This is a genomic window from Chromohalobacter canadensis (genome assembly GCF_034479555.1).
GTDB classification, from domain to species: domain Bacteria; phylum Pseudomonadota; class Gammaproteobacteria; order Pseudomonadales; family Halomonadaceae; genus Chromohalobacter; species Chromohalobacter canadensis.
Genome location: NZ_CP140151.1, coordinates 851699 through 909369, shown reverse-complemented (window position 1 = coordinate 909369; position 57671 = coordinate 851699). Strand labels below are relative to the sequence as shown.

The 57671-nt window shown below is 62.7% G+C and carries 51 protein-coding genes (2 of these 51 running past the window's edge); 13 read left to right on the top strand and 38 right to left on the bottom strand.

What is annotated here, in order from left to right:
- The 8 genes from SR908_RS04315 to SR908_RS04280 all read right to left on the bottom strand — a co-directional run.
- On the bottom strand, positions 1-1654 hold the 5' portion of the coding sequence (locus tag SR908_RS04315; protein WP_246920000.1) for an FAD-dependent oxidoreductase. The gene continues 488 nt to the left of window position 1, outside the view; only the first 1654 of its 2142 coding nucleotides appear in the window; the start codon lies at positions 1652-1654; its stop codon lies off the left edge, out of view.
- 121 nt (positions 1655-1775) lie between these two features.
- Positions 1776-2408, bottom strand: a complete 633-nt coding sequence (locus tag SR908_RS04310) for a TIGR04282 family arsenosugar biosynthesis glycosyltransferase (RefSeq protein ID WP_246920022.1) — start codon at positions 2406-2408, stop codon at positions 1776-1778.
- Complete coding sequence (locus SR908_RS04305; protein ID WP_246920026.1) at positions 2398-3102, bottom strand: TIGR04283 family arsenosugar biosynthesis glycosyltransferase; 705 nt, start codon at positions 3100-3102, stop codon at positions 2398-2400. Before SR908_RS04305 ends, SR908_RS04310 begins: the two co-directional genes overlap by 11 nt.
- Positions 3103-3110: 8 nt before the next feature.
- Positions 3111-3458 carry a glutaredoxin family protein gene (locus SR908_RS04300; protein ID WP_246920028.1) on the bottom strand — a complete coding sequence of 116 codons (348 nt, stop codon included), beginning with the start codon at positions 3456-3458 and terminating at the stop codon, positions 3111-3113.
- An 18-nt stretch (positions 3459-3476) separates the two neighbouring features.
- Positions 3477-4145, bottom strand: coding sequence for a DUF3047 domain-containing protein (locus SR908_RS04295; protein ID WP_246920029.1), 669 nt, complete (start codon positions 4143-4145; stop codon positions 3477-3479).
- Positions 4142-4816, bottom strand: a complete 675-nt coding sequence (locus SR908_RS04290) for an ATP-binding cassette domain-containing protein (protein WP_246920033.1) — start codon at positions 4814-4816, stop codon at positions 4142-4144. The genes SR908_RS04295 and SR908_RS04290 overlap by 4 nt, the downstream gene beginning before the upstream one ends.
- A 16-nt stretch (positions 4817-4832) precedes the next feature.
- A complete protein-coding gene (locus SR908_RS04285) occupies positions 4833-6545 on the bottom strand; it encodes an ABC transporter permease (protein WP_246920037.1) in 1713 nt (570 codons plus the stop codon).
- Positions 6542-7747, bottom strand: a complete 1206-nt coding sequence (locus SR908_RS04280; protein WP_246920040.1) for an ABC transporter substrate-binding protein — start codon at positions 7745-7747, stop codon at positions 6542-6544. Before SR908_RS04280 ends, SR908_RS04285 begins: the two co-directional genes overlap by 4 nt.
- 198 nt (positions 7748-7945) lie before the next feature.
- On the opposite strand from SR908_RS04280, the gene SR908_RS04275 reads away from it, so the two are divergent.
- From SR908_RS04275 to SR908_RS04250, 6 genes are all read left to right on the top strand, one after another.
- Entirely contained in the window at positions 7946-10282 is a 2337-nt protein-coding gene (locus SR908_RS04275) for a hypothetical protein (RefSeq protein ID WP_246920042.1), read from the top strand.
- 59 nt (positions 10283-10341) lie between these two features.
- Positions 10342-10770 (top strand): DoxX family protein, encoded by a 429-nt coding sequence (locus SR908_RS04270; protein ID WP_246920045.1) that lies wholly within the window; start codon positions 10342-10344, stop codon positions 10768-10770.
- A gap of 43 nt (positions 10771-10813) precedes the next feature.
- A complete protein-coding gene (locus SR908_RS04265) occupies positions 10814-11149 on the top strand; it encodes a hypothetical protein (protein ID WP_246920048.1) in 336 nt (111 codons plus the stop codon).
- A 70-nt stretch (positions 11150-11219) separates the two neighbouring features.
- Entirely contained in the window at positions 11220-11483 is a 264-nt protein-coding gene (locus SR908_RS04260) for a hypothetical protein (protein ID WP_246920051.1), read from the top strand.
- A 71-nt stretch (positions 11484-11554) separates the two neighbouring features.
- Positions 11555-12109 carry a DinB family protein gene (locus SR908_RS04255; RefSeq protein ID WP_246920054.1) on the top strand — a complete coding sequence of 185 codons (555 nt, stop codon included), beginning with the start codon at positions 11555-11557 and terminating at the stop codon, positions 12107-12109.
- Positions 12106-12639 (top strand): DUF302 domain-containing protein, encoded by a 534-nt coding sequence (locus SR908_RS04250; RefSeq protein ID WP_075368117.1) that lies wholly within the window; start codon positions 12106-12108, stop codon positions 12637-12639. Before SR908_RS04255 ends, SR908_RS04250 begins: the two co-directional genes overlap by 4 nt.
- A gap of 23 nt (positions 12640-12662) precedes the next feature.
- Here the strand turns inward: SR908_RS04250 and SR908_RS04245 are convergent, their stop codons facing one another.
- The gene (locus SR908_RS04245) at positions 12663-13760 is read right to left on the bottom strand and encodes an aminoglycoside phosphotransferase family protein (RefSeq protein ID WP_246920057.1); all 1098 of its coding nucleotides are present in this window, start codon (positions 13758-13760) and stop codon (positions 12663-12665) included.
- 275 nt (positions 13761-14035) lie between these two features.
- Between SR908_RS04245 and SR908_RS04240 the strand changes: the two genes are divergently transcribed.
- Positions 14036-15850, top strand: coding sequence for a DUF748 domain-containing protein (locus SR908_RS04240; protein ID WP_246920059.1), 1815 nt, complete (start codon positions 14036-14038; stop codon positions 15848-15850).
- A 4-nt stretch (positions 15851-15854) separates the two neighbouring features.
- Here the strand turns inward: SR908_RS04240 and SR908_RS04235 are convergent, their stop codons facing one another.
- From SR908_RS04235 to SR908_RS04165, 15 genes are all read right to left on the bottom strand, one after another.
- The gene (locus tag SR908_RS04235; protein WP_246920061.1) at positions 15855-16628 is read right to left on the bottom strand and encodes a M90 family metallopeptidase; all 774 of its coding nucleotides are present in this window, start codon (positions 16626-16628) and stop codon (positions 15855-15857) included.
- A gap of 37 nt (positions 16629-16665) precedes the next feature.
- Positions 16666-18237 carry a carbon-nitrogen hydrolase family protein gene (locus SR908_RS04230; protein ID WP_246920062.1) on the bottom strand — a complete coding sequence of 524 codons (1572 nt, stop codon included), beginning with the start codon at positions 18235-18237 and terminating at the stop codon, positions 16666-16668.
- Positions 18238-18402: 165 nt separating this feature from the next.
- Positions 18403-19845, bottom strand: coding sequence for a Na+/H+ antiporter NhaC (gene nhaC / locus SR908_RS04225; RefSeq protein WP_246920065.1), 1443 nt, complete (start codon positions 19843-19845; stop codon positions 18403-18405).
- Positions 19846-19888: 43 nt separating this feature from the next.
- Positions 19889-21211: an NAD(P)/FAD-dependent oxidoreductase gene (locus SR908_RS04220; RefSeq protein WP_246920067.1), complete on the bottom strand. Its 1323-nt coding sequence runs from the start codon at positions 21209-21211 to the stop codon at positions 19889-19891.
- Between the two features lie 296 nt (positions 21212-21507).
- Positions 21508-22179 carry a GntR family transcriptional regulator gene (locus SR908_RS04215; RefSeq protein WP_246920070.1) on the bottom strand — a complete coding sequence of 224 codons (672 nt, stop codon included), beginning with the start codon at positions 22177-22179 and terminating at the stop codon, positions 21508-21510.
- A gap of 221 nt (positions 22180-22400) precedes the next feature.
- Entirely contained in the window at positions 22401-23348 is a 948-nt protein-coding gene (locus tag SR908_RS04210) for a dihydrodipicolinate synthase family protein (RefSeq protein WP_246920073.1), read from the bottom strand.
- Between the two features lie 94 nt (positions 23349-23442).
- A complete protein-coding gene (locus SR908_RS04205) occupies positions 23443-24378 on the bottom strand; it encodes a 4-hydroxyproline epimerase (protein WP_246920076.1) in 936 nt (311 codons plus the stop codon).
- Positions 24379-24707: 329 nt separating this feature from the next.
- On the bottom strand, positions 24708-24974 hold the full coding sequence (locus SR908_RS04200) for a DksA/TraR family C4-type zinc finger protein (RefSeq protein WP_246920078.1): 267 nt from the start codon (positions 24972-24974) through the stop codon (positions 24708-24710).
- A 165-nt stretch (positions 24975-25139) separates the two neighbouring features.
- The gene (locus tag SR908_RS04195; protein WP_097022236.1) at positions 25140-25760 is read right to left on the bottom strand and encodes a flavin reductase family protein; all 621 of its coding nucleotides are present in this window, start codon (positions 25758-25760) and stop codon (positions 25140-25142) included.
- 110 nt (positions 25761-25870) lie between these two features.
- Complete coding sequence (locus SR908_RS04190; RefSeq protein ID WP_246920523.1) at positions 25871-26683, bottom strand: ABC transporter ATP-binding protein; 813 nt, start codon at positions 26681-26683, stop codon at positions 25871-25873.
- Positions 26684-26739: 56 nt separating this feature from the next.
- Entirely contained in the window at positions 26740-27822 is a 1083-nt protein-coding gene (locus tag SR908_RS04185) for a FecCD family ABC transporter permease (RefSeq protein WP_246920081.1), read from the bottom strand.
- A 49-nt stretch (positions 27823-27871) separates the two neighbouring features.
- Positions 27872-28912 (bottom strand): FecCD family ABC transporter permease, encoded by a 1041-nt coding sequence (locus SR908_RS04180; RefSeq protein WP_246920087.1) that lies wholly within the window; start codon positions 28910-28912, stop codon positions 27872-27874.
- A gap of 44 nt (positions 28913-28956) precedes the next feature.
- Positions 28957-29874 (bottom strand): ABC transporter substrate-binding protein, encoded by a 918-nt coding sequence (locus SR908_RS04175; RefSeq protein ID WP_246920089.1) that lies wholly within the window; start codon positions 29872-29874, stop codon positions 28957-28959.
- Between the two features lie 383 nt (positions 29875-30257).
- The gene (locus SR908_RS04170) at positions 30258-30941 is read right to left on the bottom strand and encodes a glutathione S-transferase family protein (RefSeq protein WP_246920092.1); all 684 of its coding nucleotides are present in this window, start codon (positions 30939-30941) and stop codon (positions 30258-30260) included.
- Positions 30942-31033: 92 nt separating this feature from the next.
- Entirely contained in the window at positions 31034-31744 is a 711-nt protein-coding gene (locus SR908_RS04165) for a dienelactone hydrolase family protein (protein WP_246920094.1), read from the bottom strand.
- A 226-nt stretch (positions 31745-31970) separates the two neighbouring features.
- Between SR908_RS04165 and SR908_RS04160 the strand changes: the two genes are divergently transcribed.
- The gene (locus SR908_RS04160; RefSeq protein ID WP_246920098.1) at positions 31971-33761 is read left to right on the top strand and encodes an assimilatory sulfite reductase (NADPH) flavoprotein subunit; all 1791 of its coding nucleotides are present in this window, start codon (positions 31971-31973) and stop codon (positions 33759-33761) included.
- Between the two features lie 10 nt (positions 33762-33771).
- Positions 33772-35502, top strand: a complete 1731-nt coding sequence (locus SR908_RS04155; RefSeq protein WP_246920100.1) for an NADPH-dependent assimilatory sulfite reductase hemoprotein subunit — start codon at positions 33772-33774, stop codon at positions 35500-35502.
- Positions 35503-35583: 81 nt separating this feature from the next.
- Here the strand turns inward: SR908_RS04155 and SR908_RS04150 are convergent, their stop codons facing one another.
- The 9 genes from SR908_RS04150 to SR908_RS04110 all read right to left on the bottom strand — a co-directional run bounded on the left by SR908_RS04150 (position 35584) and on the right by SR908_RS04110 (position 48325).
- Positions 35584-36519, bottom strand: coding sequence for a diiron oxygenase (locus tag SR908_RS04150; RefSeq protein ID WP_246920101.1), 936 nt, complete (start codon positions 36517-36519; stop codon positions 35584-35586).
- Positions 36520-36544: 25 nt separating this feature from the next.
- Complete coding sequence (locus SR908_RS04145; RefSeq protein ID WP_246920104.1) at positions 36545-37165, bottom strand: anthranilate synthase component II; 621 nt, start codon at positions 37163-37165, stop codon at positions 36545-36547.
- Positions 37149-39038: an aminodeoxychorismate synthase component I gene (pabB, locus tag SR908_RS04140; RefSeq protein WP_246920106.1), complete on the bottom strand. Its 1890-nt coding sequence runs from the start codon at positions 39036-39038 to the stop codon at positions 37149-37151. Before pabB ends, SR908_RS04145 begins: the two co-directional genes overlap by 17 nt.
- A gap of 299 nt (positions 39039-39337) precedes the next feature.
- Positions 39338-41689: an FdhF/YdeP family oxidoreductase gene (locus SR908_RS04135; RefSeq protein WP_246920109.1), complete on the bottom strand. Its 2352-nt coding sequence runs from the start codon at positions 41687-41689 to the stop codon at positions 39338-39340.
- A 193-nt stretch (positions 41690-41882) separates the two neighbouring features.
- Entirely contained in the window at positions 41883-42284 is a 402-nt protein-coding gene (locus SR908_RS04130; protein WP_075368099.1) for a heme-binding protein, read from the bottom strand.
- 32 nt (positions 42285-42316) lie between these two features.
- Positions 42317-43576, bottom strand: coding sequence for a glycolate oxidase subunit GlcF (glcF, locus tag SR908_RS04125; protein ID WP_246920111.1), 1260 nt, complete (start codon positions 43574-43576; stop codon positions 42317-42319).
- Between the two features lie 2 nt (positions 43577-43578).
- Entirely contained in the window at positions 43579-44703 is a 1125-nt protein-coding gene (gene glcE / locus SR908_RS04120) for a glycolate oxidase subunit GlcE (protein ID WP_246920114.1), read from the bottom strand.
- A gap of 186 nt (positions 44704-44889) precedes the next feature.
- The gene (glcD, locus tag SR908_RS04115; protein ID WP_246920116.1) at positions 44890-46389 is read right to left on the bottom strand and encodes a glycolate oxidase subunit GlcD; all 1500 of its coding nucleotides are present in this window, start codon (positions 46387-46389) and stop codon (positions 44890-44892) included.
- A 241-nt stretch (positions 46390-46630) separates the two neighbouring features.
- A complete protein-coding gene (locus tag SR908_RS04110) occupies positions 46631-48325 on the bottom strand; it encodes an L-lactate permease (protein ID WP_040242652.1) in 1695 nt (564 codons plus the stop codon).
- 388 nt (positions 48326-48713) lie between these two features.
- On the opposite strand from SR908_RS04110, the gene SR908_RS04105 reads away from it, so the two are divergent.
- Positions 48714-49424, top strand: a complete 711-nt coding sequence (locus SR908_RS04105; protein WP_040242651.1) for a glutathione S-transferase N-terminal domain-containing protein — start codon at positions 48714-48716, stop codon at positions 49422-49424.
- Between the two features lie 54 nt (positions 49425-49478).
- Positions 49479-50237: an SDR family NAD(P)-dependent oxidoreductase gene (locus SR908_RS04100; RefSeq protein ID WP_040242648.1), complete on the top strand. Its 759-nt coding sequence runs from the start codon at positions 49479-49481 to the stop codon at positions 50235-50237.
- A gap of 1 nt (position 50238) precedes the next feature.
- Here SR908_RS04100 and SR908_RS04095 read toward each other — a convergent pair whose 3' ends face one another.
- The 5 genes from SR908_RS04095 to SR908_RS04075 all read right to left on the bottom strand — a co-directional run bounded on the left by SR908_RS04095 (position 50239) and on the right by SR908_RS04075 (position 54937).
- The gene (locus SR908_RS04095) at positions 50239-50658 is read right to left on the bottom strand and encodes a GNAT family acetyltransferase (protein ID WP_040242646.1); all 420 of its coding nucleotides are present in this window, start codon (positions 50656-50658) and stop codon (positions 50239-50241) included.
- 29 nt (positions 50659-50687) lie between these two features.
- Positions 50688-52727 (bottom strand): FUSC family protein, encoded by a 2040-nt coding sequence (locus SR908_RS04090; protein WP_246920119.1) that lies wholly within the window; start codon positions 52725-52727, stop codon positions 50688-50690.
- Positions 52728-52734: 7 nt separating this feature from the next.
- A complete protein-coding gene (locus tag SR908_RS04085) occupies positions 52735-53604 on the bottom strand; it encodes an efflux RND transporter periplasmic adaptor subunit (protein WP_246920120.1) in 870 nt (289 codons plus the stop codon).
- On the bottom strand, positions 53605-53823 hold the full coding sequence (locus tag SR908_RS04080) for a DUF1656 domain-containing protein (RefSeq protein WP_246920122.1): 219 nt from the start codon (positions 53821-53823) through the stop codon (positions 53605-53607).
- Between the two features lie 175 nt (positions 53824-53998).
- A complete protein-coding gene (locus SR908_RS04075; RefSeq protein ID WP_246920126.1) occupies positions 53999-54937 on the bottom strand; it encodes a LysR family transcriptional regulator in 939 nt (312 codons plus the stop codon).
- Positions 54938-55188: 251 nt separating this feature from the next.
- On the opposite strand from SR908_RS04075, the gene SR908_RS04070 reads away from it, so the two are divergent.
- Positions 55189-57168 carry a ligand-gated channel protein gene (locus SR908_RS04070; RefSeq protein ID WP_246920130.1) on the top strand — a complete coding sequence of 660 codons (1980 nt, stop codon included), beginning with the start codon at positions 55189-55191 and terminating at the stop codon, positions 57166-57168.
- Positions 57169-57330: 162 nt separating this feature from the next.
- Positions 57331-57671 carry the 5' portion of a molybdate ABC transporter substrate-binding protein gene (modA, locus tag SR908_RS04065; protein ID WP_246920133.1) on the top strand. It continues 460 nt past the right edge of the window, so 341 of the gene's 801 nt are visible here — the first part of the coding sequence; it begins with the start codon at positions 57331-57333; its stop codon lies beyond the right edge, outside the window.

The following is a 57671-nucleotide window of genomic DNA, read 5'->3' as shown; positions in this document are numbered from 1 at the left end:
CGGCGTGGGTCAACTGGTAAGGACCGGCGACATCGCCGCAGGCCCAGATGTTGGGCAGCTTGGTCTGTAGCTGCTCGTTGACCTCCAGGGTCCCGTTGTCGCGAGTGGCGATCCCCAGCGCTTCCAACCCGAGCCCTTCGACGTTGGCCTGACGACCGACGCTGACCAACAGGCGATCGAAGGGAATACGCGTCTGGCGACCGTCGGCCGCCTCGACGAGGAGCTGATTCTCGCCGTTCTCGACCGTCACCGACAGCGCCCGGGTACGAGTCATGATCTCGAGGCCTTCCTCGGCGAGCAGGCCGGCGACGAGTTCGCCGACTTCGTCATCCTCGCGCCCCAGCAGCTGCTCGGCGCCCTCGACCAGCGTGACCTGGCTACCCAGGCGCGCGAAGCTCTGGCCGAGCTCGCAGCCGATCGCGCCACCGCCCAGCACCACCAGGCGGCGCGGCTGTTCGGTCAGCGTCCACAGGTTCTCGGAAGTCAGCACGTCGACCTGCTCGATGCCCGGAATCGGCGGCACCTTGGGCGTGGCGCCGGTGGCGATGACGATGTGCCGCGCCGTCAGCGGCTGGCCGTCGATATCCACCGTCCACGGTGACAGCAGCCGCGCCGTGCCGCGTTTCACCTCGACGCCCAGCCCGGTATAGCGTTCCTCACTGTCATGGGGTGCCACCTCCTCGATGACACGTCGCACGTGGCCCATGACCTCGCCGAAGTCGATACGCGGCGCTCCTGCGTGCACACCCAGTCGCTCGGCATCGCGCACGTTCTGGGCGGCCCGCGCGGCGCGAATCAGCGCCTTGGAAGGCACGCACCCGGTATTGAGACAGTCGCCCCCCATGGCGCCGCGTTCGACGAGCGCGACCGTCGCCCGCACCGCACTGGCGATGTAGCTGGTCACCAGCCCCGCCGAGCCGCCGCCGATCACCAGGATGTCGACATCGAAGCGCCGAGGCTTGGTATGCCCCCGATAGCGCTTGCGGCGTTGCAGCCCGTCGACGACCCAACGTGCGATCAGCGGGAAGACGCCCAGCAGGGCGAAGGAAAGCAGCAGCGACGGCGACACGACGCCACCCAGCGATTGCAGTTCGCCGAGTTGCTGGCCGGCGTTCACGTAGACCAGCGTGCCCGGAATCATGCCGATCTGGCTGGCGACATAGAACACCGAGGTGCGCAGCCGGGTCAGGCCCATGGCCAGATTGACCACGAAGAACGGGAAGATCGGCACCAGCCGCAGGCTGAACAGATACAACGCCCCGTCGCGCTCGATGCCCCGGTTGATCGTCTCGATCTGCCGCGCGAAGCGACGTTCGATCAGTTCCCGAAACAGGGTTCGGGAGACTAGAAACGCCAGAGTGGCACCAATCGTGCTGGCAAAGGAGATGATCAAGAAACCCCAGCCCAGGCCGAATAGGGCGCCCCCCAGCAGCGTCAGAAAGGCGGCGCCGGGCAGCGAGAGCGCGGCGACCAGCACATAGACGAGGAAGAAGCCGCCGGCGACGAGCCAGGGCGCATCGGCGAACCATCGATCGAAACGCCCTTGCAGCGACTTGATGGACTCGAGGGTCAGGTAATCGTCGAAGCCACCCGCGAAGAAAGCAATGATCGCCACCAGGACCACGCCGAGAATCACCACGCGATAATGTTTCACTTCCTTTCCCCTTCTGCGGGCTGTCATTCGGCCATCATGGCTTGGTGGCATCCTGCTCCAAACCGATCCGCATCCATCATGGCAACAAAACGCGTCGTCCACCACACACCCGGGCGAGCATTCATGTCGCGCTGTCCAACATGCGCCAGCGCTCGAGATCGCGCGGGGTGTCGAGGTCCCACACCGTACCGGGGCAGGCCACGCGAAGGCCCAGTTCTCGTGCCCTTGCGTGCGTCTGCGCCGCCACCTCGCTGCCGCCCCAGGCCATGTCCGTGAACAGCCGGGCGGGGAGCCGATGGCCCCCGATCAATGCATAACCGCCGTCCTCGGCGGGCAGCATCACCAGATCGTGAGCGTTCAGCGCCCGCACGCAGCGCGCCAATAGCGCCGACGTCAGCACCGGGCAGTCACTGCCGATCAGAAGCGCCGGGCCGCGCTGGGCGGACAAGGCGGCGTGCATCCGCTGACCGAGATCCCCCGATGGCTGGGCATGCAGCGCGATGCCATGTCGCGCCGCCAGCGCTTCGAGCAGCGGATGGCGCGGTGCCAGCCCCGCCCATAGCTGTACCCGTGCGGCGGGAAAGGTCTGGCAGGCCACCTCGAGCGTGCGTTCGAGCAGTGCGACATGCACGTCGCGCGCCTGCTCGGCATCGAGTGCCGGCATCAGCCGGGTCTTGACCTTGCCGGGGATCGGCGCCTTGGCGAACACCAGCAGCGTCACCTCGGCGCCGGAGATCATCGCGTCAGCGGACATCGGTGTACTCCCCCGCCAGGGTCCAGGGCGATACACCGCACCAGTAGCGCAGGCGCAGCCACCACATCGTGGCGATGGTGCGTAACGGGCCGTGCTGCTGCCAGCGCCGCGCGGACGTGGTCACTCGTTGGGCGAGGCAAGCCGGCGCGGACAGACGACGCAGGCGCCGGCTGATTTCGATGTCTTCCATCAGCGGCTGGTCGGGGAAACCGCCGACGCGTTCGAACGCGTCGCGGGTCATGAAGATCGCCTGGTCACCCGTGGCGATGCCGGTGAGGCGCGAGCGCCGGTTCATGCTCCAGCCGACCAGCCCCGCCAGCGCGAACCCGCGCTCGATCTCGACGTCGAAGCGCCCCCAACACGTCGGCCCCTTCAGCGCTACGTCGATCAACCGGTCGGCGCGATCTGGCAGGCGCGTGTCGGCATGTACGAAGACCAGGCAGTCGCCGCGACTCTCCCGGCCGCCGTGATTCATCTGCCGGGCACGACCGCGCGCGCTGACCAGCACCCGATTCGCCAGGGGATGCGCTAGCGCGGCGGTCTCGTCGTCGCTGCCGCCGTCGACGACCACGATCTCGACGCCGCGGTCCCTCAACGGCGACAAGGCAGTCAGGCAGGCCTGGATCGTCGCGGCTTCGTTCACCACCGGCACGATGACGCTCAACCATGGCGTTGCCGGGCTTTCTCGTGACATGGCCTCGCTCATGCGGACGGTGACACGGCAAATCGATGCTTCAAATGCTCGACGATATCGCTGGACTCATAAAGCCAGGTGGTCGTCCCGCCTTCGTCGATCCGCAGGCACGGCACGGTCTGTTTGCCACCGCCGGCCACCAATTGCGCTCTGGCAGCGGGATCCTTGCGGATGTCATGCATCGTGATATCGACACGCAACTTGGTCAGAGCACGCCTGACCTTCCAGCAGAAAGGGCATCCCTCGAAATGGTAGAGGGCCAGCTTGCGTGCTTCACGATCGGCCTCTTCCTGAGCTTGTGGAGACCGCTCAGGCATGTCTTTATCCCCCAACAACCGCCGTATCATTGTCAGCATGCTGCTGTCTCCTCTGGTTCACCTTGGACAATTCGGGGGCGTCGGCGAGTCGGAGAAGCCGACGCCGTAATACCAGGCGGTGGCGTCGCCGCCCGCGTTGTCGCCATCGCTCATCAACGCCACGCCGTCGATCTCGCTGACGTTCTCGCCGAATAGCGCCTGGTAATCGGCGCTCACGTCGCGCACTTCCGCCCGCCATTCGCCGACCGGTGACTGCTCCCCCTGAAGGGCCAGCAGCATCGCCCGGTCGGTGAAGGCATTTGGCCAGCGCGCCCCGACGGCTTGATTGGAGGACCATACGTAGTTCACCGATTGCACCTGCCACGGCAGCAGGCCCGTCTTGCGTGCCACGTAGAGCCGGGCGGGATAGTCGTCGCCGGCCTGGGTGCGCTCGTCGAGCCCCGTGTAGCGGGCATCCACCTTCCAGCACCAATGCAGATAAGGGGTCTCATCCAGATCGATCTCGCGCTCCAGGTACTTGGCGGAAGCCTGGCCCTGAGCGCTGGCCTCGAGCACCTCGGCGCCGTTGTCGCTGACCACTGCGTAACGCGTCTGTCCCTCGAAGGAACGCGTCTCCCACGCCGCCATGTCCCGGGCGGAAAACGCGATGTCGGCGGCCGAGGCGCCTGTCGAGAGCGCCAAGCCGCCCAGGACCAGCGCCCATCCCACCCAGCGATGCGTCGTCATGCACGTTCCTCCTGATCGGTGGGCCCCATGACGGTGCCTCGTTCGGTCAACCACAGGATACGCCCGCCGGCCGCCCGGGCGTCGGCTTCGTCGTGGGTCACCATCAACGTCGGGAGGCGGTGATCCCGCACACGCGCGAAGACCCAGTGGCGGATTTCGTCGCGCCGGGCGGCATCCAGCTTGGAGAACGGCTCGTCGAGCAGGATCGCGCGCGGCTGCGACAACAGCACCCGCAACAGGGCCACTCGCGCCTTCTGTCCGCCGGAGAGCGTCGACGGATCGCGCCCCGCGAACGCCTCCAGCCCCACCGACGACAGGGCGTCATGGATTCGCGCGCGGCGTTGCCGACGCGTCCCTTCACGCACCATGCCGAAGGCCAGGTTGCCGGCCACATCGAGATGCGGAAACAGCAGCGGATCCTGAAAGAGTAGCCCCACATGGCGCTGCTCGGCGGGTAGCGTATCGATTCGCGTCTCCTCGAGCAGCACGCGCCCTTGCGCCTGGAACGCCGGGCTCAAAAACCCCGCGATGAACGCCAGCAAGGTGGACTTGCCGACGCCGGAGGGCCCCATGACGGTCAGCACCTCGCCGGGGGCGACCGCCGTGTCCAGGCTCAGCAGACGTTGCTGCCCCTGATGAATGACGATGTCGTCGAGAATCAATGACGCCATGGCATGAGTCCTTTCGTCAGTCGGCACCTGGCAGCAGACCGCGCCGCCGTCGAAACACGTAACGCGGCACCAGCATCGCCAGCATGAAGCCCAGCGCCGGCAGCAACAGTTGCAGCAGGGCGTAAATGGCCGTCAGCCGGCGGTCTCCACCGCTCGCCAGGCTGACCGCCTCGGTGGTCACCGTGACCACGCGCCCGGCACCTAGCAGCAGCGTTGGCAGATACTGGCCGATGCTCACCGCGAAGCCCACCGCCGCTGCGGTCAGTACCGGTGTCAATAATAGTGGCAGACGCACGCGCCAGAAGATCCGCCAGGGGCCGGCACCGAGGCTGCTCGCCTGCTGGCCCCAGCGCGGGTCCAGGCGTCGATAGCTTTCCGCCAGCGACAGGAAGACATAAGGCAGCACGAACACTGCGTGCCCGATGATGACCGCACCCAGGCCGGGCCGGACGCCCATTTGCGCCTGCATCATGACCAGCCCGAACAGAAACGCCACCGATGGCACCAGTAGCGGCAGGTACAGGATCAGTTGCGCCCAGGGGCGCATCGGCCGGCGGCGCTGGGTCTCCGCCTCCAGCGCGCCTAGCACCAGCACCACGGAGACCAGGGTCGCGGCGAGCGCGACGCCGAGCGACTGCCACACCGGGGCAGCCAGATCATCGGCCGCGTTCAGCCAGTTGTGCGCGGTCGGCGGCCAGGGAAGGAACGCCGGGAACGGCCAGTACCCGGCCACCGACCACAGCGCCAGTCCCGCCAGCGCGGCCATCATCAGGCCCAGCACGGTGCGCATGGCCAGCCAGGCCATACCGGCCAGCCAGCGATCACCGCACTGGCGCCGCCCGTCCCGGCACCAGCCCCGGCTGGCGCGCGCCACCAATCGCTCCAGTGCCCACCATATCAACAAGGCAGCCAGCGTCAGCAGCAGTTGCAGCATCGCCCCCGCCGAGGCCATGAAGCGCATCGACAGCGCGGGATCGTTGAGCCAGCCGACCACCGACACCGCCAGCGTGGAAGGCGTCGTGGGGCCCAGGATCATGGCTACGTCCACCGTCGAGGTGGCAAAGGCGATCACCGCGTAGAGGGGCAACCGCAGCAAGGGGTAGAGCCCGGGCATGACACCCTTGAGAAAGGCCGTCAGCGGACGATAGCCCAGACTGCGTGCCACGCGCAGGCGCTCGCCGGCCTGGCATTGCACCAGGGCCGCCAGGCTCATCAGCAGCAGGAAGGGCACCTCCTTGACGACCAGCCCCAGGATCAACGAAAGCCCCCAGGCATCGCCGGGAAACGCATAATCCGGCGGGTAGGCCCAGCCGCTCAGCCAGGGCGAGATTCCCCGCGCCGCCCATCCCGACGGCGCCAGCAGGAACGCCAGGCCGATCGCCGCCGCCGCGTGGGGCACCGCCAGCAGCGGTGACAGCCAGCGCTGGATGCGCCGATACAGCGCCGTATGCAGGAAACTGCCCAGGAACAGTACCACCAGACCCAGTGACAACGCCGCGCTGACCAGCCCGGTCACCAGGCTGAGCCGTGCCATGTCGACGATTCCCGGCACCGCGAAGAGCTGCCGCCAGGGCGCCAGGGTCAGGCGCTCACCGCCGAGTGCCGGCAACCAGCCGAACGCCGGTGCCAGCGCCCCCAGCACACCGGCGACCACTGGCACGCTGAGCAAGGCGATGGTCAGCCAGGGCAGGACACCGACGACGAGCCGATAGGCAACGGCCGATGTCATTGCGCGCCGTAACGCTGCCGCCAGGCCTTCTCGAGCGGCTCGATCCAGGAGGGATGGGGTTCGCGCAGCGTCTCGCCCAAGGAGGGCGGCGGCAGGCTCTCGGCGGCCCGGCCATCGCGCGCGAACGCCTCACGCTGCTCGGAGTTCAGGCGCGACATGTCCAACACCGTGGCATCGCCCCACAGCGAAAGGTCCTGCTTGCGGGCCTGGGCCTCGGGCGAGAGCAAGAAGTTGGCGACCGTCAAGGCGCCGGCCTTGTGCTGGGCATTGAAGGGAATGGCGACGAAATGCACGTTGCCCAGCGTGCCATCGTCGAGGATGTAACTGCGCGTGGTCGGTGGCAGTTGATAATCGAGGACCGCGGCGGCCGGGGCGGAGGGGGTAAAGGTGAACGCCAGGCTCAACGCCCCGTCGCCCATCAGCTGACGCATCTGTGGCCCGCCCGCGGGGAAGCGCTCGCCCTCGCGCCACAGAGAGGGATGCAAGCGGTCCAGGTAGTCCCACAGCGGTGCGGTGACGGACTCGAAATCGGCCTCGTCGACCGGTGCATAAAGCGCCTCACGGTGCTCGGTCAAGGCCAGCAGTGCCTGCTTGAGGAAGGTCGTGCCCAGAAAGGCCGGCGGCTGGGGATAGGTGAATCGCCCCGGATGCGCCTGGGCCCAGTCGAGCAGCGCGGATATGCTGCGCGGCGGCTCATCGACACGCGCGCTGTCGTAATAGAAGGTGATCTGCGCACGCCCCCAGGGCGCTTCGTAGCCCTCGACCGGCAGGGTGAAGTCCTCGCGCACCTCGGGGTTCTGCTCGGGCGCGGTCAGCGGAAAATGGGGCAGCTGCTCGGCCCAGGGGCCATAAAGTAGGTCGTTGTCCTTCATGGCGGCGAAATTCTCGCCGTTGAGCCAGATCAGATCGACCGCGCCCTGATCGTCGTTACCCGCTGCTTTCTCGGCCACTACGCGGGTCACTGCCTCGCCGGTATCACCCACCTTGACATGCTCGAGGTCGATCCCGTAGCGCTCGTCGACCTGCTCGGCCGCCCAGTCGATATAAGCGTTGGTTCGCGGATCGCCGCCCCAGGCATTCCAGTACACGGTCTGTCCCCGGGCCGCCTCGGTCACCGATTCCCAGTCGGACAGCTCGTATGCTTGCCCCATGGTCGGCAACAGCGACAACGCCGTTACCAGCAAGCCTCGCGAAAACGTCATGTCTCTCTCCCTCGATTGATCACCGCCTTGGTCGTGGCACGGCGATATTCCTTACAAAGCACGCCGCCGATTCTTCAGCCTACATGCCGTCTCCGTCCACCGGCTCCCTTTACCGCCAATACGCGGCGGGAATTCTGTAAGGATACTCACCAATTCGCGACTCAAGGGATATCACAACATCAATACGGGGACAGAGACATGACCAACCCATCGTCTCAAGCGCGTCGCTATTGGCTGGGAGGCAAACGCGCCGACGAGCAGGACCGTTTCTTCCGCGAGGCACTCGAAGCCCGCGGCTGGCGAGCGGGCAGTGCCGAGGACTGGCAAGCGGGCTGGTTCACAGGCACCCCCGAGATGGCGCAGTTTCGCAAGCTGACGCCGAGGCACAGGCTCAATCATCTGCCCGGCAACAATGCGCTGACGCTGAAAAGCAGGCTGTATCAATCGCTGGCGACACTACGTGAGCGAATGGGCGAGCGCTTCGGCCCGCATGCGTCACAGGTTGCGCGACTCGACTTCTTCCCGCGCGCCTATCTGATGCCTGACGATTATCATGCCTTGCAGGAAGCCGCCCTGGCCAATCCGGCACGGCGCTGGATCCTCAAGCCTTCCAATGCCTCCAAGGGCAAGGGCATCCGCCTGCTCGACGATGCCGCCGACGCGCCCCGGCACGCCAACTGGCTGGTCCAGGAGTATCTCGACGAGCCGCACACCATCCGCGGGCACAAATACGTCCTGCGCCTTTACGTGCTGCTTGCATCGCTCGATCCTCTGCGTCTCTACGTGTATCGGCAGGGCTTCGCCAAGCTGGCGTCAGCCCCCTACGATCACGACGATACCGGCAACCTCTATAGCCATCTCACCAACCCCGACATCAACGCCCACAACACCGATGCAGAGGTACCCGTCGAGTTCATCGACTTGGATCGCTACCGCGCGTGGCTTCGCGAACAAGGGCATGATGACGACGCCTTGTTCGAACGCCTCCACGACCAGTTGACGCTCACCGTCATTGCAGCCGTGGACAGTTTTCGCCAGCGCTGTGCCGAGGACGATATCGATAGTCGCGGCGGCTATGAATTGCTGGGTATCGATTGCCTGGTCGACGCCTACCTCAAGCCCTGGGTTCTGGAATGCAACCTGAGCCCCTCGTTGGGCGTTTGCGCCGGCCCCGACAGCGGCGGACCGCTGGAGGAAGCCATCAAGCGGCGCCTGGTCGAGGACATGGTCGAACTGGTGGATATCGACGCTCAGGAGACACCGACCAACGACGACTCCCCCCAGACCTTGCGCGACGATGCCCAACGCGAACTGTCACGCGCAGGGGATTTTCTGCGTCTTTACCCAAGCGCGACGCCCGCTGACTACCTGACGTTCTTCACCCTGCCCAGCCGCCTGGACTGGCGACTGGCCGGCGCGCTCGATGACCCAGCACCGGCCGAGCCCCAGCTGCAACGTGGCCAGGTCTGCGAGCTGATCGATAACGACAGCCTGGTGCTGTACGACACGCAGCGCGGAAGTTTGCTCGCGCTCAACGACAGTGCCGCCCTGATCTGGCTGCTGGCAAGCGAGGGCGAACCCCCAAATACCATCGCCGATCATTTGTATCAGGCCAGCCAGGTCGGCCACACTCCGCCCGATCGCGATGCTCTGGAGCGCCACGTCTGGCAATGCCTGGAGGCTTGGTGCCGCCAGGGGCTTTTGCAACAACTAGCGACCCACCCGGACGCAGGCACATCGTCCACAGTCGCGACGCACGTGAAGACGGCGCCCGCGAAGACGACCACCCTGGTACCGACCTACCTTGCCATCGCGGGCTGCCATTGGGACTTGCGCAGCGATAGTCAGGCAGCACGAGAGCGACTGGCGGGGGCGCTCACACCGCTGGAATCCGCCCAGGGCGACCCGTTGCCACGCCTCGAGCTGATCCAGGAGCCCAGTGGCTACGCCATCATGATCGGCACAGAGCGGGTAGCCTCTCATCTCGGCCTCGCCGAGCTCGGCCCCCGCCTGGTCGACACGCTCGGCCGACGCGCACTCGCCGAAGGTCAGATGATGATCGACACCGCGCTCCTGGTTCATCCCGATACGCCCGATGCGGCTGTTCTCGTGGCCATGGCCGATGACGACTGGCAACCACTGCGCGCCCTGGTCGAGCCGCTCGGCTACCGCCTGATGCGTGGCCTGGCCTGGCACCGTCAGGCAGGCGACCGAGTCCACATGCTGGCACTTCCCTTGGCCGCCCCCGGAGGACGACTCATCGCTCCCTCGCCCAGCCCATCGACCGAGCTGCACATCGTCGGGGCCGCGCTCTGTAATGGCGACGCGCCCGCGCCGACCCCGCTGACGCTTCTTGCAACGCTGCTACCGGCATCTCGGTATGCCGACAGGCGTCCCCCCGACGGGCACGACGTCAACGCCTTGCTCGACTGGCTTGCGGCGCTGCCGAGGTTCTCGTTGCCCAGCGACGCGCCGGAACTGGCGAGAGAACGCCTGGAAGACGCCACACCGCATGCCCTATCGACCGGATCGTGAAGCCCACGCCGGCGCTCCGCGCCCGGCGTTACCACATCGTCCACCAGGAGAACCGACACATGATGACGTCAGCACTGAAAGCTTCCGCCTCTCTCCCCCGCGCTTCATGGGCGCATTGGCTGCTGCGTGCGGCCATGGCAAGCGTCTTCTTGTACACCGGCGTCGACAAGTTCGCGGGCGCCGGCATCGAGGGCTTTGCCCAGATCATGGCGCTGCCCTGGGTCATCGCCCTGGCCGTCGCCCTGGGCGAGATTTCTACCGGTGCGCTGATTCTGCTCGGTGGGCTGATAGCCGGGCCCGTGGGCGATGCCATCACCCGTGTCGGCGCCCTGTTTGCAGTGCCGATTCTGCTGGGCGCGATCTTCATGGAGCACTGGGGCCAGTGGCACTTCATGGCCACCGCCAGCCACCCGCTCGGCGGCATGATGTTTCAGGTCACGCTGATACTGATCGCCCTGTTCATGATGGCCAGGGGCAATCATAGCTGAACCGATCATCATCATCCTGGCGAGTCACAACGGAGCATACCTCATGACCCTGCACTCACGTCGCACCCTGCTCGATACCCTGTCACGCGGTATCGCCTACAGCGTCCCGGCACTCGCCGTGTTGGTCGGCGGATCAGCCGTGCATGCGATCTACTCTGACCTGGCCACTCCCTCGGGGTACTACATGTTCGCCTCGGCCGAGGCCAGCCCCGAGGCGGAAGCCGGTCCCGAAGCAGAGGCCAGCCCTGAAGCCGAAGCAGAGGCCGAAGCCAACCCCGAAGCCGAAGCCAACCCTGAAGCCGAAGCAGAGGCCGAAGCCAACCCCGAAGCCGAAGCCAACCCCGAAGCCGAAGCCGAAGCGAGTTCCGAGGCCGGTTGACGACGCGTCAAGGCCTCTTAGACGGCGGTGCCTTGCACCGTCAATCACTGCAGGAAAAAGGAGTGAAATCATGACACTACATGAAAGCAAGCGTTATACCCTGATGGGGCGACTGAGCCGGCAGGTGCTCTACACGACACCCATGCTACTGCTGATGTCCGCTCCGCTCGCCGCTCAGGCCGTCGCTGACGATGCCGTGGGTGCCGGCGGCTACACATCGCTGCAAGGCGGTGCCCCGCTCATGGCGAACGCCGAGGGCGAGGCAGAAGGCGAAGGAGAGGGGGAAGGAGAAGCCGAAGGAGAAGCCGAAGGAGAAGCCGAAGGTAGCGCCTGACATCCCTCACCACAGGGCGCGTGGTCGTCTACGGCCTCGCGCCCTGACTTGCCCCAACGGGAGTATGCGTCATGTCCACCCCTGCATTGAATGCCTTGCTGGAGGAAGCCGCCGATACCCTGCGACAGTTGGCGACATTCGTGGCAATGCTGCCGGCGGCTCAGTACACCGCGCCACATGGCGCGGATGCCAGGCACTCCATCGGCAAGCATGTCCGACATATCCTGGATCACTACGAGGCGTTATTGGCCGTGGGATACGAGGCTCAGGCCTTCACCATCAACTACGAGCATCGCCGGCGCGACCCTGATATCGAGCGACACCCGGACGTCGCATTCGCGCATCTACATCACGTGCGCGAGCGCCTGACCCGACTCGGGCAGCGCGATACGGCCACGCACTGTCGCCAACTGGCATATCGAGCCGGCGACCACGTGTTGCCCTTGAACACCAGCGTCGAGCGCGAACTGGTCTTCTTGACCAGTCACGCCATTCATCACATGGCGATCATCGCCTTACTCGCCGACACTCAAGGTATCGAGGTCGCCGAGACGTTCGGCGTACACCCCTCGACACAGCGTCATTGGCAAAATAACCGCCCATCAAACCATGAGGTGACATCATGAAACTCCCGCTTCCCACGTCCCTTTTCCTCGCCCTGGCGCTCACGCTGGCAGCCTGGGTATCGCCCGCCATGGCCGACACCCATTGGCCGCAGAAGGACTGGCACGTGATCCCCACCGAACAGCGTTACAGCGCGCTGCTCGAGCATCTCAAGCAGGCCGTCGACGCCAATGACATGGGTGTGGTCACCGAAGTCGGACCGACTCAGGCAGCCGCCCAACGCGGTGTGGAGATTCCCGGTAACCGGGTGGTGGGCGTGTTTCGCAACGACTTCGCGGTCGATATTCTACGCTTGAGCGTACCGGCGATGATCGAGGCACCGATCCGCTTTTACGTGACCGAAAACCAAGACGGCACCGCGACATTGTCTTGGAAGAAGCCCAGTGCGATCTTCGCGCCTTATGTCGCCGATCTCGACGATGACAAACGCGCCTCTGCACTCGCCGACAAGGCACGAGAACTCGACGCCATCTTCATGGATATCGCTGATATGGCCATAGCGGGGGTGCCCACGCAAACTGCGGCTGAATGATACGAGTCTCAATAGATAACTATCTATTTCGCTTGGGCCAGTTCGTCGGCAAGTCTGTGATTGTCATGGCTGACTCGCTCGATGACCGGCGAGGACAAATAGTGTCGAGCCCGGTCTTCTACATGTGCAATCAGCCGGTCCTCGCTCAAGGCAGCGGACCAGTCCTCGCCTTGTGCCAGCGAATCCCGCTCTTGGTGGTAAAGTGTCAGCCACTTGGCACACCAAGTCGTCGACCATAGCCACATGGCGCGCCTCGTGGCCACCAAGGCCTCGACATCCATCACCTCATTGGTGGTGTGCCGGGTTGCCCACCAGTGGCGATAAAAGTCCACTACGGTGGCGGTATCCAAGACGGCGTAGCTCGCCGGATCCCAGGTCGTGGAGGTATACAGCGACGCATGGGCAAGATCCAGCCCGGGGTGGCCGTAACGGCACTTCTCCAGATCGACCAGTACCGCCTTTCCCTCCGGGGTGATCAGGAAGTTACCCGGATGCGCATCGAAACTGATCAGGCAGCGTTGGGCATCGATACGCTCGGCCAATTCACGATCATCGTTGAAGAGTGTCAGCTCGCTGTCGAGCCGCCGCCTTGTTCCCTCATCAATCGGCGCGTCATCGAGATAGGTAGCCTGGGCCAGAACCTCATCGCGCATGGCGGTCCAGGGCGAATGCGGACTTTCCAGCGGTGGGCGCGCAGCGACCGGGGGCACAGCGATCTCATGCAGATGCGCCAGTGCCTCGCCGATTGCCGGTAAGTCGTCAGGTAGTCGCGCCTGCCTACCCTCGATGGCACTAACGAGAAGGCCGCCTCGGGGAAAATCGGCACTGATTGGCAGGATGGCGTGGAGGTCCGGTGTATGGCCGCTCTGTGCAGCGCGTCGAAAACAGTTCGCCTGATACTCTAGATTTGTCTCCGGATCGAGCTGCATCTGACTCTGTTTGGGCAGTCTTGCTATCCAATCGGGGCCAGTATCACGAGAGATCCAAACATGATCATGGGCTAGGCCGGTATCCGGCAACGCGGCGAGATGAACGACTGTGTTGTCGATGGCGATCAACGCTTTGTGCAATTGAGATAGACGTTCGACAGAGAATAGCGATGAGGGCGTAAAATCGACCACGAAAGAAACACTCCTAGGAGGGGGTTAGCTACTGGCATTATTCGAAATAGGGCCAATATTCGACATGGGGCCAACATGGCTGACATACCCTGTTAGTCGCAGAAAGGGCCAATTCCTTTCTGGTTCCGCGATGCTCCTGCCGCGACGCGCTCTAAATTAACTGTAACGACAAGCCGGCGTTGCGGCTAGCCTGGCCGGCGACTGGCGGGCCCACGCTGACGATGTCACGCTGATGAGTATTCATCCATCATGATCTGACAAAACGGAAAATTAACATGCCGCACTCCCATCGCAGCATGGCGCCACCGATGCGCAAGCGTCGCCTCGGCATAGGATTGAGTGTGCTGGCGGCGCTAGTGCTGCTATTTCTGGTCGCCTGGCTGTGGGCGTTACCGGCGTATATCGACCAGCGCCTCAGCCAGACGCTGAGCGATCGCAGCGGCCGCCAAGTATCCATCGACGACGTCACCCTCACCCCATGGCGCCACCAGGTAATCCTCGACGGGCTACGTATTGCTGGCCAGAACGACACACCGGTTTTCTCGAGCCAACGGGTAGTGGCGACCTTCGATTGGCACTCGCTCTTCGAATCGGGCTGGCGCTTCGAGCGAATCGAGTTAAAGTCGCCGCGGCTGCAACTGATCTGGCGCTCCGGAGGCGAGTGGAACCTGGCCCGACTATTTGGCGGTGACGGTGGGGGCGGTGAGTCGGCACCACTGCGTATCGCCCAACTCAACGTCAGCGATGGCCGGCTGGACTGGATCAATCGACGACCCGATGAGCCGCTGACGCTGAGCCTGAAAAGCCTCGATCTCGAAGCGCGCCATTATGACAATAGCGATGATCGGCCCTTCTCTCTGCAGGGGCAGGCAGACTGGAATGGCGGCACGCTAAAGGGGGCGGGCGAGATGGGTTTCTCGCCGTGGACGGTGGATGTCGATCTCAAGGCGGACCAAGTGCCGCTGACGACGCTGTCCGGCTATCTGGCATACGTCGTTCGCGCCGAGCCGGCGGCAGGGTCGCTTGGCGCGCAGATTCGACTGCGTGCGGGCCGCGCCAGTGATGCCGGCACACAGGTCAACGGTCAGGGCGTGATCGAAGGGCTCGAGATGCGTGATCCTGAGAAGGATCAGACCATCGCCCGTGCTGAACGCTTCGCCGTGAAAGGACTGACGTTCGCCAGCGCGGAGCCTGAATTGACCGCCGAGCGGGTGTCGCTTGCGGCACCCTGGCTCGATGTGACGATCGATGAACGACTCGACACTAACCTTACCGCCTGGCATCCGCCGTCATCGAACAATGGAACTGGTGGTTCCGAGGGCAGCGGCATGCGCTATGCGCTCGACACCCTAGCCATCGAGCGTGGCGCGGTGGCCTTCAGCGACCGTCACCTGCCGCGCCCGTTCGAGCTTGATTTTTCGGCGCTGAATGGCGAGTGGCGACAGCTCAACTCCGACCAACCGGGTGACGGCCAGTTATCGCTCGAGGGAAAGGTGGCCGATGGCTCGCCGCTGCGCATCGAGGGCACCTTTGACCCGCTCGGTGACGCCCTGAACGGCAACCTGAACTTGCACTTCGAGCGCCTCGACCTCAAGACCTTGGCGCCCTACTTGCGGGAGTTCGGGGGCTATGCCGTCGAGCGAGGCCAGGCGACGCTAGATCTCGATTACCGGCTCGATCAGGGCCGCCTGCAGGCGCAGAATCATCTCGTGCTGCATCGGCTCAAGCTTGGCGAGGAGGTCGATGCCTCGGCCACCGACTTGCCCCTCAAGACGCTGGTCGGTGTCCTGAAGAGTGACGACGGCACCATTAGGCTCGATATACCCATGCGTTTGCCACTCGATGACCCTGGATCGGTTGATTTTGGCAGTGTCGCTGGTCAGGCGATCCGCGAGGCGCTCGAAAATTTGGTCTCATCGCCACTCGAAACGCTCTCCGAGGTGGTCGGTGGCAGCGATGACGGCTCCTCGGGCGATACAAGCGCTAATGGTGAAGGCACCAGTAGCGGTGAGAGTAATGACAGCGGCGGAAGTGACAAGAGCCGCGAGGATGGCTCCGCGCTCTACGAGCGTGCCCGCACTCGCCAGTGAGCACTCAGTGCGACGGGTAACGCCTCAGCGGGTCCTGCCGGAAGTAGCGAGCAAGCAGTGCATATAGCTCAGGATAGGCGGCGTCGAGGACATCTGGGGCGGTGAAGAAGTACTCGCAGCAGACCGCGAAGCATTCGCCGGGGTGTGTGGCGGCGTAGTCGTCGATGGGCGGTGCTTCGCCGCGTTCGAGGTGAGCCTGTAGATCGTCCCACACGTCGGTGAAGACGCGGTGCCAGTCACGCGGATCGATAGCGCGCGGCAGGGGCGGAAAGCCGTCGGCGTCCAGCGAGTTGCCCATGTCCAGCTTGTGGGCGAATTCATGGATGACGACGTTGAAACCGCCCCAGCCGCCACTTTCCTGAATATCCGACAAGGCAAGGACGATAGGGCCTTGGTGCCAGGTCTCGCCGACGCGCTCGTCTTCATATTCATGCACTACGCCAGCCTCGTCCATCTCTTCGACCTTGCGGCGGAATGCCCCTGGCAGTACGAGAATCTCATGGACGTTGGCGAAGGCCTCGCGGGCGTCGTCTTCCGACCAGTAGAGCGTCATCAGGCAAGCCTGGGCGATTAGCGCCAACCGCGCGGGGAGGTCGAACAATTCGTCGTCGAACAGCGAAAGCCGCTTGCGGCGCAGGAATGCCCAGGCGCGCTCTCCGAGGCGTCGGGCATCGTCTTCGGGGAGCGCCATCAATAGTGGCACCCGAGCCTGGCCTTCGGTCCAGGCCTCGGCGGGGAAGGGGTGGCGCCCGCCGCGCCAGGCGTTCCACCATTTCATGGTCGGGCTCCTCGCCGTCTTCCGCTAGCGTATCGACTCAGGTGTCTTCCTGACGCGAGCCGGACTTCCACGACCAGTCGCGCCAACGCAGGTCGAACAGATCCTGGCGGCGGTCCTTCAAGTTGGTGACCGAGCCTTCGTTGCGCACCACTGTGAGACGGGTCAGGTCGAGATCCGAGAACATGATCATCTCGGTGTTGGGGGTAGTTTCGGCTAGCACCGCATCGTGGGGAAAGGCGAAGTCCGAGGGTGAGAACACCGAGGACTGCGCGTACTGGATCTCCATGTTCTCGATCGACGGCACGTTGCCGACGCTGCCGCACAGTACCACGTAGCATTCGTTTTCGATGGCGCGTGCTTGAGAGCAGTGGCGCACGCGCAGATAACCGTTCTTGGTATCGGTCCAGAACGGGACGAAGAGGATATCCATGTCCTGATCCGCGAGCAGGCGCGAGAGCTCCGGGAACTCGACGTCGTAGCAGATCAGGATGCCGATCCGCCCGGCATCGGTGTCGAAGACGCGCAGGTCATCGCCTCCCTCGATGATCCAGTCGCGGCGCTCCTGGGGAGTGATGTGCAGTTTGGCCTGCGCTTCGATGTCGCCGTCGCGGTGGAAGAGATAAGAGATGTTGTAGAGGTGCCCGTCCTCGTGCTCCTCGATCATCGAGCCGGCGATGATGTTGATGTTGTAGGAGACCGCCATGCGTGACAGCTCGGTCTTGAAGTGCTCGGTGAAGCTGGCCAGAAAGCGGATGGCGGCGATTTGATCCTGCTGAGCGGCGCGGTCCTGCAGGCCCATCAGCGGCGCGTTGAAGAGCTCCGGGAAGATCGCGAAGTCGCTCTGGTAGTCCGAGAGCGCATCGACAAAGTACTCGGCCTGCTGCAAGACCGCTTCCACCGAGGAAAACTCACGCATTTGCCACTGCACCGCCCCCACGCGTACCTGGGTCTTGCGTGTGTCGAGCACCGACTCGGCGGGCTCGAAAAGGATGTTGTTCCACTCGAGCAAGGTCGCATAGCCCTGGGATTTTTCATCCTCCGGCAGGTACTTGCGCAACAGCCGCTTGACCTGGAAGTCATTGGCCAGCTGGAAGGACAGGATGGGGTCGTGAATCTCCTTGCGCGAGACCTGATCCAGATACTCGGCCGGCGACATTTCGCTGGCGTGCTGGTGATAGTTGGGAATCCGTCCGCCGGCGAGGATGGCCCGCATGTTCAACGATTTGCACAGATCCTTGCGGGCTTCGTAGAGGCGCCGGCCGAGCCGGTAACCGCGATAGGCCGGGTCGATCAACACGTCCAGGCCATACATGGCGTCGCCTTTGGGGGCGTTGAGGATGATCTCCCGCTGATCCATCAGGTCGTCGTAGCGGTGCGGGTTGGAAAACTCCTCATAGTCGACGCGGGCGGTTAAGGCCACGCCGACCAGTGTCTTGTCGTCCTCGATGACGATCTGACCGTCGGGGAACTCGCTGACCAAGCGCTCGATGGTGCGCTTTGGCCACGCGCCTCCGAGATCGTGATAGACACGATCCATCAGCGTCTTGAGCTGCGGATAGTCCTCGGGCGTCAGGTTGCGAAGATTGAGGTGAAGATCGTCGAGGGACATGGCGGCGTCCTGCATTGCGGATACGAAAGTGAGCGCTAGTGTATCACGCGGGGCACGCGGTCCATGAGGCAACGGTGTGAGGGGAAACGCTACCTCTTGCCGACTACCGACAAGCCCTGCACGTGGCAGGGCTTGTAAGATGACGATAGAAATATCGGCGCCGTACTATGAGGTTTGGAAGTTCTGCCGCGTGTTGGCGTTGTCTTGTGCCTCGGTCTTGGGCTGGGCTTTCCAGATGGCGATATTGGCGTAGCCGTAGAGGATCGTGATCGCGATCACCAGCATGTGGTACCAGAGGAAGGGAAGATAGGCCATGGTCGAGACACCGAGGGTGGTGGCCATGAAGACACCGCCGTCGGTCCAGGGCACCATGGGGGTGGTGATGGTGCCGCCGGCTTCGGCATTGCGAGAGAGCACTCGCCGATCCACGCCCTGATCGTCATAGTTCTTCTCAGTGATGGTGCTGGCGGTAATCAGCGAAACGTAGGCTGCGCCGCCGAAGAAGTTGCCGAAGAACCCACCCAGCATGGTCGACACCGTCAAGCGTCCCGGGTTATTGGCCCAGCGTAAAAAGCCATTGCTGATCGTCTTGAGGATACCGACTTGGCTCATCAGGCCGCCGAGGCCCAAGGCAAACAGGATCAGTGCCACGACACTGAGCATGGACTCGATGCCGCCGCGGTTGAGCAGTGTGTTTAGGAATTCCACGTCGGACTGCATGGCGTTGCCTACGTAGGCGATGCGAATGGCATCGATTGGGCCGATCCCTTGGGCCCACCAGGCACAGATACTGCCTAGAACGGCGCCGAAGGTGATGACCGGGATGGCCGGGTAGCGGCGGGTCAGCAGCCCGATCACGATCGCTGCCGGCAGCAGCAGCCAGGGGCTGATGGTGAAGTTGGCCTCCAGCGCTTCCATGGCGACGGTGGCGCGCGAGGTGTCCACATCGCCGCTCACATAGTAGAAGCCAACGACCAGAAACAGAATTGATGCGATCAGGATGGCGGGAGCGCTGACCGTCATCATGGAACGGATGTGGTCAATCAGGTTGACCTTGCATAGCGAGGCGGTCATCACAGTAGTGTCGGACAGTGGCGACATCTTGTCGCCGACGTAAGCACCGGAGATAACCGCGCCGGCCACCAGCGGGAGCGGAATGCCGAAGCTATGACCGATGCCCATCATGGCAACGCCGGCGGTGCCCGCGGTACCGAAGGAGGTGCCGGTGGATAGTGAGGTCAGGGCGCAGATCACGAAAGCGGCGAACAGGAATATCTGCGGATTCATGACCGTCAGCCCGTAATAGATGATGCTGGGCACGATACCTCCGGCGATCCAGGTGCCGATCAGCGCGCCGACGGTAGTTAGAACCAGCACCGCTTCCATGCCGTTGTGAATGCCGTCGATGAGACCTTCCTGCATGGCGGCGTAGGACATCTTGAGTTTCAGGCCAAGTGCCATGACCAAAAACCAGGAACCGAACAGCGCAAGTTGAATGGGCAGGCCGAGTACGTTGATGCTGAGGAACATGATGGCGATGAAGCCCACCATGACGCCAAGCACCTCTATCATGTTGGGTAGCCTTGCGGGGCTTTGGGATGAGGACATGATGTCTCCTTTGATCTTGTTGTCTTGGATGAATGTATTGCGTTTAAAAACGATCGAGCCGATAGGGTGTCAGCTCGGGAAGTGCTCGGTCGTAGGCAGGGGGAGCGCACCGGGTTGCGCCAGAGCCCGCCGTTCCTTGCGTTGCCAGCTCGGCCACCAGTTCGGCCGTCACCGCGGCCTGGGTAAGCCCCAGATGGTGATGCCCGAACGCCAGCAGTACCCTGCCGTCTTGCGCGCTATCGATGACGGGCAGCGAATCAGGCAGAGAGGGACGAAAACCCATCCAGGGCGTTGCTTCAGTGGTATCGAGTGGCGTCTTGAAAAGGCCTTGGCTCAAACGATGTAGCTGCCAGGCCCTTTCCATGTTGGCCGGTCGTTTGAGACCCGCGAATTCGACGGTGCCCGCCAGGCGAAGGCCGTCCGATATCGGTGTCATGATGAAACGGCGCTCCAGCGACGTGACCGCCGTGGGCAGACGCGACTGTTCGCCGGGTAGCATCAGGTGATAGCCGCGCTCGGTATCCAGCGGCACCCGGGTACCGGTAAGGCGGTCGGTGAGTGGCGCCGAGTGGGCTCCGCAGGCCACCAACACCTGGCGGCCATGGAGCCGCCCCAGAGCGGTCGTCTCGAGCGTAACGCCATGGGAATGGACGTGGCCGGATACGACTTCGTCCTGGCGGAACTTGACGCCCTCGGCCTTGGCGGTGGCCACCAGGCGTTGCACGACCGAAAGCGGGTCGACGACATGCCCGGTCGAAGGGAAGAACAGGCCGCCGCGAATCGATCCGGAAAGTTGCGGCGCCACATCGCGGATGGCGTTTCCCGACCAGGATTCGATCGGCACCCCCTGCGCCGCCATGCTGGACTGCAGTGCCTGCAGGTTGGCCAATGAGCTTTCCTGCTCGTAGACCATGAAGGACCCGTCTTCCTTCAACAGGTGGGCGCCATCGACCGTGTCGAGGAGCCGACGCCAGGCGTCGAGGCTCGCCTCGTTGAGTGCACGAAGCCCGCTCACGCTGGCCTGGTAAGGTGCTGGGCGTAGATTCGACAGTAGCCGGATAAACCAGGGCAGTGCCTTGGGAAGGTAACGCCAGTCTAGGCGTAGCGGTCCCGTGGGGTTCATCAACATGCCAGGCAGGTGTTTGAGGATCGAGGCATCGGCGATGGGAAAGACCTGCTCGGTGGCCATGTGCCCCGCATTGCCGAAAGAGGCCCCCATGCCTGGCGCCTGTTTGTCTACCACCATCACGTTCAAGCCTCTTCGGCCCAGCGCGAGGGCGCTGGCGATACCGATCACGCCGGCGCCGATGACGATGACATCGGCTTGATCGGCATTATCGTGGACAGCCTGATCCTGTGAGCCCATGGAGATTTCCTCGCGGGTGGTGCGTCTTGTATTTGTCGATTGTATAAAATATAAGATATGTCGATGCCGGCTTCAATAGTGCGTCGACCAAAGTCGTGACGCGATGCGTGAATACGACGCCGTCAGCGGGGAGGTGGCGTAACAGGCAGGCTGAAGCGTGTCTGGCTGCGTGGGGCGGATGGAGGCGAGGGGTATCAGAAAACGCAAGCATCGACGCGCCCGGTGGCGCATCGGCGGAAGGTCAAGGGTGGAGGCCTCTCGGGGGCATGAACAAGAAAGTCGAAGGGAGAGGGGCGCTAGAGGGTTTCCATCTGCTTTGCTCGTTCGTCCAGCAGCGCGACGATGCCTTCGCAGGCCTCCTGTATATGCGTCTTCAACAACTCGCAGGCCTTGTCGGCATCGCGTTGGCGGGCCAGTTCGAGCAGGCCGTGGTGCTCTCGTTCGGCCTTCTCGATTTCCTGTGTGTAGACCAGTTGCATGCGAATGTAGCGATCTGACTTTGTGTTCAACTGGCTGATCAGCGAGAGCGTTTCAGGCAAATCTGCCGGTGCGTACAGCGCTTGGTGGAAGGCGAAGTTGTACTCGCTCCAGTTATCGATATCGCCGCCGGAGTTCAGCGACTCATCGTACTTGAGAAGAATGTCTTCGGCTTTTTTCAGGTCCGCGTCGGTGAGGCCATTGATGGCGTGGCGCAGAACGTAGGTCTCGAGCAGGACGCGCAGATCGAACAGTTCGCGAATCTTGGCCACGGAAAGCTCGGTGGTGAAGGCTCCCCGGTGGGCGTGAAACTCGACCAGACCTTCGGATTCCAGGGTCAGCAGGGCTTCGCGGACAGGGATACGGCTGACGTCATAGTCCTTGGCCAAGGCGTCCTGGCGAAGCTGGGTACCGCCCTTGAATTCCCCGCCCAGTATACGCTCGCGCAGGTCGTCCGCGACGAATTGCGCCCGTGTCTTGTAAGTCGCCATGGCCGGCCTCTGCCGAAGATTGGATTTCGCATACTGTATACAAACTGAAGTGAATGTCCAAGGTGGAGGCATGACGGCACCGACACCGCTCCATGCTTTCGAGAAGGAGCGGGCCCTGGCACCAGGAAAGGGAGCCGGGAGGTCACGGACCTCCCGGTATGGTAGTGCGCAATCTGCCAGCGTGCCGCTGGACAGCGTGTCGTGTCAGACTGGCCGTTGCATCAGGTATTGCCCAGGCTGGCGGACCAGTTCGCGTACCAGGTACGGAACAGCTCGTACTGGGTTTCGATATAGTGTCGCTGGGCGTCGCTGAGTGCATCGGTCTCGTTGAAATGCAGTGCGTACTCTTTTTCGCCGTTGAGGACCATCAGGTGCTTGTAATAAAGCACCAAATCGGCGCCTTCGTCGAAGGAGGACAGCACGCCGAGGGCTTCTTCGAGCTCCTTGGACTGGCGGCGCGCGACGACGTCCCCCTGGGCGGCTTTCTTGCTGAGTGCGACGAGATGCAATACTTCACGGGGCAAGGCGTTTCCGATACCGGTGATGGCGCCCGTTGCGCCGCAGTTGACGAAGCCGTGGTAGACGGTGGTGTCGACACCGACCATCAGGGTGACGTCATCATCCTGTGAGGTGATGTGCTCCGCCGCGTAACGCAGGTCATCGGCGCCGCCGAACTCCTTGAAGCCGATCAAGTTCGGGTGTTGGGCGCGCAATTCGAAGAACAGGTCGGCGCGGGTGGCGAAGCCATAGTGCGGACTGTTGTAGATCACGGCCGGCAGGTTGGGTGCAGCGTCCAGAATGGCCGAGAAGTGAGCCTTCTGCGCGGTGGCGGACGTGCCGCGAGACAGCACGCGGGGAATGACCATCAGTCCATGAGCGCCGACCTTGGCCGCATGCGCTGCATGGGAAACGGCCTCCCTGGAGTTGACCGCACCGGTGCCGACGATGGTCGGGATGCCCGCCTCGACCAGCCGTGCGACGCCTTCCTGACGTTGTGCTTCGCTCAGCAGTGGCCAGTCGCCCATGGAGCCGCAGTACACCACGCCGCTCATTCCTAGTTCGATCAGTTCACGGCCCTTGGTGACCAGAGCGTCGAAATCTGGCTGGCGGTCGGCGGTGCAGGGCGTCATCAGTGCGGGAATGCAGCCGGTAAAGATGGCATCGTTCATCGTTGTTCCTCGAAGGTTGGTCTATTGCATGCAAGATGCTCAGCGCAGCGGCATGGTCGTGGTGACCGGCGCTGAGTCGTCGAAATGACAGGCGTCACTGGCCTGCGATCCCCCAGGCGAAGGGATCCTGCTCATCGATCAGCAACGTGGCGTCGGCGCTGAGATGGGCACGCCCCTTGATCGAAGGACGAATGCAATCGCCCTCCCACTCATAGGAGGCCTCGAAGCGGCTTCCGCAGATGCTTGCCTGTGTCCAGGTCTGCCCCGGTGCCAGCCTGCCATCGGCGGCGAGACAAGCGAGCTTGGCGCTGGTGCCGGTGCCGCAGGGCGAGCGGTCATAGGCCTTGCCGGGACACAGCACGAAGTTTCGGCTGTCGGCCTCGCGGTCGTCACAGAAGAGCTCGATGTGGTCGATGACGCCGCCGTTTTCCCCGGTGATCGACTGGGCCTCCAGTGCCTGACGAATGGCCCAGGTGTAGTCGGTGAGAGCCTCGACATTGCCAAGTTCGATGGTCATGCCGTGATCGCTGACCAGAAAGAACCAGTTGCCGCCCCAGGCGATGTCGCCGTGTACGGTGCCGTATCCCGGCACCTCGACGGGGGCCTGGCGGCGATGACGGTAGGAGAGGACATTGCGCACGGTCACGGCGCCGTCGTCGTGAAGCATGGCTTTGATGGGGCCCGCCGGCGTATCGATCTTGTGGCAGCCCGGCGTCATCTGCCCCAGATGATGGAGTGATGCCACCAGCCCGATGGTGCCGTGGCCGCACATGCCGAGATACCCGCTGTTGTTGAAGAAAATGGCCCCGCAACTGGCATCGTGGGACTCGGGCGCACAGTACAGCGCACCGACGAGCACGTCGTGCCCACGCGGTTCCAGCATGATGGCCCGTCGCCATGCATCGTGATTGTCGCGGAAGTCATCGCATTTCTCGGCGATGGTGCGACCCGAAAGCGCCGGTATGCCTTCCATGACCAGTCGTGTCGGCTCTCCCGCCGTGTGGGAGTCGATGACGTGAATGCGTTTCATAAGGCACCTTCAATCGATCTTGTTAGGTTTTATATTTTATACAATCTTCAAATGGATTTGTGAAGCCATGGTCGACGATAGTCTTCCCTGGAGGAGTCCGGGATACAGGTCGAGAGGAGAGTGGACTCGTACATGCTGCAGCCAGCCCTGGATCGGCGAGGAAGACACCGTTTGAACGGATGGAAGCAGGAGAAATGTGATCGGCAAAGGGGAGGAAAAGCGGTGTGACCGCAACGGCTGAGCGCCCGAACAAGACGTGGCATATCACGCCCCGCTCGACGTCACACAGGTAGGTTCAGACGTGCAAGAAGGGGGCGTCAGACAAGGGGCTAGCGCAACTGGCTGTCCTTGCTGCCGCGTCGATTGTATCCACTGACTGTGGTGCGCTGCTTGTCGCGCTCGCTCTGACATGCGATGCACAACCGCACGCCCTTTATCGCTTCACGTCGTGCCTGTGGAATCAGGTCGCCACATTCTTCGCAGTATCCGAGGCTTTCCCCGCTGGGTAGCTCGCTACGCGCGCGTTCCAGGGCGTCCTCGATGGTGCTGTCGATCTGCTCCTGGACGGCGCCGTCTTTCGACCATCCGCCTGCCATGTTCTGCCTCCTTCATGGTTAACGGTCGTTTCGGGAAGGTTGCCATCTGCGCCCCTTTGCGTCGCTCATGCAATGCCGGGGGCGCTGACAGTATGGAACAACAAGTATGGGACAACACGGGCGTCGACACATGCTCGCATTCAAGCGCCGGTGCCGAGGGTGTCGTTATTTCGGGCGAGCCATCTTGAAGTTCTGCTCGGCGCTGATCTCGAAGTAATCGGCGGGGCCGCCGCCACGCAGGATGGGATGGGCTGCGGCGGTTTGGTAGACGCCCTCGTGAAGCAGCTGCTTGTCGATATGCACGCCGACGACTTCGCCGAGCACCAGCCAGGTGTCGAGCGATGTCCCATCGGCAGCTTGCAGTCGGACCACCTGGCTCAGTCGGCACTCGAAGGTGACGCGCGCCTCGGCGACATGCGGAACGCCGACGACCTGGGAGGAACGTGGCGTCAGGCCGGCCAGCTCGAATTCGTCGACCTCGGGTGCCACGGCCGCGCAACTGGCGTTCATCTGCTCGGCGAGTGCTCGGGTCGCGAGGTGCCAGCAGAACTCGCCCGTAGCCTCGATGTTACGCACGCTGTCCTTGTAGCCGATGCTGGAGAATCCCACGATCGGTGGGGTGTAATTGAAGGCGTTGAAGAAGCTATAGGGCGCCAGGTTCAAGTGGCCGTCGCGATCTTGGGAGGAAACCCAGCCGATGGGTCGCGGTCCGACGATGGCATTGAAGGGATCGTGAGGCAGCTCGTGTCCTTGGCGTGGCTCGTAGAAGTGAAACGTATCACGCATGGCGTTTTCCTTGCTGACGGCGAAAAACATGGCACCGGGCCTGTCGCCCGCTGCCGGATATGGCGTGATGGTAGCCAGAGACGTGCTTCAGGGATAGGGCGACCGGCCCGCTAGGTCGCACTGCCGTCGAGGGCGTCACGCGTGCGGCGAACGTTGGTGAGCAGCGGCGCGCCCGTGGCGGGGTCCGTGATCAGCGAGCACTCGACACCGTAAAGACGCCTGACCAGTTCTGGTGTGACCGTCTCGCCGGGCAGCCCCTCGGCGATGACATGGCCTTGGTGCATGGCAATCAGGTGGTCGGCGTAGCGACACGCGCTGACCAGGTCGTGGATGACCATGACGATGGTCTTGCCCGAGGCGGCGAGTGATTGGATGAGCTCGTAGACTTCGACCTGGTGGCCAAGATCGAGCGCCGAGGTGGGCTCGTCGAGCAGCAGCGTCGTGGTCTGTTGGGCGATGGCCATGGCGATCCACGCGCGTTGACGCTGGCCCCCGGAAAGCGCGTCGACGGGACGCTGGGCAAGCGGCGTGAGCCCTGTCATACCGAGTGCTTCATCGACGACACGTTTGTCCTCGGGGGACCATTGGCGCAGCCAGCTCTGATGCGGGTGCCGACCGAAGCGTATCAGTTCGGCGACGGTCAATGCCTCGGGGGCATGCGGCTGCTGCGGCAATAGTGCCAGCCGCTTGGCCAGTTGGCGGGTCGGCAGGTGTCGGATATCCGCACCGTTGAGCAGCACCGTGCCGCCCCGGGGTTTGAGCAGCCGCGACAGCCCGGCCAGCAGTGTCGACTTGCCGCAGCCATTGGGGCCAACGATGGCCGTCACCTGGCCAGCGGGCAGTTGCAGGTCGAGGTCCTCGATGACCGCGACCGAGCCGTACGCCAGCGACAAGCCCTGGGTCGCCATATCCGGCGCCGTCATATCCGGTGCGGTGTCAGACTTGGCAGTATCACGCTCGCAGGCGGTGGCATCGTGTTTCATGGCGCGGTCCTGGCGTTGGGGTTCAAGAGTATCCACAGCAGAAGTGGGCTACCGATCAAGGCGGTGACGATCCCCACCGGGATCTCGATGGGGGCGAGCAGCACGCGCCCAAGCAGGTCGGCGGCGACCATGACCACCGCCCCGGCGAGGGTCGCTCCGACCACGGGTACCGTGTTCTTGGCGCTGAGCTGACGCGCAAACTCCGGGCCGATCAACGCCACCATTCCCACCGGTCCCGCCACTGCCACAGCAAGCCCGGTGAGAATCACCGCGACGCTCAGGGCGGCCATCCGACAGCGTCCCGCCGCGATGCCCAAACTGATGGCGACGGCGTCGGAAAGCCGCAATACGGTGAGCGAGCGGGTCAGCCATATGCCAGCCAGCAACGCGGGTAGCAGGGCCAGCGACAGGCTCAGCACCGCGTGATCGGGGCGGGCATTGAGGCTGCCCACCGTCCACGGATAGGCGGCGTTGGCGGCATCGATGGAGACCCGCGTCAGCATGAGTTGGGTGATGGCGCCAAAGACGGCACCTACGCCGATGCCGGCGACCAGAAAGCGATATCCGCGCACGCCGATGCGGCCCGTCAAACCGAAGGTGAGTGCCGCGGCGACGGCGGCGCCGGTCAGGGCCATGGCCGGTGGCGCCAGGCTGATGCCGGTGCCTACCACGGAGGCCACGGCGAAGGCAGTGGCGCCATTATCGAGGCCGACGATACCCGGTGTGGCCAGGCGGTTGCGCGCCACGGTCTGCATCAGGCAGCCGGCCAGGGCAAAGGCGCCACCGGTGACGACACCTGCAACGATGCGAGGCAAGCGCAATTCTTGAATCACGAAGGTGTCGAGGGGGCTGCCGTCGCCTAGCAAGGCGCGCAGTGTCGCCGGCAGTGACAGCGATGCGGCGCTGCCGGTATTCAGCGCGACGCCTGCCAGCAGTATCAGGAGTCCCGACAGCAGCAGGTTGGCGAGCAGGTTGCGCTTGTCGACGATCACGCGCAGCGGGGCGCGCTGGCCCAGCGGCAACGCGAGGTAGTACTTGTCCTGGCGCACTGCGTTCGGGGTATCAACGGGGGACGTCATGGCGTGTCCCATGGAAGATGTCGTGGATACAGAGTCGGGCATAAACGGCCTAGAACGTCGGCAGCCGGCGGCCACGTACCACGCCGATCAGTACCGGAGCACCGATCAGCGCCGTGAGCACGCCCAGCGGGAGTTCGGAAGGCGGCACCACGAGCCGCGAGACGATATCCGCGCTGACGACGACGATAGGGCCCAACGGCAGGCATAACCATAGCGTGCGCCGAATGTCGGGGCCGGCCAGTGCGCGTGCGGCGAAGGGGACTACCAGCCCTACGAAGGCGATCGGGCCGGCCGCGGCGGTGGCACCACCCACCAGTAGGGCGACGACCACGATTACCAGCAGACGCACGACGCGAGGGTGATGCCCGAGCCCGATGGCGACGTGCTCACCGAGCGCCAGTGCTGCCAGTGGGCGCGCGAGGAGGATGGTCAGTAATGCGGCCACTCCCAGGCTGGGGAATAGTGGCGCCAGGTCGTCGAGTTGGCGGCCAGCGAGGCTGCCCACCACCCAGAAGCGGATTTCGTCCGCCGTGTATTGATCGTAGAGCAGGATCAGCGACGACAGCGAATGCAAAAGACCCGACAGAATGGCCCCGGCCAGGATGAGGCGGACAGGGTCGTTGCCGATGCCTTGCAGGCGCGCGGCGGCAAGTACGCAGAGGCAACCGCCCAGGGCGCCGAGTTGGGCGACCGAGACGCGTAGTGTGGCGGTATCAGCGCCCCACAGGATCGCCAACGTCACGGCGAAGGCAGCCCCTGCGCTGACGCCCAGCAGCCCAGGTTCTGCCAGCGGGTTGCGCGTCACGGCCTGCAGTAACGCGCCCGCGATACCCAGTGCGGCGCCCACCACCAGGCCGATCCACAGCCGGGGGGCGCGTAGCTCGGCGATCACGAAACGAGCCTCGCTATCGTATGAAGCGGCGGCGCCCAAGTCCTGCAGTGCCTGCCAGGCGCGTGCAGGGCCGACATCACCGGCCCCGTACAGCAAGCTCAACAGTGCAATGGCGATGAGCAGTCCGCTCAAGCCAAGCCACAGGCCGATCAATGAGCGTGGCTTGCCGAATGACAGGCAATGAGTCAGGACACGCATGGGGGCATCGTCATTATCCAGTGCTTAGGCATCCGTGGACGCAATCATTGGGCCGCATCCATGGCGGAGGCGAGGTCATCGAGGATTGCCGTTGCCGCCATCGGCCCGGTAGCACTGGTCCACAACTGGCCATCGACGGTGACTACCTGATCGCGCTGGACGACATCGAGACGCTCGAAGGCCGGCGATTGCTTGGCCGCTGCGTAAGCCTCGTCACCTTCGGCGTTCAGCGTGGCCAGGAACAACCAATCGTTATCGATCCGTGAGAGGTTTTCGAGACTTAGCGGATCGCTGTGTGGGCGTCCCCCTTTGACAGTACCGCCGTCGTCGACCGCAAAACCGCTTTTGCTGAGTAGTGTGTTGGAGAAGATTTGCGGCGCCATCACGAGCGCGCCTTGCGGCATCCAGCGAATCAAGCTGGCGCTCGGAGAGCCGTTCTGACGTTCGCTCAACGTCTCGGCCTTGGCATTGACCTCGGCGATGGCGTCATCGATGGCGTCACTGCGCCCGAGTGCCTCGCCATAGATCCGTGCCTCATTCTCCCAGCTATCCATTTGGTAGGGCTCGACATCCGGCACCACGGTCGGCGCGATGCGCGATAGCAGTTCGTACTGGGCCTCGGGGAGTTGCGGAGAGGCCAGGATGACATCCGGCGTAAGCGCCGCCACGGCTTCGATGTTGGTCTCGCGCGGCGTGCCGACGATATCGATGTCCCCGGCCTTCTCGGTGAGGTAACGTGCCACACCATCGCCGCCGCGGGTAGCGACCGCTCCCAATGGGGTCACGCCCGCCGTCAGTGCGGTATCCAACGCGTTGGTATAAAGCGTGACGACACGCGTGGGATCGTCATCGACCTCCACCGTTCCGAACGCGGTCTCCAGGGACTTGGCGTAGGTCGGGAGTGTCGCGGATAGCGCGGCGATGCCGGCCGCCGCCATGCAAAGGCGTCGTAGCGATGTCATGAGGGGCTCCTGATGGTGAATACCGTGCAGACCGATACCGGATGCAGGTGTCCTGTGCTCGAATGCGTGGAATAGTAAACGAGAACAAATGTAAATGAGAAGCCATCTCATGAGGTTGCCGGCCGTGTTCCGGTTCGCGGCGCCGTGCCGAGCGGGCATGTCTTCATTGACCTCGTGTCCTACGAGGTAATGTTCGGGGTGGTTCGTAATTTATTAACTTGTTGTTTTTAAATTAATATTTTGAGATGGGAAGTGGCGAAGCAGGCGTGTCCGGGGCGGTGGCGGTGACACAGGCGTTCTATATGATGAAACAAGGTGTTCGTCGATCATCGATCTGCGGTGGAAGAGCGCACCGCTCGGTGAGCGGTGCGGGAGCGTGGTGATTATGCGCGGCGATCTGCAAGGACGCGCCGGCCGCGTAGGCAGTCCTGCTCATGGGGCTCGTCGACCCAGGGCTCGGCGATGCCCTGAGATATCCAGTCAGCGACGCTGGGGTGCTCGAGTAGGCGTTGCACATAGGCTAGCGCTGTTTCTCCGAGCGGCAGGTCATAGCCGTGAATGCGCACTGCTACCGGAGCGAAGAAAGCATCGACGGCCGTAAAACGTTCGCCCGCCAGCCACGGGCCGCCGAAGCGTTTCAAGCCTTCGCACCACAGGGTCTCGAGCCGATTCAGGTCCCGTTGAAGCCCTTCGCTCGGCGTGCCCAGTTCAATCCGCAACGAGCAGTTCATGGAGCATTCGTCACGTAAGGCCGGGAAGCCGGAATGCATTTCGGCGGTAGCGCAACGTGCCCAGGCCCGAGCAGCTCGTGACTGAGGCCAGAGGTCCGGGTGGGCTTCGGCGACATACTCGATGATCGCCAACGAGTCCCAGACCACGTTGTCGCCCTCATGCAGGCACGGCACCTTGGCGGTGGGCGAGAACGATGTAAAAGCCGTTTGAAGGCCGGCGCCCTCGAATGGTGTCAGTACCTCTTCAAAGGGGATATCGAGCGCTTTGAGTGCCACCCATGCGCGCATGGACCAGGACGAGTAGTTCTTATTGGCGATAAAGAGGCGATATGACATGCGGGACTCCATGGAAAACGCCGGGGCGTCCGTTCGTTGGTGACGAGAAACCCTCAGGCGAGGGTTTCTCGGGATCGTGGGCCTCGCCGAGGTCAGTCCTGGCCTTCGAGGAAGACCAGGGTGCGACCATGGGAAAGCGCAGCCGCGTGACGGTGGTAGGCGCTACGTGCCCAGCAGTTGAAACCGTGATCGGCACCGTCGTAGACGTTGATTGTGACGTCGTCGCGGTCGGCGAAGGTGGTGCGGACTTGGTCGACGGTCTCGGCGGGGATATGCCCGTCGTTGCCAGCGAAATGGAACTGCACCGGTACGTCGAGACGCGATGCCTTGTCCAGATGCTTGTGGATGCCGCCGGGGTAGAAGCTCGCCGCACGATCGACGCCGGCCTCGATGGCCGCCAGATAGGCAAGGATGCCGCCCATGCAGTAGCCGATGGCGGTGACGTCGCCTTCGCATTCGGCTCGCTGGCGCAATGCCTGGGTCGTGCTGGCGAGATCCTTGACGGCCACCGTGAAGTCGATGTCGCCGACGAGCTTGAAGGCCTTGTCCATGTCGGCGCCTTCATAGGTGAGCTCCACGCCCGGCTCCTGACGCCAGAAGACATCCGGCGCGAGCACTACATAGCCGTCCTGGGCGTATTGTTCGGCAACGCTGCGGATGTGGGCATTGACGCCGAAGATCTCCTGAATCAGCACGATACCGGGGCCCTTGCCGGCAGGTGGTAGGGCTAGATAGCCCTTGAAGGTCTGACCGTCGTGGGACGTGATATCGATCCACTGGGGGGTGACGGCGGCATCGCTCATGGTGTCTCCTTGGATGGATGAAGCGTTCAAGATATGGGCCTAGTCTAGAGAGCTGACACCATGAAGGCTAGGCGGTTCGCAGGCGAACGATGGCCTAGGCGAGCGGCTGGGTGTTTTAGTCCTTTAAAGAATATGAGGATCGCGTTTTAGAATTTTTCATTCTTTTCAGACTTGCTAGTCTAGAGGTCTTCGTTTTCCGAGCATTTACGCAACGATGAGAGGTTCAATGTCGCAAGGACGCTTGTCCGAATCGAACAGCCCCCTCAGCGCCGATCAGGCGCGGCGGCTCAATGACGCGCTGGCCGATCTGGACGCCCGACAGCGTGCCTGGCTGCAAGGGTATCTGGCCGGTCTTGATGCGCATGACGCGCCGGCGGTCTCTGAATCGCCGGCCTCGACGCCCGGTGAGCCGCTGACCGTGCTGTTCGGCAGCCAGACCGGCAATGCCGAAGGCGTGGCTGAGCAGGCGGCTGAGCGCGCGCGTGCCTGGGGGCTCGACGTCGAGCTGAAGGATATGGCGTCCTTCGGTAAGCAAGACCTCAAGCAGGCCACTCGACTGATGGCGGTGGTCAGTACTCAGGGCGATGGCGACCCGCCGGATAGCGCCTTGGGCTTTTACGAGTTGCTGGCGGGTCGCAAGGCGCCACGTTTGAGTGACGACCACCGCTTCGCCGTCTTTGGACTCGGCGATGCCAGCTACGAATATTTCTGCGAGTCCGGCAAGGTGCTTGATTCGCGGCTTGAGGCCCTGGGCTCGCAGCGCCTGTGTGCGCGGGTCGACGCTGATGTCGACTACGAAGAGGCTGCCACGCAATGGATCGACGCGACACTCGAGGCTTTCGCCGCGCTCTCGGGGAGTGCTGCGCCGGGGCCGGCGTCGGGTGCGTCCGGTGGCGCAGCCGCGACCTACTCGCGTTCGCATCCCTTCCAGGCGGAAGTGCTGGAGTCGCAGCCGCTCAATACCCAGGATTCCGACAAGCAGACGTTGCATGTCGAGCTGTCCCTGGAGGAATCGGGTCTGGAATATCATCCCGGCGACGCCGTGGGTATCGTGCCGCAGAACGATCCTGTTTATGTCGATGAATTGCTGGCCGCCTTGCGACTGGATGGCGAGGCACCGTTCGAGGAAGGGCGTCAGCTGCGCGATGCCTTGCTCAACGATTTCGAGGTCACCACCTTGACGCGTCCCTTCCTCAACCACTGGGCCGAGATCAGTGACGATGCCGAGCTGCGTCGTCTGCTCGACGAGGAATCGCGCGACGAGCTGCGCGAATGGCTGCAGGGGCGGCATATCATCGATGTGCTGGAGCATTTTCCGGTCGAGGGGCTGGAGGCGGACACTTTCATTCGCGCGCTGCGCAAGTTGCCGCCACGCTTATACTCGATTGCCTCGAGTCAGGCGGCGGCCCCTGACGAAGTGCATCTCACGGTGGCGGTGGTGCGCTATGAAACCCATGGTCGCGCGCGCGGCGGTGTGGCGACGACCTATCTCGCCGACCGCGTGCAGCCCGGCGATTCAGTACCGATCTACATCGACCATAATAAGCACTTCAAACTGCCCGACGATGACGCGACGCCCATCGTGATGATCGGCCCCGGCACCGGTGTGGCGCCGTTCCGTGCCTTTATGCAGGAGCGTGAAGCGCGTGGCGCGAGCGGTGACAACTGGCTGTTCTTCGGCGACCGGCGGCGGCGTAGCGATTTCCTGTATCAGGCCGAATGGCTGCAATGGCGCAAGTCAGGGCTTCTATCGCGACTGGACGTGGCGTTTTCCCGCGACCAACAAGACAAGGTTTATGTGCAGGACCGCCTGCGCGAACAGGCTGCCACCCTCTATGATTGGCTACAGGCCGGGGCCTATGTCTTCGTGTGCGGCGATGCCGAACGCATGGCGCCGGACGTCCACCAGGCCTTGCTCGATGTGATTCGCGAGCAGGGTGAATACGACGAGGAAGCCGCTGCCGAGTACCTGCGTGATCTGCAGCAGCAAAAGCGCTATCAGCGCGACGTCTATTGAGGAGACCGACATGGATATCATCGCCAAGATGCGTGACGTGTCGCTCGACGAGCTGCACCCCAACGAACGGCTCAAGGTCGAGAGCCACTATCTTTATGGCACCCTGGAGGAGAGCCTGGCCGACCGGGCCACCGGCGCGGTCAATGAAGCGGATACCCAGCTGACCAAGTTTCATGGCTTCTATCAGCAGGATGACCGCGATGTGCGTGACGACCGTCGCCATCGCAAGCTGGAGCCGCTGTATTCGTTCATGGTGCGCCTGCGCTTGCCCGGCGGGCGGGTATCGCCTGAGCAGTGGCTGACGCTGGACGACAACGCCAGTCGTTATGCCAACGGCACGCTGCGCATCACTACGCGTCAGACCTTTCAGTATCACGGGGTGTTCAAGGAAAACCTGCGCGGCCACTTGCAGGCACTGGATAAAGCGATGCTGGACACCATCGCCGCCTGTGGCGACGTCAATCGTAACGTGATCTGCACCGCCAACCCGCACCGCTCGCCGGTGCACCGTCAGGTCTACGATCTCGCGCACGAGATCAGCGCTCACCTGCTGCCGAGCACTCGGGCCTATCACGAGATTTTCCTCGGTGAGGAGCGTGTGGCGGGTGGGCCTCAGGAAACCGGTGATGAGGTCGAGCCGCTCTATACGCGGCATTATCTGCCGCGCAAGTTCAAGGTCGCGCTGGCGATTCCGCCTGAGAACGATGTCGATGTGTTCGCTCACGATGTCGGCTTTATCGCCGACGTACAGGCGGGCGAGCTCAAGGGCTTCAATGTCTGCATCGGTGGTGGCATGGGCATGACGCACGGTGAGACCGCGACCTTCCCGCGGCTTTCCGACATCGTCGGCTACTGTACGCCGGATCGCGCGGCAGCTGTGTCGGAAGCGATCATGCTCGTGCAGCGTGATAACGGCAATCGCCACGATCGCAAGCAAGCGCGCCTCAAATATACCGTCGAGGCCCTGGGCGTCGACGGTTTCCGCGAGCGAGTCGAGGAGTTCCTGGGCGAGTCGCTTGCGCCAGCGCGTGAATTGCCGCTCACCCATAACGGCGACCGGCTGGGCTGGTATCAAGGCGAGGATGGCCTTTGGCACTACGGATTGTTCGTTCAGAACGGCCGCCTGGCGGATGTCGATGGAGGGGCACAACTCATGTCGGGCATGCGCGAGATCGCCAAGGCGCACGATGGCGACATCGTGCTGACCACCAACCAGAATCTGATCATCACTCAGGTGCCCGAGGCGCGTCGCGAGGCCATCGACACGTTGTTGGCGGATTACGCGATGACGTTCGAGACGACGCCGCTGCGCCGTCACGCGATGGCTTGTGTGGCATTCCCCACTTGTGGCTTGGCGATGGCCGAAAGCGAGCGTTACCTGCCGTCACTCATCGACCGGCTCGAGGCGATCATGCAGGACGCGGGCTTGGGCGACGACGCCATTATCGTGCGCATGACGGGCTGTCCGAATGGCTGCGCGCGGCCCTATCTGGCGGAGATCGGCTTCGTGGGCAAGACCTTGGGACGTTATAACCTCTATCTGGGGGGTGGTTTCGCTGGCGAGCGCCTCAACAAGCTCTACCGCGAGAACATCGATGAGGCGACCATTCTCGAGGAGCTCACGCCGTTGATTCAGCGCTATGCTGCCGAACGCGAGGCGGGAGAGGCATTCGGCGACTTCGTGGTGCGCGCGGGCGTGATCGCGCCGACTCTGGCCGGGCGCGAATTCCACGCGCGCTGAGCTTGCGCCTAGTCCTGTTTTAACTGTCCTTGGCGCTTGAATTGGGCGCCAAGGCGTGGCCTCCGTTCGCGCGATGTCGTGTTATTGGAAAACGAAGCTCGATCCCTCGTGAATACCGATCTGCCGCAACAGTTTGACCAATGCGCTGTAATCGCGAAGTGAGCTGTTCGTGCGGCGCTTTGCGGCCATGTCGTGGAGTATGCTCTCGCGTTCGGGAATCGCCAGATAGTCGAGAATGGCGCGCCAGAAGCCCACGTCGAGTTCGATGAAGTCGTCGATGGCGCGCATCAGGTGGGCGCGAAAGATGGCCTGCTGTCCGGCCCCGAGGCGCTCGTAAACGGCGCGGGCAATCTCGCCGAAAATGGCGGCATGCGAGGCCTCGTCCTGGCGGTGGAGCTCGGTGTTCAGGCGGTTGAGCGGCTGGATGCTGCGGTCCTGCGAAAGACGTTTCAAGAACACGTTGATGGTCATCTCGGCCACGGTGGCATAGGCCATCCGGATCAGGGCGAATTCGCGTTCGTTGTCCGCCTTGGAAAGCGCTGTCTCCATGCGTTGCTCGAGCAGCGGCGTGGGAATGTGCAGGTCTTGTAGCCGGTGCTGGTGGCGCGCGCAGTTGCAGACCTCCAGACACATCAGAATGTGGAACTGCTCGTCCACCTGGGTCTGGGCGATGGCTTTTTTGGTCACGCTATCGCCGACGCCGGGCAGAGCATCGCGCAGCAGCAACGAGCACATGGGATTGATGACCTTGTCTTCGATGAAGATCGTCTTCTCGTTGTAGTTGATCCAGGCGCCAGCGAGCACACGGCGCTTGTCCGCTTCGTCGATGGCTTGGAAACGCGGGTCGTCCCAGAAGGGCACCATCGACGGTGGGAAGTCCGGCGCCGTGGTGTCGTAATAATCATTCAGATCGAGCCGCGCCTTGCGCACCGCGACGCGCTGATTCCAGTTTTCGGTGAGGCGTGCGAGTATCTCGTTTTCATACGCCGTCGTGGGGTTTTCGGTGCCGGTGTACATGTGGATCTTTCCCTAAAATATCTACTTAGAAGCCGGCCGCTTTTCCTAGCGATGGGCGATGTTGATCGAGTCGGCGGAGAAAGTTCGCCAGCATGAGGTGGCCATGCTCGGTGAGGATGGACTCGGGATGAAACTGCACGCCTTCAATGTCCAGGTCGCGATGCCGAATGCCCATGACGTCCTCGATATTGCCCTGTGCGTCACAGGTCCAGGCGCTGATCTCGAAATCCGCGGGCATGCGTTGGCGGGTGACGATTAGCGAGTGGTAACGGGTCACGCGCACCGGTTGGCTGACGCCGGTGAATACGCCACGTCCGTCGTGGTGAACGTGCGATACCTTGCCGTGCATGACCTCGCGAGCGTGCTCGATATACCCACCGAAGGCCTCGGCGATCGCTTCGTGACCCAGGCAGATGCCCAGAATCGGGACCTTGCCCGCGTAGGCCTTGATAACCTCGAGCGTAATGCCGGACTGCGATGGCGTGCAGGGCCCCGGCGAGATCAAGATGCCCTCGATATCGTGGCTCGCCAGTTGGTCAAGCGTCATCGCGTCGTTCTTGACGATCCAGGGTTGGACGCCGAGTTGGTTGAGGTAGGACACGATGTTGTAGGTGAACGAATCGTAGTTATCAATGAGACACAGCATAGGTAGCCTCCTGGCCCGCACAGGCGGTGAGGGTTTGTATGGCCTGATCGCTGAGCGTGACCGGTATGACGCCACGCACGGCGTTGGTCAGCCATATGGCGTCGGCGTCGAGTAGATCCCGCGGCGTGATCGGGCGTTCGCAACAGCGCTCGCAACTCGCTTCGATGAGCGTGTCACGGGCGATGCCGGGCAGTACGCCTTCGTCGAGCGGCGGCGTCAGCAGCATGCCGTCCTTCTCGATGAACAGGTTATGGCGACTGGCCTCGGTGACCCGGCCTTCGTGATTGAGGAAGGCGACGTCATAGTCGCCTTGAGTCTGATGTCGCCGATATTCGCTGTCGTAGAGATCGCGTGCGGTGGTCTTGTAATGCAGCAGGAAGGCGTGTTGGTCGATGGGGTGTTCGCTGATGCCCAGTCGCGCCGCAGATGGCGCTTCGTCCTCGGGTCCAAGCGATGTGGTGGTAATATCGAACTGGCCGTCATGGGCCAGGGCAAGGCGCACTCGTGTGTCTTGATCGAGTCCGTCGATGGCTTCGGCGAGCGCCAGTCGGATGCTGGCGGCTGCGTAGACGAAGTGCAGGTCGTGTGCCGCGAGTGACAGCCGTTGCAGGTGTTTCTCGAGGTGCTCGATATGGGCGCTATCCGCCTGGTAACGCATGGTCTCTATGAGTTGCAGGTCCCGATTGAGCCCACTCAGGAATCGCGCCTTGAGCAGGCATTCTTCGTATTCGGCCTCAGGGTTGGACTCATGCAGCACGCCGCCACCAACCCCCATCTCCGCATGGCCGTCGGCATGCGCGATGCAGGTGCGGATGGGCACGTTGAAGCAGAAATCGTTGTGCGGCGTCAGGTAACCGATCGCGCCGGTATAGACGCCGCGCGGCTCGCGCTCCAGCTCTTCGATGATCTGCATCGTGCGTATCTTGGGGGCGCCGGTGATCGAGCCGCAGGGGAATAGTTCGCGGAATACCTGTTCGATCCTGGCGTTGGTGTCGATCTTACCGGTCACGGTGGAAATCATCTGATGCAGCGTCTCGAAAGTCTGTATCTCGAACAGATTTTTGACCGCCACGGAGCCCGGCGAGGCGACGCGGCTGACATCGTTACGCAGCAAATCAACGATCATCACGTTCTCGGAGCGTGTTTTCGTGTCGTGACGCATCGTGTCGAGGATCTCGGCATCCGCTTCGGCCGATGTGCCGCGTGGGAAAGTGCCCTTCATGGGCTTGGATTCCAGCGCCGTGCCTTGTTTACGCAGGAAGAGTTCCGGCGATAATGACAGCACCGCATACTCCGGAAAGTTGAGCAATCCACCGAACTCGACTTTCTGGCGGCTGCGGAGTTTTCGATACAGGGCGACGGGCGCGCCTTGATATTCGAAACGATATTTTAGTGTGTAGTTGACTTGATAAGTATCGCCTTCTCGTATATAGGATTTTATTTTTCCGATATTATCGAGATACTCTTCGCGTGGCGCGTTGAGCGCCAAGTGGCGAATGGCCGCGGGTGTCGTGTCGGGCGTGCGTGCTTCGAGAAGTCGGCTGGCTTGGTGCTGCGACAAACGCCGCACGTCGCGAAACGCATAGAAATGCACGAGAGGGGTATCGCTTTTGGTGCGCTTGCAAAACTTGAAATCTGGCTTGTCGGCAAGCGCGTATCCCGCTTCGTAGGCGAGATAGCCGCAGACGTAGTAGCCTTGCTCACGCAGCTCGTCGAGCTCGCGCAAGGCGCCTTGCAATGCATCGTTGCGGTAACAAATAACCTCGTATTCAGGGTTTTCGAACAACAACGAGGCACGGTGATCGCTCGAACAACGGGTGTTCTCAAGCAATATGAAAACACTGTCTGTTTGTTGTTTATTCAGGCTGCGCATCACCCTTGCTCCCTAGTATTAATTATGTCTTTATTTAAGAGCGTGCGTGTATTTATGTCAATGATGGTTATGTTGGTATTATTAGGCCATGTGTTTAGTGATAAGAGAATATTGTGTATTTAAAATTTACATTAAGGGTGGGGTGATAAATCTAGACAATGCGTGGCAAAAAAATACTGCGTGCCGATTAAAAAGACCATTCCGCCGTCGGCCGCAATGCGATTCTCCGACGGCGGAACGACTCAAGGTACTGGCTATCCTTGCTGCCCGACGGTTGTAGCCGCTGGACTCACGGGCGCTTAACTCGTGGCGAGCATTCCCGTGGCGTTTTCGACTTCCTCGCTCGACATCAGCGACAAGGTGACCGGTATCGATTTTCCGGCGATGGTATTGCTTTGGCGGTCCCGGTTGGTGACTGGAATCAGGTCGTTCACTTCCGGGTAGTACGCGCCCAGGCAGTTCTCGGGTAAATCATAGGCGATGAGCTTGAAACCGGATACCTGGCGTTCGATGCCATCGTCGCTGACGGCGGTCAACGTAACGCGATGTCCCGCTTCGAAGCCGTGTTTCTCCATGTCCGCGGGGTTCATCATCACCACGCTGCGGGTGCCATAAATGTCACGATAACGGTCGTCGTATGAATATACGGTGGTGTTGTACTGGTCGTGGCCGCGGATCGAGAGCAGTTGGAAGTGCGTGTCGTCGGGGGCAGAGTCGTCCTCGGTGAGCATGTCGCCGGGAAACAGGAAATTAGCCTTACCCGAGTCGGTGTGCCAGAGACGGTCACGCGCGGCGATATCGAGATGAAACACGCCTTCTGCGTCGAGCCGGCGGTTGTAGTCGCGAAACGTCTCGGGCTGCGTGGCTTCGATCTTGTCGCGAATGCGTGCGTAATCCTCGCATAACCACTCCCAATCGACCTTGGGATTGGGGGTGAGCGTGGCCCGCGCTAGCCCGGCGACGATGGCGATCTCCGAACGTAAATGCGGTGAGGCTGGCTCCAGTGCGCCGGTCGAGCCTTGCACGTTGCACATGCCGTCCTCGATGGTGATGGTCTGTTCGACCCCGGCCTGGACATCTTTCTCGGTACGCGCCAAAGGCGGCAGCAAGTAAGCGGCCTTGCCGTGGAGCAGATGGCTACGGTTAAGCTTGGTGGCGATCTGCACGGTCAACGGAATATGTTTGACGCGTGCGGCGACGCGCGCCTGATCCGAAATCGCGCGGAAGAAGTTGCCACCCATGCCGAGGAAGGCGTCGACCTCGTCGCGCAGAATGGCTTCGCAACAAAGCGCCACGTCGTGACCGTGTTCGCGACGGCAGTCGATGCCGAAGACCTCATCCAGCTTCGACAGGAAGGCCTCGCCCGACTTGTGAAAAATGCCCACCGTGCGGTCGCCCTGGACGTTGGAATGGCCGCGTACCGGGCAGGCGCCGGCCCCCCGGCGACCGATATGTCCGCCCATCAACAGCAGATTGAGAATCTGGTGGACGTTGTCGCCACCGCGTATGTGCTGGGTAATGCCCATGCCCCAGCAGCAGATAACGCGCTCGGCACGCATCCATGCCTCGGCGGCTTCCTCCATGGCCGCGCGCTCGAGGCCACTGTGGCGTTCGAGACGTTCCCAGGGCAACGCCCGGCAGTGCGTAGCGAAGGCTTCGAAACCGGCGGTGTGCATACTGATGAACTCATGATCGATCACCCCCTGGTGGCCCTCGGCGTGTGCCGCGTCATCGGCCTCGAGAATGCGTTTACACATGCCTTGAATGGCGGCGATATCACCGCCGATGCGCACCTGATGGTATTGTGAGCTGATCGGCACACCGTGGTTGGTGAGCATGTCCTTGGGCGTCTGCGGATTGGCGAACTTGACCAGCGCCCGCTCGCGTAGCGGATTGAAGGTGATGACCTCGGCGTTCCGCTGGCGCGCCTCGTGGAGCAGGCCCATCATGCGTGGGCTGTTGGTGCCGGCGTTCTGGCCGAATATGAAAATCGCATCGGCGTGCTCGAAATCCTCCAGCGTAGTGGTGGCCTTGCCCACACCGATGCTCTGAGGGAGCGCCACGGTGGTCGTCTCGTGACACATGTTGGAGCAATCCGGGAAATTGTGCGTGCCGAGCATGCGCCCATAAAGCTGCCATAGAAACGCCGCTTCGTTGGAGGTGCGCCCCGAGGTATAAAGCTCGACTTTCTGGGGATCGTAGGTTTTGAGGCGCTCGCCGATCTCGCGAAATGCCGTGTCCCAGTCGATGGGATCGTATTTGTCGGTAGTGGCGTTGTAGCGCATGGGATGCGTCAACCGGCCTTGCTTCTCGAGCGCGTGATCCGACCAGTCAAGAAGTTCCGTTAGCGTGTGGCTGGCGAAGAACTCTGGGGTGGTGCGTGCCGCCGTAGCCTCCCAGGCGACGGCCTTGGCGCCGTTCTCGCAGAACTCCGCCGGGCCGGGCTTTGCTGGATTGGGCCAGGCACAGCTAGGGCACTCGAATCCGCCCTTGGGTTGATTGATCTTGAGCATCAAGGCATTGCCCTTGAAGGGCACTTTCTCGCGCAGGAAATGCGTCTCGGTAGCTTGGATCGATTGCCAGCCGCCGCCCGGCGCATCGTGCGCATTTTGCTGGCCGTGTACTGCATCATCCGTGAGCGAACGTGCCATGCTGACTCCTCCTGCGGTCACCCACCTACGAAGAATACGATACGTCGCGAACTCATCGTATGGTGGCTAGTAAGTATGTGACTAGCGAGTATGGCAACGAAAAAACGATCTTGCAGGGCCGATAAGGGAGAAGTGGAGGAAAGGATAGGGAAGCGGAGACACGCCTGCGGCGTGTCTCACGTCGAGCGAAGGGTCATGCCAAGGCGGCGACGGCGGCCTTGGCGACTTGCACGTCTTGATCGGGCTTGACGCCGGAAACGCCGACGCTGGCGATGACATTACCCTCGACGATCACCGGCACGCCACCGGCGAGCAGCGCCTGCATCGGCGCGCTGACGAAGGCGGTGCGGCCATTGTTGATCATGTCCTCGAAGGCCTGGGTTTCCTTGCGGCCGATGGCGGCGTTGCGGGCCTTTTCGGTGGCAATCCCGGCGCTGAACGGGGCTGCGCCGTCCAGGCGGCGCAAGCCGAGCAGATGGCCGCCGGCATCGGCCACGGCGATGGTCACCGCCCAGCCATTGGCCTCGGCTTCCTGTTGCCCGGCGTCGAGCAGCCGGTTGACGTCACTGAGTTCGAGTACGGCTTGAGTTTTCATGCAGGTCTCCTGTGGGAAATGTGAGCTACGAGCTATGCTGTCCGCGCCTCGTCATTCGGTGCCGATGTCAGCGCCTCATCGACGACTTCGATCCAGTGCCGGACCGGGGTGCGCCCTGCGCCGCTCAGGTGAGTCTGACAGCCAATGTTGGCGGTGACGATCTGCTCGGGGTGACCGGCCTCGAGCGCGTCGAGCTTGTCGTCACGTAACTGTGTTGCCAAGGCGGGCTGGGTGATCGAGTAGGTCCCCGCCGATCCACAGCATAGATGGGGATCGCGCACCGGGGACAGTGTGAACCCCAGGCGGCCGAGCACGCTTTCCACCGCGCCGCCCAATTTCTGGGCGTGCTGCAGCGTGCAAGGGCAATGGAAGGCGAGTCGTGCGTCGCCGTGAATCGCCAATGCGTCCAGGTCTTCTTCCCGCAGGATTTCCACCAGGTCCTTGGCCAGGGCGCTGATGCGTTTGGCCTTGTCGGCGTAGCGCGGGTCGTCGGCGAGCATGTCGCCGTATTCCTTGACGAACGCCCCGCAGCCGCTGGCGGTCTGCACGATGGCTTCGACGCCTTGGTCGATGTATGGCCACCAGGCGTCGATGTTGGCCCGCATGCGCTCGCGGCCAGCCTCCTGGGCATTGAGATGATAGTCGATGGCGCCGCAGCAGCCTGCCGCGGGGGCTGAACTCAGGGCAATGCCCAGCCGGTCGAGAACGCGGGTCGCGGCGTCATTGGTGTTCGGGGACAATCCCGGTTGCACGCAGCCCTCGAGCACGAGCATGCGGCGGGTATGTGCCGCGGGCGCGGTACGTCCCGCGCGGGACGCGCGGGGCGGAATCTTGGCCTTCAGCGAGGTCGGCGCCAGCGGTCGGAAGGTCTGGCCCAGGGCGAGCAACGCTTGAAACCTCCGGGGCTCGACCAGCGCCTTGCGCAGCCCGTAGCGCAGGGCTCGCTCCTTGGCAGAGCGTCCCACACGGCGGTCCACTTCGGCGCGCCCGATGTCGAGCAGCTTGTGGTACTCGACCCCCGAGGGGCAGGTGGTCTCGCAGTTGCGACAGCTCAGGCAGCGGTCGAGGTGGGTTTGCGTTTCTTGCGTGACCTGGTCGTCATCGTCGCGGCTTTCGAGCAGCTCCTTCATCAGGTAAATGCGCCCGCGCGGGCCGTCGCGCTCGTCGCCTAGCAGTTGATAGGTCGGGCAGGTGGCGTTGCAGAAGCCGCAGTGCACGCATGATCGCAGGACGCGGTCGGCCTCGCGGATGTGCGGTTGGCGCAGCGCCTCGTCGGAAAAATTCGTCTGCATGGCTATAGCCCCTCGTAGAGTCGCCCGGGATTGAAGATCCCCTTGGGGTCGAGCTTGGCCTTGAGCTGGCGATGATATTTGTCCATCACCACGGAAAGCGGTGTGAACGGCGCGTCGACGCCGTGCGCTCGGTCACGGTCGACAAGGGTGGCATGGCCGCCGGCCTGAGCGGCGTGCTGGCGAATCGTCGCGGCGGGAAGCTCGCTGCGCAGCCAGCGTTGGGCACCGGCCCAGTCGACGAGCGTGTCGCCGTCGAGTGCCAGGGGCGGCGCGCGATGCGGTAGCGACAGCCGCCAGAGCGGGCGGTCGTCGTGTCGGCGCGAGAAGAACGCCAGTTCGAGTTCGCGCAGTTGCGTCCAGAACGACGTACCGTCCGGCTCGCCACCCAGTTGCGCCTGGGTATTGGCCACCGAGCTGGCACCTCCCTCGAGCCGCAGATGCAAGGTCTCGCCGTCGTGGGCGGCGCCGGTGATGGGCATCGGCTTGCGTCCCCATTCGGCGAGGCGTGCCATGGCGTCGCCCAGTCCCATCTCGAGGCGCAACGTGGCGCTGGCGGCGGGGCGCGGCAACACCTTGAACGAGACCTCGTCGATGATGCCGAGCGTGCCCTGGGCACCAACCATGAGCCGCGAGAGGTCGTAACCGGCGACGTTCTTCATGACCTCGCCACCGAAATGCAGCCGCTTGCCGTCATGGGTGATCATGCGTGTGCCGAGCACGAAATCGCGCACGCTGCCGGCCCATGGACGGCGCGGGCCGGAAAGCCCGCAGGCCACCGTGCCACCCACGGTCGCGTCCTCGCCGAAATGGGGTGGCTCGAAGGCCAGTTGCTGTCCCTCTTGGGCCAGCGCGGCTTGCAGATCGGCCAGGCGGGTGCCGGCGCGTACCGTGACCACCAGTTCGACGGGGTCGTAGTTGACGATGCCGGTGTGCTCGGCCAGCGAGAGCGTTTCGCCGGCGACCGGTCGGCCATAGAACCCCTTGCTGCCACCCCCGACGAAGCGCAGCGCCGTGCCGGTCGCCGCGGCTTGACGCACGCGTTCGAGCAGAGCCTCGCTGGCATCGTGATCGCGCGCCGGCAAGGTGCGTGCGTCCTGCGGCGGATGTTGATCCTGTGGATGCGTCATATTGTCTCCTTCGCACGCATGCCGTTGGGGAAACACTGCATAAATGTCTGCGCGGGCAAATCACTTCGTTGTGCGGTGCTGGTACGCCAGCCCGGGCGGAATCCTCACCTATACCCCATAGGCTCCGGTTCCTGTGCTCCGTACGCCTCGTGCTTTACACCGCTCGCCGATTTATTAAGCGCTTCCTTAGAAACGCGGCAACTCGGGGTGTGGCAATTGCCCCTGGTGAACGTGCATGGCGCCGAATTCGGCGCAGCGCGCCAGCGTCGGAATGTTCTTGCCGGGATTGAGCAGCCCGAGCGGGTCGAAGGCGGCCTTGACGGCATGAAAGACCGTGATCTCGTCGGAGTTGAACTGGGCGCACATCTGGTTGATCTTTTCGCGCCCCACGCCATGCTCGCCGGTAATGCTGCCGCCGACCTCGACGCAGAGTTCGAGGATCTTGCCGCCGACTTCCTCGGCCAGTGCCAGTTCTCCCGGCGCATTGGCATCGAACAGGATCAGCGGGTGCATGTTGCCGTCGCCGGCATGGAAGACATTGGCCACGCGCAGGCCGTGGGTTGCCGAGAGGTCGGCGATGCCCTTGAGCACGCGCGGCAACTCGCGTCGGGGAATGGTGCCGTCCATGCAATAGTAGTCGGGCGACATGCGTCCCACCGCGGGGAAAGCGTTCTTGCGTCCGGCCCAGAAGGTGGCGCGCTCGGCGTCGTCACGGGCCAGCCGAATGTCGGTCGCGCCGGCGGTCTCGAGCACTCGGCGAACCGTTTCGCAGTCATCGTGAACGTCGGCTTCCACGCCATCCAGTTCGCACAGCAGGATGGCCTCGGCCTCTAACGGGTAGCCGGCCTTGACGAAGTTCTCGGCGGCTTGAATGGCCAGCCGGTCCATCATTTCCAGGCCGCCGGGAATGATGCCCGCGGCGATGATGTCACCCACTGCCTTGCCGGCCTTCTCGACGTCGTCGAAGCTGGCCATCAATACCTTGGCGACCTCGGGCTTGGGTAGCAATTTGACGGTGATTTCGGTGATCACGCCGAGCATGCCTTCGGAGCCCGTGAACAGCGCCAGCAGATCGAAGCCCGGCGTATCCAGGGCCTCGCTGCCGAGCGTGATGTGCTCCCCTTCGATGGTCAGGATGTTCACCGCGAGCACGTTGTGCACGGTCAGCCCGTACTTGAGGCAGTGCACGCCCCCGGCGTTCTCGGCCACGTTGCCGCCGATCGAGCAGGCGATCTGCGACGAAGGGTCGGGTGCGTAATACAGCCCATGGGGCGCAGCCGCCTCGGAAATCGCCAGGTTGCGCACACCGGGTTGCACGCGTGCGGTGCGGGCCTCGGGGTCGATGTCGAGAATGCGGCTGAAGCGGGACATCACCAGCAGCACTCCCTTTTCGAGGGGCAGGGCGCCACCGGAGAGGCCGGTGCCCGCGCCGCGCGTGACCACCGGAACGCCTTGGGCGTGACAGATGCCGAGCAGGGCTTCCACCTGCTCCAGGGTATCGGGCAGTGCCACGAGCATGGGCAGCACGCGATATGCCGAGAGGCCGTCGCATTCGAAGGGGCGCAGGTCCTCCTCGCGATGCAGCAGCGTCATGTTGGGGAGGTGCGCGGTCAGATGCGTGACAAGGGCATCCTTGTCGATCGCCGGCAGCGTGCCGTCCAGGCGTTCGTCAAAGAGGATGTTCATGCGGTCTCCTTGGGCGATGCCGCCACGCGTGGGCGAGAGCGTCAGTGCATGGCGCCGGAGCTCGCCGCTTATGGAAAGTGTTTCCATATTCTCTTATGGCATGCGGCCGTGCCTATTAGCCGAAAGCCTAAGGATTGGAGAATTGGTCTTACCAATAAAGGCCCGAAGAAAAGCCCCGCCCGGCATGGCCGGGGCGGGGCGATAGTGTGGCGATGGTGTAAAAGCGCGTAGTGGTCGTGCGCTAACCCATGAGCGGGTCGCTCACGCCGATCACGCAGAAGGCGATCAGACCGATGATGCCGGCGAATAGCACATAGTAGATGGTCGGCAGAATGGTCTTGCGCAGGGTCGTGCCCTCGCGTCCCAGCAGGCCCACCGTCGCCGAGGCGGCCACCACGTTGTGAATGGCGATCATGTTGCCGGCGGCAGCGCCGACCGCCTGTAGCGCAACCATCATCGCCGTGGAGAGCCCCAGCTGTTCGGCGACGTTGAACTGGAAGTCCGACAGCATCAGATTGGAAATCGTGTTGGAGCCGGCGATGAAAGCACCCAACGCCCCGACGGCGGGGGCAAAGAGTGGGTAGACATGTCCCACGCCATCGGCCACGAGCTGTGCCATGGCCACCGGCATTGATACCAGGTCGGCGCCATTGACGCCGGAGTTGATCAGGATGCGCACCATGGGAATGGTGAACAACAGCACGAAACCGGCGCCCAGAAGCGTGCGAGTCGATTCGGAGAAAGCCTCTTTGACTTGCTGGCCGCGCATGCGGTGCAGCAGTACCGTGATCAATACGACGATGACGAGAATCCCGCCGGGCAGATAGAGCGGTTCTAGGCTGCCGGCGATATCACTCTCGCCGAGTATGTTGCGCCAACCGATGCTCAGCGACACGAGTGCTTCTTTGACCGGTTCTACAGTGCGCGAGATGACCAGCAGGACGGCCAGCAGCACGTAGGGCACCCAGCCCATGAAGACCGACATCGGTGCCTTGCCGGCGACCTGATCCATCTTGATCTCCAGGTTCCCCAGCCATTCGTCCGGCCAGGTCGTGCTGTCGGGGAAATCCCATGTCGTCTTGGGCAGCAAGAAGCCTTTCTTGGCGGCGGGTACGACAATGGCCAGCCCGACCATGGCGCCGATCATGGATGGAAATTCTGGTCCCAGCAGAACGCCGGCCAGTGCATAGGGCACGACGAAGCTGATGCCCGCGAAGAGTGCGAAAGGCGCGACTTCCAGGCCGTCTCGCCAGGAGCGTCGCTCACCGAAGAAGCGTGCCATTACGGTCACCATGATCAGTGGCATTAGCAGGCCCACGATGGCATGGGTAATGGCGACCTCCGAGGTAATCAGCTGGAAGTAGGTTTCCCAACTGGCGCCACCCGCTGAAAGCGTCTCGCTAATGCCGGCTTTATCGAGCCCACCGCTAACACCGACCACGATGGGGGTGCCCACGGCGCCGAAGGAGACCGGGGTGGATTGGATCATCATGCCCACCACCACGGCGGCCAGGGCGGGGAAGCCGAGAGCCACCATTAGTGGCGCGGCGACGGCAGCGGGAGTGCCGAACCCAGAGGCGCCCTCGATGAAGCAACCGAAGAGCCAGGCGACGATAATCGCTTGGACGCGTCGGTCGGGGCTGATATCCGAGAAGCCATTACGAATAGCCGCGATGCCACCCGAGCGTTTCAAGGTGTTGAGCAGCAGGATGGCGCCGAAGATGATCCACAGGATTGCCACGGTCAGTATCAGACCTTGAAAGGTCGAGGCCAGCACCCGGGTGAAGGTCATGTCCCAGGCCAGCAGGGCGATCAGCGCGGTGACCACGAAAACCGCAGGCATGGCGGTCTTGGCCTGAACGCGGAAGCCAATCAGCAGGACGCCGGCCAGCACCAATGGCAGGAAGGCGAGTAGCGAGAGCAGCGTTTGATTCATGGGAATGCTCCTGATTGTGTTGTCGTGCAGCGCGCAACGAATGTCTGACGTATGGCGTTCGTCATCGAGCGAAAGATAAACGCGAAATGGCCTGAGGCCAATTGTTGGATAATTGGTAATACCAATAATGCAGATGATCTGACGAGCTTTAAACATCCCTTTAAATCAGGTTCTTATACGCTTTCGTATGACCTTTGTCGGAGGCTCGGGACGTGTTTAAGAGGCGTTTCGTACACCTTGAATTCGACTAATAGACGAGTCTTTTCAAGCACCTCGCTGCCTGCATGTGTGCGTCGATAGGCGCGATTGCGTGGCATGTGGTAGCGTCGGAGGACCTGTATGTGGGGCGCTCCCACGGGAAGTCTATGGTTAAAAAAGGAGCAATGGCATGGCGTTGCAGATGTACGATTTGAGCGGGCGTGACGAGCGGCTGCGGTTTTCGCCTTACTGCTGGCGTGTGCGCTATGCACTGGCACACAAGGGGTTGGAATGCGATTTCATTCCATGGCGCTTCACGCAGAAGGAAGCGATCGAGTTCTCGGGACAAGGCAAGGTGCCGGTGCTCGTCGACGGCGAGGCCACGGTCACCGATAGCTATGAAATCTTCCGCTATCTGGATCGTGTGTATCCTGAAAAACCGTTGCTGGGCGACGATGCGTCGGAGTCACGGGCGCGTTTTTTCAAGTTCTACAGCGAGCGGGCGCTGGCGCCGGGAATTCTGCGCACCGTCATCATGGACTTGTTCAATGCCGTGCATCCCGACGATCAAGCATATTTTCGTGAAACGCGTGAAAAGGCGCTGGGCCGTAGCCTCGAAGAAATGCATGCGCCCAGCAAAGGGCTCTCGGCACTCGATGCGGCCCTCGAGCCGTTGCGTGGGCGTCTGGAAGAGGCTGATTTTCTCGATGGCGACGCGCCCGGCGGTGCCGATTACCTGATCTTCGGCCATTTCATGTGGGCACGGTGTGTCTCGACGGCGGACCTCGTCTCCAATGCCGACCCGGTCTACGCCTGGATCGAGCGCATGCTGGACCTGCATGGTGGCGTAGGGCGCAACGCCACGCGCATCGTCGACATCGAAGGCGGCTATCCCGGCTGATGGCGCCGTGAACACGCTATTAGCGGCAAGGCGTATGTGGATAAGGAGCAAAGCATGAGCGATATCGTATTGATTACCGGGGCGACATCAGGGTTCGGGCGCGCTGCAGCACGGCGTTTCGCCGAGGCCGGCTGGTCGTTGATCCTCACCGGTCGGCGCGCGGAACGTCTCGCGGATCTCGAGAAGGAGCTCGGTGGCAAGGTGCCCGTGCATACGGCGGTGCTCGACGTGCGGGATGCCGACGCGGTCAAGGACGTCATCACGGCGTTGCCGGAAGGATTTCGTGCGGTCAAGGCGTTGATCAACAACGCGGGCCTGGCCTTGGCACCGCAGCCGGCGCAGAAGGCGGACCTGGACGATTGGCATACCATGATCGATACCAACATCAAGGGGCTGGTCAACGTCACCCACGCGGTTCTGCCCACTTTGATCGAGACCGGCGCCGGGGCGAGCATCGTCAACCTGGGGTCGGTCGCCGGCCAATGGCCGTATCCGGGCAGTCATGTCTATGGGGCGAGCAAGGCTTTCGTGCAGCAGTTCACTTACAACCTACGTTGTGATCTGCAAGGTACCGGCGTGCGGGTGACCGACATTGCCCCGGGCATGGCCGAAACCGAGTTCACGCTGGTGCGCACCGGCGGCGATCAGGCGGCCTCCGACAAGCTTTACGGCGACACCACGCCGCTCGAGGCCGAGGATATCGCTGAATTGATCTTCTACACGGCCTCGCTGCCGGCGCACGTCAATGTCAATCGCCTCGAAGTCATGCCGACACGCCAGGCGTGGTCGGCCTTCGCCGTCGACCGCGATTGAGTCAGTCGTCGGCGATCAAACGCTTGCCAAGGGTCACGAAGTCGCCATCGTCGTACCCTTGGCGGCGATAGTAGTCGATCAGCGTTGGGTGCTCGTTGCGGACCATCAGCATTAGCTTCGGGCAGCCCCGGGCTTGTAAGGCGCGCTCCACGGCCGCGAGCAGAGACATGCCGTGCCCTTGCCCCTGATGATCGGGGTGGATCGCGAGGTAGTGTACCCAGCCGCGGTGCCCGTCGTATCCCGCCATGGCGCTCGCCATCACGTCACCGTCCCGTTCGCCGACCAGAAACAGGCGCGGGTCTTCCGCAAGCTTGCGTGCGATGTCGCGGCGTGGATCGTTCCACGGACGCGTCAGGCCGCAGCGTTCCCAGAGCGCAATGATGGCCGCTTCGTCGGTGTCGCGGAAAGCTCGAATCTGCATGGTGCTCCTCGGGTCTCTCATCGTCGTCATCAGGCGGCGGGTACCGGTGTCAGTCGCTCGGCCATGACATTGGCCTGACGCGCCAGGGTGAGCTCGAGCCGCTCGACCAGCCCTGCCAGTAGCCACCGCCAATCCTCCTCGATATCGCCATGGCGGACGAGCGCGTCATCCAGCGCTCGTCCGGCCGCCTGGATGCCCTGTGGCGCGCGGCCGTGGGCGCTGTCCTCGAACGCGGCGGCGAGGGTGGTCAGCAAGTGCCGCATGGCGTCACGCACGGGCGGCGCGGCATCGTCCAGGCGATGGCGCAGGCGCAGGCAGGAACGTCCCAGATCGAGCCCGTTGAGGCCGATCATGAACAAATGGCGGTGATCCTCGGGCAGCATGTCGTCATGGCGCGCCAATTGCAGCAGGCGATCGGCCATGCGCCCGCTGAAACGGCTTTCTTCCTCGTGCAGGGGCAAGTCGCCGATGTGGCGCAGGTCATGGCTGATGGCGCCGATCAGGCGGCGGCGCCGGATCGGTGCCCCGAGACCCGGAATCAGGCGGAAGCCCATCACCACGGCGCTCAACCCGACGATCACGGCGATGGCGCGGTTGGCGAAGCTGTCGAAGGAAAAGTCCATGCCGTTGCCCGGCATGGTCAGCAGGATATTGAAGATGGTGAAGGCCAGGCAGTAACCCATCAACCGAGGGTTGGAGGCGCCGAGCAGCCCCAGGAACAGGGGCGTGACGAACAGCATGGCGAGCATGGGAAAGCCGTTGGCCTGCGACAGCAGGACATGCCCGAACAGGAAGGCACTGGGCAACGCTGCCAGCATGCCCTTGAAGAACATCATGCAGATCGTCACGGGGTTGTCGCGCGTGGCGAAGAAGGCCGAGAACAGGGTGCCGAGCAGCATGGCCACCTGGCCGTTGTTCCAGTGGGTCTGCAGCCAGAACACCGCCAGGCATGAGAAGACCAGCCCTGCGCGGCCGGCGTTGAGCAGCGCCACCAGATGATCACGGTGCCAGGAAAGCGAGCCGCCGCGTAGTTGTTTACGCCCCGGGTGGGCGATGGCCTCGCGCGCGTCGAGCATGATCATGGCATGACCGAGTACCTCGCGCAGCGCCAGAAGCACACGGCGCTGCAAGGGGTCGAGTTGCGTGTCGGCATAGCCGTGAGCGCGCTTGCGCAGGTCCTGTAGTTGGCGGCGTGCGGCGGGCACGCCTTTCACGTGCTCGGCGTTGCGAAAGCCGTCGGCGATTTCGTTGGCCAACTGGTGCAGGGGCGCGCTGATGCGCTCGCGATGATCGTGCAGCAACTGATAAAGCGCGCCCAGCGTGGCGAAGAAACGCAACGTACGCCGCGTCAGCACGTGGGTGGCGCGCATGCGCCCGTTGCCGTCGGGTCCTTCGTAGCGGGCCGCCTGGCTGTCGGTTTCGAGCATCGTCAGCGGCTCGAGACTGGCGGTCAGCGACTGCTGCATGGCGGCAGCGTCATCGCTGGCGTCCAGCCGCTGTCCGGCATGCGTGAAGGCCTGGTTGATGACCTCGTCGGCCTGCCCGGCGAGATGCTCCTTGACGCGCGTGGGCCACAGCAGGGCGCTGACCAGGGTGGCGCAGAGCGCCCCGAGACCGAGTTCGGAGAGTCGCGCCACGGCGATGTCGAAGATGCCGCTGGGGGGCTGGTTGGCGGAAATCACCACGATCAGCATCGCCGTGACGGCACCCATGATGCAGCCGAAAGCGAAGTTATTGCGCAACAGCGAGCTGCCGTAGGCGCAGAACATGATCCATAGCGTCAGCGCAATCAGAGCGGGCACGCGCGCCTGGGCAAATAAGGCCATGATGACGATGCCGACCAGCGCACCGATGAGCGTGCCACCGATCTGGCAAATGCCTTTCTCGACGACCATGCCGCTCATCGGCCGGATCTGCAGGAACGCCGCCGAGATCAGCGCCCAGTAGGGGCGGTCGAGATCGCACCACAAGGCGATGTACAGCGCCAGCAGCATCGCCAGGGTGGTCTTGGCGGCGAACTGCAGCGATGTCTTCGAGGGCGTCAGGTAGGTCTCGATCCAGGGCGACATGGGCGGCTCAGTCTGCGTCCGTGTCGTCGACGACATGGATCGTGGCCGTCATTCCGGCACTCAGCAGCGTCCCCTCGGGAACGTCGTCGAGTTCGATGCGCACCGGGATGCGTTGTGCCAGCCGTACCCAGTTGAAGGTCGGCTCGACCTGGGGCAACAGCTGGTCGTTGGGTGAGGTGTTGCTGTCGGCGATGCCTCGGCCGATGCCGGCGACATGGCCGCGTAGCTCGGTGTCGTCGTTCATCAGCGTGATCCTGGCGACGTCGCCTTCCTCGATCCGCGACATCTTGGTCTCTTCGAAATACCCGGTCACATAGTAGGAATCCGATTTGACCAGCGCCATCACCGCATTGCCGGCCGAGACGTAGTTGCCCTCGGTAAGACGCAGATTGAGGATATGCCCGTCGGCGGGCGCCTCGACCACGGTGCGCTTCAGGTCGAGCTGGGCGCTTTCCAGGTTGGCCTGGGCCTCGTCGAGATTGGCTTTTGCCACGCGGGTATCGATGCGCGCGACTTCACGATTCTCGCTGCTGATGGCCTGATTGCTCAAGTTGTTGCGCCGGTTCTCCTCGTGTCGTTTGAGCTCCAACTGCGCCTGGTTCAACGCGACCACGGCCTGGGCCTTGTTGACGGCAGTTTGGTAACGCGCCTGATCGATCTGGAACAGGGTGTCGCCTTGCTCGACTTGTTGTGTATCACTTACTGGCAATTGGCGCACCCAGCCGGAAACATCCGGGGCGATCGTGACGACGTCGGCGCGAACGCGACCATCGCGGGTCCACGGCGTATAAAGGTAATAATGCCAAAGCCAGACGCCGGCAGCGACGGCCAGTGCCACGACAACGAGAGTGATCAGCATGCGTAGCGGTGTGCGCATTTAAACGATTCCAGCTGTGGACGAGAAGGCAAAGGCGACGGCGGCGGTAATGATGACGAACAAGGCGGCATCGAACCACGCTTCGAACCACGGGATATGTTGCCCGACGAGTCGGTGCAACACGGTACGCACGATGAGTGCGCCGATGAAGCCTAACAAGGCATAGATGAGCAGCGGACTGAGATAAATACCCCCGGCAGCGATTTCCTTGAGACCCATTCCCTCTCCCGTTCGCCAAGGCAAGCGAATATATTAGCACGCTATCGAAATGCGCGACACCTGCACATCAGCATTTCGCATGGACCAACTTCTACATGGACCAGTCTTTTAGATGCACGCGTCTTTTATATGAACGTGCATTTTTAAAAGAGTACAGCATGCCATTTTGAGGTTGTCAGTCTAGCGTGAAAACGCGCTCGGGCGGGATAGGCGAATGCAGGCGCCAGCTCTCTGGAACGGTCTGGCGGATCTGCTCGAGAAGCGTAACGCTCTTGCGGGGCAAACGTCCGAATGGATAGAGCAGGGTGATGGGAAGCGATGAGGGCGCCCATTCTGCGAGGCAAGGCGCCAGGCTGCCGGGATGATGCTGCAGGCGTTTCTCGGCCATCCAGTGGGGAAGAAGGCCTAGGCCGCGCCCCCGCGCGATGGCATCGATATGCAGCACGTATTGATCCACGTGCAGGCGTGACGGTGGCAGTGTGATCCGGGTCTCTCCTTCACGGGCGTGATGCAACGTTACGCCTTGTTCGCTGGTGCCAAGCAGGTCGACCCAGGCGTGTTCGGTCAGTTCGCGGGGGTGGTGAGGCATGCCATGGCGCCGGAAGTAGTCGGGATGCGCGTAGACCCCGCGACGCATGTAGCCGAGCGTCTCCTGACGCAGGCCGCAGTCGGCGACGTCGCCTAGCCACAGGCACAGGGTTTCGTCTTCGGGGCCCGTAGGCGGGGTCAAACGGGTATGCAGGTTCAGGCGCACGCCTGGGTGACGTGCCACGAAATCCTCCATTTGCTGGCTGAACCAGCCACGCGCGAAGGCATTATGCACCTCGACCGTCAATTCTCCGCTGACATCCGCGCGCAAGTCGTCGAGTGCCTGCTGGCCTTGCTCAGCGAGATGCAGGATCTGCTGGCTGTAGGCGAGAAACAGCGTACCGGCTTCGGTGGGAAGCAGTCGGTTGGCTTGTCGCCGAAGTAGCGGCTGGCCCAGCCGTTCCTCCAACTGACTTATACGTCGACTGAGGGTCGACTTCGCTAGCCCCAGTTCGCGGGCACTAGAAGTCAGACTGCCGGACGCCATGACCGAGGCGAACGCGGTCAGTTCATCGAGATCGTGCATGCCATAGGCCATCGTCAGTGTGATGCGTGGAGTAGGTCACTATTCTGGCATATTGCATGACGTTTTTGAAAATCATTAACGCCTGTAATGGTATCTCGTTGCGTTGCGGATTGTGAAACGCCCCGTCCCGTGGCCTGTTGTTGTTCCTTGTGAAAGAATCTAAATGATAAAAATTCGCATTAAATTTTAAAACATCACGCAAGAGTCCCGGAAGCAGCCGGGGCGGGATTCATCAGGGAGAACAACGCACCATGTCCTACCTTCCACGTCTATCGACGTTGGCGCTAGCCGTTGCAGCCTGCAATACACCCATGGCGCATGCTGCCGATGACGACGTCCAACTGGATGATGTCGTTGTCACCGCTGCCGGATATGCGCAGCAAGTCACACAGGCCCCGGCATCGATCAGTGTCATATCGCGTGAGCAACTCGAGAAAAAAGCCTACCGCGATATCACCGATGCCTTGCGGGACGTGCCGGGTGTCACCGTGACCGGTGGGGGAGCCGGCGACAACGGTGCCGATATCAGCATGCGTGGCATGCCGGCTCAGTACACCTTGATGCTCATCGATGGACGCCGCCAGTCCTCGCGCGAGTCACGTCCCAATGGGAGTGCTGGGTTCGAGCAGGACTGGTTGCCGCCACTGCAGGCCATCGAGCGTATCGAGGTGATTCGCGGGCCCATGTCGACGCTTTACGGCTCGGACGCCATCGGCGGAGTCATCAACGTCATCACGCGCAAGGTGGCCGATGATTGGCACGGCAACGTGCGCGCCGAGGCCACGCTGCAGGAAGACAGCGACTCGGGCAATGCCAATCAGGGGCAACTATATGTGTCAGGGCCCGTGGCCGACGATCTGCTGGGTCTGCAGGTTTATGGCCAGTACCAGAAGCGTGAGGAAGATGACATCGAGCAAGGGTACGAGGACAAGGATCTACAAAGCCTGACCGCCAAGTTTTCGTTGACGCCGAGCGAGAATCACGACTTCGGTGTTGAGGTTGGCAAGGAGACGCAGGATCGTGCGTCCCATGTTGGCAAGTCGGCTCCGGCGGAGGGATGTCGAGGCGGTTGCACCGATAGCTATTCGGAGCATGATCGCGAACATTACGCATTGACCCATACCGGGCGCTGGGGATTCGCCACCTCTGACAGTTACGTCCAGCGGGAGTCCACCGATAACAAGTCGCGCGATATCGAGATCACCAACACCGTGGCGAACACTCAATGGGTACTGCCGTTGTCGCGGCATATCGTGACGCTGGGCGCTAACTATGAGAAAGAAGAGCTGGATGATCAGAACACCAATCAGATCTCCGACCGGACCCAGGTCAGTAACGATCAATGGGCGTTGTTCGCCGAGGATGAGTGGCTGTTGACGCAAGATTTCTCGTTGACCGGTGGGGTGCGTCTGGATGACAACGAAAACTACGGTAGCCATGTCAGCCCGCGTCTGTATGGGGTTTGGCAGGCGGCGCCGCGTTGGACGCTCAAGGGCGGTGTTTCAACCGGGTATCGCGCTCCGGGGTTGCGTGAGCTGACAGCTGACTGGGGGGCCATTAGTCGTGGCGGTACTACCTATGGCAACCCGGATCTGGAGCCCGAGACATCGCTCAACAAGGAGCTTGCCTTGCTGTATAGCGCCCCGCGCGGATTGAATGCCAGCGTGACGCTGTTCCACAACGACTTCGAGGACAAGATCACGCGGGTACGTTGTGGCTCGGCCACCGCATGCCCGCCGGTAACGCAGTACGATACCGACGATGACGGCACTCTGCGGACCAATACCCGCATCAATGTCGACGAAGCCGTGACGCAAGGCGTGGAGCTCGCACTCTCGTCGCCGCTGACCGAGACGTTGACCTTGTCGACGAGCTATACCTATACCGACTCCGAGCAAAAAAGCGGCGAATACGAAGGCAATCCGTTGACCCAATTGCCCAAACATCAGTTCAGCGGCACGCTGGACTGGACGCCGACGGCGCGACTCAACGCCTGGACGCGCTTGACCTATCGTGGCAAAGAGAGCCAGCCCGTCGAGGGGCCGTCCTCCAGCAGCATTCGTGCCCCTTCCTACACCTTCGTGGATAGTGGCGGTTCGTGGCAGGTGACCGAACAGGCCAAGCTCATGTTCGGGGTTTATAACATGTTCGACGACGACATCGGCTACGACGAATACGGTTACGTGAACGATGGACGTCGGTATTGGGTAGGGGCAAGCCTCGACTTTTAAGCATCGAGCGAACGCTCATATCGCGCAGGGAGGCCTTTAGGCCTCCCTCTTTCATGCGAAACGGTGTCGGTTGGAGTGTCTGTGTTGTTGCCATCGCGCGTGCTATTTTCAGTAAGCTAATTCATTTGTCATTCTTATCGAGGCCGCTAAGCCCGGAGTTTTATGTCACTTCGTTCGTTGGTTCGTCTTTGTATCGTTCATGCTCTGGCGCTGTCGTTGGGTATGGGAAGTCTTTCGGCATTGGCGGGTGAACGCGTCAAGGTCTTTGCTGCGGCTTCGCTGACCGATGCCGTCGATGCGCTGGCTGAGGCTTACGAGCGCGATCATGATGTCGAGATCGTCCCCGTCTACGCCGCATCGTCGACATTGGCCCGGCAGATCGCCAACGGTGCACCGGCGGCCGTGTATCTCTCGGCCAATGAGCGCTGGATGGACTGGCTCGACGCGCAGGAGGGGATCACGCTTTCGCATCGCCACGATGTGCTGAGCAATCGCCTGGCTTT

Bases quoted from the DNA above. Each gene is read 5' to 3' on its own strand.
- SR908_RS04300 (WP_246920028.1), bottom strand. From the start codon at position 3,458: ATGCTGACAATGATACGGCGGTTGTTGGGGGATAAAGACATGCCTGAG.
- SR908_RS04240 (WP_246920059.1), top strand. From the start codon at position 14,036: ATGCCGCACTCCCATCGCAGCATGGCGCCACCGATGCGCAAGCGTCGC.
- SR908_RS04110 (WP_040242652.1), bottom strand. From the start codon at position 48,325: ATGAATCAAACGCTGCTCTCGCTACTCGCCTTCCTGCCATTGGTGCTG.
- SR908_RS04145 (WP_246920104.1), bottom strand. From the start codon at position 37,165: ATGCTGTGTCTCATTGATAACTACGATTCGTTCACCTACAACATCGTG.
- SR908_RS04290 (WP_246920033.1), bottom strand. From the start codon at position 4,816: ATGGCGTCATTGATTCTCGACGACATCGTCATTCATCAGGGGCAGCAA.
- SR908_RS04195 (WP_097022236.1), bottom strand. From the start codon at position 25,760: ATGCGTGATACGTTTCACTTCTACGAGCCACGCCAAGGACACGAGCTG.
- SR908_RS04135 (WP_246920109.1), bottom strand. From the start codon at position 41,689: ATGGCACGTTCGCTCACGGATGATGCAGTACACGGCCAGCAAAATGCG.
- SR908_RS04180 (WP_246920087.1), bottom strand. From the start codon at position 28,912: ATGCGTGTCCTGACTCATTGCCTGTCATTCGGCAAGCCACGCTCATTG.
- SR908_RS04190 (WP_246920523.1), bottom strand. From the start codon at position 26,683: ATGACGGCGCCGGATATGGCGACCCAGGGCTTGTCGCTGGCGTACGGC.
- SR908_RS04285 (WP_246920037.1), bottom strand. From the start codon at position 6,545: ATGACATCGGCCGTTGCCTATCGGCTCGTCGTCGGTGTCCTGCCCTGG.
- SR908_RS04255 (WP_246920054.1), top strand. From the start codon at position 11,555: ATGTCCACCCCTGCATTGAATGCCTTGCTGGAGGAAGCCGCCGATACC.
- SR908_RS04250 (WP_075368117.1), top strand. From the start codon at position 12,106: ATGAAACTCCCGCTTCCCACGTCCCTTTTCCTCGCCCTGGCGCTCACG.
- nhaC (WP_246920065.1), bottom strand. From the start codon at position 19,845: ATGTCCTCATCCCAAAGCCCCGCAAGGCTACCCAACATGATAGAGGTG.
- SR908_RS04155 (WP_246920100.1), top strand. From the start codon at position 33,772: ATGGATATCATCGCCAAGATGCGTGACGTGTCGCTCGACGAGCTGCAC.
- SR908_RS04075 (WP_246920126.1), bottom strand. From the start codon at position 54,937: ATGCACGATCTCGATGAACTGACCGCGTTCGCCTCGGTCATGGCGTCC.
- SR908_RS04310 (WP_246920022.1), bottom strand. From the start codon at position 2,408: ATGTCCGCTGACGCGATGATCTCCGGCGCCGAGGTGACGCTGCTGGTG.
- glcE (WP_246920114.1), bottom strand. From the start codon at position 44,703: ATGACGCATCCACAGGATCAACATCCGCCGCAGGACGCACGCACCTTG.
- SR908_RS04160 (WP_246920098.1), top strand. From the start codon at position 31,971: ATGTCGCAAGGACGCTTGTCCGAATCGAACAGCCCCCTCAGCGCCGAT.
- SR908_RS04215 (WP_246920070.1), bottom strand. From the start codon at position 22,179: ATGGCGACTTACAAGACACGGGCGCAATTCGTCGCGGACGACCTGCGC.
- SR908_RS04235 (WP_246920061.1), bottom strand. From the start codon at position 16,628: ATGAAATGGTGGAACGCCTGGCGCGGCGGGCGCCACCCCTTCCCCGCC.
- SR908_RS04105 (WP_040242651.1), top strand. From the start codon at position 48,714: ATGGCGTTGCAGATGTACGATTTGAGCGGGCGTGACGAGCGGCTGCGG.
- SR908_RS04265 (WP_246920048.1), top strand. From the start codon at position 10,814: ATGACCCTGCACTCACGTCGCACCCTGCTCGATACCCTGTCACGCGGT.
- pabB (WP_246920106.1), bottom strand. From the start codon at position 39,038: ATGCGCAGCCTGAATAAACAACAAACAGACAGTGTTTTCATATTGCTT.
- SR908_RS04185 (WP_246920081.1), bottom strand. From the start codon at position 27,822: ATGACGTCCCCCGTTGATACCCCGAACGCAGTGCGCCAGGACAAGTAC.
- SR908_RS04260 (WP_246920051.1), top strand. From the start codon at position 11,220: ATGACACTACATGAAAGCAAGCGTTATACCCTGATGGGGCGACTGAGC.
- SR908_RS04210 (WP_246920073.1), bottom strand. From the start codon at position 23,348: ATGAACGATGCCATCTTTACCGGCTGCATTCCCGCACTGATGACGCCC.
- glcF (WP_246920111.1), bottom strand. From the start codon at position 43,576: ATGCAGACGAATTTTTCCGACGAGGCGCTGCGCCAACCGCACATCCGC.
- SR908_RS04150 (WP_246920101.1), bottom strand. From the start codon at position 36,519: ATGTACACCGGCACCGAAAACCCCACGACGGCGTATGAAAACGAGATA.
- SR908_RS04090 (WP_246920119.1), bottom strand. From the start codon at position 52,727: ATGTCGCCCTGGATCGAGACCTACCTGACGCCCTCGAAGACATCGCTG.
- SR908_RS04295 (WP_246920029.1), bottom strand. From the start codon at position 4,145: ATGACGACGCATCGCTGGGTGGGATGGGCGCTGGTCCTGGGCGGCTTG.
- SR908_RS04165 (WP_246920094.1), bottom strand. From the start codon at position 31,744: ATGAGCGATGCCGCCGTCACCCCCCAGTGGATCGATATCACGTCCCAC.
- SR908_RS04205 (WP_246920076.1), bottom strand. From the start codon at position 24,378: ATGAAACGCATTCACGTCATCGACTCCCACACGGCGGGAGAGCCGACA.
- SR908_RS04170 (WP_246920092.1), bottom strand. From the start codon at position 30,941: ATGTCATATCGCCTCTTTATCGCCAATAAGAACTACTCGTCCTGGTCC.
- SR908_RS04220 (WP_246920067.1), bottom strand. From the start codon at position 21,211: ATGGGCTCACAGGATCAGGCTGTCCACGATAATGCCGATCAAGCCGAT.
- glcD (WP_246920116.1), bottom strand. From the start codon at position 46,389: ATGAACATCCTCTTTGACGAACGCCTGGACGGCACGCTGCCGGCGATC.
- SR908_RS04230 (WP_246920062.1), bottom strand. From the start codon at position 18,237: ATGTCCCTCGACGATCTTCACCTCAATCTTCGCAACCTGACGCCCGAG.
- SR908_RS04175 (WP_246920089.1), bottom strand. From the start codon at position 29,874: ATGACATCGCTACGACGCCTTTGCATGGCGGCGGCCGGCATCGCCGCG.
- SR908_RS04095 (WP_040242646.1), bottom strand. From the start codon at position 50,658: ATGCAGATTCGAGCTTTCCGCGACACCGACGAAGCGGCCATCATTGCG.
- SR908_RS04280 (WP_246920040.1), bottom strand. From the start codon at position 7,747: ATGACGTTTTCGCGAGGCTTGCTGGTAACGGCGTTGTCGCTGTTGCCG.
- SR908_RS04200 (WP_246920078.1), bottom strand. From the start codon at position 24,974: ATGGCAGGCGGATGGTCGAAAGACGGCGCCGTCCAGGAGCAGATCGAC.
- SR908_RS04070 (WP_246920130.1), top strand. From the start codon at position 55,189: ATGTCCTACCTTCCACGTCTATCGACGTTGGCGCTAGCCGTTGCAGCC.
- SR908_RS04080 (WP_246920122.1), bottom strand. From the start codon at position 53,823: ATGGGTCTCAAGGAAATCGCTGCCGGGGGTATTTATCTCAGTCCGCTG.
- SR908_RS04270 (WP_246920045.1), top strand. From the start codon at position 10,342: ATGATGACGTCAGCACTGAAAGCTTCCGCCTCTCTCCCCCGCGCTTCA.
- SR908_RS04130 (WP_075368099.1), bottom strand. From the start codon at position 42,284: ATGAAAACTCAAGCCGTACTCGAACTCAGTGACGTCAACCGGCTGCTC.
- SR908_RS04305 (WP_246920026.1), bottom strand. From the start codon at position 3,102: ATGTCACGAGAAAGCCCGGCAACGCCATGGTTGAGCGTCATCGTGCCG.
- SR908_RS04085 (WP_246920120.1), bottom strand. From the start codon at position 53,604: ATGCGCACACCGCTACGCATGCTGATCACTCTCGTTGTCGTGGCACTG.
- SR908_RS04275 (WP_246920042.1), top strand. From the start codon at position 7,946: ATGACCAACCCATCGTCTCAAGCGCGTCGCTATTGGCTGGGAGGCAAA.
- SR908_RS04100 (WP_040242648.1), top strand. From the start codon at position 49,479: ATGAGCGATATCGTATTGATTACCGGGGCGACATCAGGGTTCGGGCGC.